Origin of the sequence: Amycolatopsis thermoflava N1165 (genome assembly GCF_000473265.1) — a bacterium.
In the GTDB taxonomy this organism is placed as follows: domain Bacteria; phylum Actinomycetota; class Actinomycetes; order Mycobacteriales; family Pseudonocardiaceae; genus Amycolatopsis_E; species Amycolatopsis_E thermoflava.
In genome coordinates this window covers 7573647-7626231 of the sequence record NZ_KI421511.1, presented here as the reverse complement: position 1 = coordinate 7626231, position 52585 = coordinate 7573647, and the positions used below count along the sequence as shown (strand labels likewise).

At 71.3% G+C, this 52585-nt stretch carries 70 protein-coding genes and 2 pseudogenes (2 of these 72 only partly in view); 23 read left to right on the top strand and 49 right to left on the bottom strand.

Translation table 11 applies throughout. The features are described 5' to 3' along the window. On the bottom strand, positions 1-1010 hold the start of the coding sequence (locus AMYTH_RS0137935; RefSeq protein ID WP_157360732.1) for a sensor histidine kinase. The gene continues 1030 nt to the left of window position 1, outside the view; 1010 of the gene's 2040 nt are visible here — the first part of the coding sequence; it begins with the start codon at positions 1008-1010; its stop codon lies off the left edge, out of view. A 135-nt stretch (positions 1011-1145) separates the two neighbouring features. Here AMYTH_RS0137935 and AMYTH_RS0137930 point away from each other — a divergent pair, with 135 nt between their 5' ends. Genes AMYTH_RS0137930 through AMYTH_RS0137920 form a run of 3 tightly spaced genes read left to right on the top strand, consistent with a single transcriptional unit; the run spans position 1146 to position 3579 of the window. Further along, positions 1146-1724: a hypothetical protein gene (locus AMYTH_RS0137930; protein ID WP_157360731.1), complete on the top strand. Its 579-nt coding sequence runs from the start codon at positions 1146-1148 to the stop codon at positions 1722-1724. Beyond that, entirely contained in the window at positions 1721-2134 is a 414-nt protein-coding gene (locus tag AMYTH_RS0137925; RefSeq protein WP_027934595.1) for a hypothetical protein, read from the top strand. The genes AMYTH_RS0137930 and AMYTH_RS0137925 overlap by 4 nt, the downstream gene beginning before the upstream one ends. Next, positions 2131-3579: a multicopper oxidase family protein gene (locus AMYTH_RS0137920; protein WP_027934594.1), complete on the top strand. Its 1449-nt coding sequence runs from the start codon at positions 2131-2133 to the stop codon at positions 3577-3579. The genes AMYTH_RS0137925 and AMYTH_RS0137920 overlap by 4 nt, the downstream gene beginning before the upstream one ends. Here the strand turns inward: AMYTH_RS0137920 and AMYTH_RS0137915 are convergent. The 3 genes from AMYTH_RS0137915 to AMYTH_RS0137905 are packed head-to-tail and all read right to left on the bottom strand — an operon-like array spanning position 3569 to position 7205. Further along, positions 3569-5734: a xanthine dehydrogenase family protein molybdopterin-binding subunit gene (locus tag AMYTH_RS0137915; protein WP_027934593.1), complete on the bottom strand. Its 2166-nt coding sequence runs from the start codon at positions 5732-5734 to the stop codon at positions 3569-3571. The genes AMYTH_RS0137920 and AMYTH_RS0137915 overlap by 11 nt on opposite strands. Then, a complete protein-coding gene (locus tag AMYTH_RS0137910; protein WP_027934592.1) occupies positions 5731-6723 on the bottom strand; it encodes an FAD binding domain-containing protein in 993 nt (330 codons plus the stop codon). Before AMYTH_RS0137910 ends, AMYTH_RS0137915 begins: the two co-directional genes overlap by 4 nt. Beyond that, positions 6720-7205 carry a 2Fe-2S iron-sulfur cluster-binding protein gene (locus AMYTH_RS0137905; RefSeq protein WP_027934591.1) on the bottom strand — a complete coding sequence of 162 codons (486 nt, stop codon included), beginning with the start codon at positions 7203-7205 and terminating at the stop codon, positions 6720-6722. Before AMYTH_RS0137905 ends, AMYTH_RS0137910 begins: the two co-directional genes overlap by 4 nt. Positions 7206-7301: 96 nt before the next feature. On the opposite strand from AMYTH_RS0137905, the gene AMYTH_RS0137900 reads away from it, so the two are divergent. Together AMYTH_RS0137900 and AMYTH_RS0137895 are read left to right on the top strand one after the other, a co-directional pair. Beyond that, a complete protein-coding gene (locus AMYTH_RS0137900) occupies positions 7302-7964 on the top strand; it encodes a TetR/AcrR family transcriptional regulator (protein WP_027934590.1) in 663 nt (220 codons plus the stop codon). A 75-nt stretch (positions 7965-8039) separates the two neighbouring features. Next, positions 8040-9005, top strand: a complete 966-nt coding sequence (locus AMYTH_RS0137895) for an acetylxylan esterase (protein WP_027934589.1) — start codon at positions 8040-8042, stop codon at positions 9003-9005. A 243-nt stretch (positions 9006-9248) separates the two neighbouring features. Here AMYTH_RS0137895 and AMYTH_RS0137890 read toward each other — a convergent pair whose 3' ends face one another. Further along, a complete protein-coding gene (locus AMYTH_RS0137890; protein WP_027934588.1) occupies positions 9249-9959 on the bottom strand; it encodes a FadR/GntR family transcriptional regulator in 711 nt (236 codons plus the stop codon). 160 nt (positions 9960-10119) lie between these two features. Between AMYTH_RS0137890 and AMYTH_RS0137885 the strand changes: the two genes are divergently transcribed. Genes AMYTH_RS0137885 through AMYTH_RS0137855 form a run of 7 tightly spaced genes read left to right on the top strand, consistent with a single transcriptional unit; the run spans position 10120 to position 20384 of the window. Then, entirely contained in the window at positions 10120-11721 is a 1602-nt protein-coding gene (locus AMYTH_RS0137885; protein ID WP_027934587.1) for an ABC transporter substrate-binding protein, read from the top strand. An 11-nt stretch (positions 11722-11732) separates the two neighbouring features. Continuing rightward, on the top strand, positions 11733-12692 hold the full coding sequence (locus tag AMYTH_RS0137880; protein WP_027934586.1) for an ABC transporter permease: 960 nt from the start codon (positions 11733-11735) through the stop codon (positions 12690-12692). Continuing rightward, positions 12692-14668: a dipeptide/oligopeptide/nickel ABC transporter permease/ATP-binding protein gene (locus tag AMYTH_RS0137875; protein ID WP_027934585.1), complete on the top strand. Its 1977-nt coding sequence runs from the start codon at positions 12692-12694 to the stop codon at positions 14666-14668. Before AMYTH_RS0137880 ends, AMYTH_RS0137875 begins: the two co-directional genes overlap by 1 nt. Continuing rightward, positions 14665-15621 (top strand): oligopeptide/dipeptide ABC transporter ATP-binding protein, encoded by a 957-nt coding sequence (locus AMYTH_RS0137870; RefSeq protein WP_027934584.1) that lies wholly within the window; start codon positions 14665-14667, stop codon positions 15619-15621. The genes AMYTH_RS0137875 and AMYTH_RS0137870 overlap by 4 nt, the downstream gene beginning before the upstream one ends. Continuing rightward, positions 15618-16541: a dihydrodipicolinate synthase family protein gene (locus tag AMYTH_RS0137865; RefSeq protein WP_027934583.1), complete on the top strand. Its 924-nt coding sequence runs from the start codon at positions 15618-15620 to the stop codon at positions 16539-16541. The genes AMYTH_RS0137870 and AMYTH_RS0137865 overlap by 4 nt, the downstream gene beginning before the upstream one ends. After that, a complete protein-coding gene (locus AMYTH_RS0137860; protein WP_027934582.1) occupies positions 16538-18511 on the top strand; it encodes a beta-galactosidase in 1974 nt (657 codons plus the stop codon). Before AMYTH_RS0137865 ends, AMYTH_RS0137860 begins: the two co-directional genes overlap by 4 nt. A 16-nt stretch (positions 18512-18527) precedes the next feature. Then, on the top strand, positions 18528-20384 hold the full coding sequence (locus AMYTH_RS0137855) for a sialidase family protein (protein WP_027934581.1): 1857 nt from the start codon (positions 18528-18530) through the stop codon (positions 20382-20384). 38 nt (positions 20385-20422) lie between these two features. Here the strand turns inward: AMYTH_RS0137855 and AMYTH_RS0137850 are convergent, their stop codons facing one another. After that, positions 20423-21238 (bottom strand): haloalkane dehalogenase, encoded by an 816-nt coding sequence (locus tag AMYTH_RS0137850; RefSeq protein WP_027934580.1) that lies wholly within the window; start codon positions 21236-21238, stop codon positions 20423-20425. Next, positions 21235-22053, bottom strand: coding sequence for an NAD(P)H-binding protein (locus tag AMYTH_RS0137845; protein WP_027934579.1), 819 nt, complete (start codon positions 22051-22053; stop codon positions 21235-21237). Before AMYTH_RS0137845 ends, AMYTH_RS0137850 begins: the two co-directional genes overlap by 4 nt. Before the next feature lie 80 nt (positions 22054-22133). Between AMYTH_RS0137845 and AMYTH_RS0137840 the strand changes: the two genes are divergently transcribed. From AMYTH_RS0137840 to AMYTH_RS0137820, 4 genes are all read left to right on the top strand, one after another. Next, positions 22134-22508 (top strand): winged helix-turn-helix transcriptional regulator, encoded by a 375-nt coding sequence (locus AMYTH_RS0137840; RefSeq protein ID WP_027934578.1) that lies wholly within the window; start codon positions 22134-22136, stop codon positions 22506-22508. A 537-nt stretch (positions 22509-23045) separates the two neighbouring features. Then, the gene (locus tag AMYTH_RS0137830) at positions 23046-23285 is read left to right on the top strand and encodes a hypothetical protein (RefSeq protein ID WP_027934577.1); all 240 of its coding nucleotides are present in this window, start codon (positions 23046-23048) and stop codon (positions 23283-23285) included. Then, entirely contained in the window at positions 23282-23428 is a 147-nt protein-coding gene (locus AMYTH_RS49310; protein WP_157360730.1) for a hypothetical protein, read from the top strand. The genes AMYTH_RS0137830 and AMYTH_RS49310 overlap by 4 nt, the downstream gene beginning before the upstream one ends. Further along, entirely contained in the window at positions 23425-23871 is a 447-nt protein-coding gene (locus AMYTH_RS0137820; protein WP_027934576.1) for a hypothetical protein, read from the top strand. The genes AMYTH_RS49310 and AMYTH_RS0137820 overlap by 4 nt, the downstream gene beginning before the upstream one ends. Before the next feature lie 135 nt (positions 23872-24006). Here AMYTH_RS0137820 and AMYTH_RS0137815 read toward each other — a convergent pair. After that, a pseudogene (locus tag AMYTH_RS0137815) lies at positions 24007-24642 on the bottom strand (GntR family transcriptional regulator); the annotation flags it as partial. Positions 24643-24666: 24 nt separating this feature from the next. On the opposite strand from AMYTH_RS0137815, the pseudogene AMYTH_RS48350 reads away from it, so the two are divergent. Next, positions 24667-25588: pseudogene (locus tag AMYTH_RS48350) on the top strand (IS5 family transposase). Here AMYTH_RS48350 and AMYTH_RS48345 read toward each other — a convergent pair. Continuing rightward, positions 25585-25713, bottom strand: coding sequence for a GntR family transcriptional regulator (locus AMYTH_RS48345; RefSeq protein ID WP_084022758.1), 129 nt, complete (start codon positions 25711-25713; stop codon positions 25585-25587). The pseudogene AMYTH_RS48350 and the gene AMYTH_RS48345 sit on opposite strands and share 4 nt — an antisense overlap. 114 nt (positions 25714-25827) lie before the next feature. Between AMYTH_RS48345 and AMYTH_RS0137795 the strand changes: the two genes are divergently transcribed. From AMYTH_RS0137795 to AMYTH_RS49300, 3 genes are read left to right on the top strand one after another with little or no spacing between them, the layout of a single operon-like run. Next, entirely contained in the window at positions 25828-26100 is a 273-nt protein-coding gene (locus tag AMYTH_RS0137795; RefSeq protein WP_157360729.1) for a hypothetical protein, read from the top strand. Further along, positions 26097-26531 carry a hypothetical protein gene (locus AMYTH_RS49305; protein WP_063630415.1) on the top strand — a complete coding sequence of 145 codons (435 nt, stop codon included), beginning with the start codon at positions 26097-26099 and terminating at the stop codon, positions 26529-26531. The genes AMYTH_RS0137795 and AMYTH_RS49305 overlap by 4 nt, the downstream gene beginning before the upstream one ends. Then, a complete protein-coding gene (locus tag AMYTH_RS49300) occupies positions 26528-26674 on the top strand; it encodes a hypothetical protein (RefSeq protein ID WP_157360728.1) in 147 nt (48 codons plus the stop codon). Before AMYTH_RS49305 ends, AMYTH_RS49300 begins: the two co-directional genes overlap by 4 nt. 51 nt (positions 26675-26725) lie before the next feature. On the opposite strand, the gene AMYTH_RS0137780 is transcribed toward AMYTH_RS49300, so the two are convergent. After that, entirely contained in the window at positions 26726-26971 is a 246-nt protein-coding gene (locus tag AMYTH_RS0137780) for a GntR family transcriptional regulator (protein ID WP_209440812.1), read from the bottom strand. Between the two features lie 346 nt (positions 26972-27317). On the opposite strand from AMYTH_RS0137780, the gene AMYTH_RS0137775 reads away from it, so the two are divergent. Next, positions 27318-27623, top strand: coding sequence for a hypothetical protein (locus tag AMYTH_RS0137775; RefSeq protein ID WP_027934572.1), 306 nt, complete (start codon positions 27318-27320; stop codon positions 27621-27623). Positions 27624-27636: 13 nt separating this feature from the next. Here AMYTH_RS0137775 and AMYTH_RS0137770 read toward each other — a convergent pair whose 3' ends face one another. The 38 genes from AMYTH_RS0137770 to AMYTH_RS0137580 form a co-directional block, all read right to left on the bottom strand. Next, on the bottom strand, positions 27637-27966 hold the full coding sequence (locus AMYTH_RS0137770; RefSeq protein WP_157360727.1) for a DUF732 domain-containing protein: 330 nt from the start codon (positions 27964-27966) through the stop codon (positions 27637-27639). Positions 27967-28022: 56 nt separating this feature from the next. Further along, a complete protein-coding gene (locus AMYTH_RS0137765) occupies positions 28023-28247 on the bottom strand; it encodes a hypothetical protein (RefSeq protein WP_157360726.1) in 225 nt (74 codons plus the stop codon). 8 nt (positions 28248-28255) lie between these two features. Next, positions 28256-29101, bottom strand: a complete 846-nt coding sequence (locus tag AMYTH_RS47340; protein ID WP_157360725.1) for a glycoside hydrolase family 25 domain-containing protein — start codon at positions 29099-29101, stop codon at positions 28256-28258. Beyond that, positions 29098-29451 (bottom strand): hypothetical protein, encoded by a 354-nt coding sequence (locus AMYTH_RS0137755; RefSeq protein WP_027934569.1) that lies wholly within the window; start codon positions 29449-29451, stop codon positions 29098-29100. The genes AMYTH_RS47340 and AMYTH_RS0137755 overlap by 4 nt, the downstream gene beginning before the upstream one ends. Positions 29452-29455: 4 nt before the next feature. Further along, positions 29456-29944 carry a hypothetical protein gene (locus AMYTH_RS0137750; protein ID WP_027934568.1) on the bottom strand — a complete coding sequence of 163 codons (489 nt, stop codon included), beginning with the start codon at positions 29942-29944 and terminating at the stop codon, positions 29456-29458. Positions 29945-29956: 12 nt separating this feature from the next. Continuing rightward, on the bottom strand, positions 29957-32746 hold the full coding sequence (locus AMYTH_RS0137745; RefSeq protein ID WP_027934567.1) for a hypothetical protein: 2790 nt from the start codon (positions 32744-32746) through the stop codon (positions 29957-29959). Continuing rightward, positions 32743-34620 carry a phage tail tape measure protein gene (locus AMYTH_RS47335; protein ID WP_051362939.1) on the bottom strand — a complete coding sequence of 626 codons (1878 nt, stop codon included), beginning with the start codon at positions 34618-34620 and terminating at the stop codon, positions 32743-32745. Before AMYTH_RS47335 ends, AMYTH_RS0137745 begins: the two co-directional genes overlap by 4 nt. Beyond that, entirely contained in the window at positions 34620-35042 is a 423-nt protein-coding gene (locus AMYTH_RS0137735) for a hypothetical protein (RefSeq protein ID WP_027934566.1), read from the bottom strand. Before AMYTH_RS0137735 ends, AMYTH_RS47335 begins: the two co-directional genes overlap by 1 nt. Positions 35043-35049: 7 nt before the next feature. Then, complete coding sequence (locus AMYTH_RS0137730) at positions 35050-35229, bottom strand: hypothetical protein (protein WP_027934565.1); 180 nt, start codon at positions 35227-35229, stop codon at positions 35050-35052. Then, positions 35219-35536, bottom strand: a complete 318-nt coding sequence (locus AMYTH_RS0137725; RefSeq protein WP_027934564.1) for a hypothetical protein — start codon at positions 35534-35536, stop codon at positions 35219-35221. The genes AMYTH_RS0137730 and AMYTH_RS0137725 overlap by 11 nt, the downstream gene beginning before the upstream one ends. Positions 35537-35557: 21 nt before the next feature. Further along, on the bottom strand, positions 35558-35965 hold the full coding sequence (locus AMYTH_RS0137720) for a hypothetical protein (RefSeq protein WP_051362938.1): 408 nt from the start codon (positions 35963-35965) through the stop codon (positions 35558-35560). Then, positions 35965-36372 carry a hypothetical protein gene (locus tag AMYTH_RS0137715; RefSeq protein WP_027934562.1) on the bottom strand — a complete coding sequence of 136 codons (408 nt, stop codon included), beginning with the start codon at positions 36370-36372 and terminating at the stop codon, positions 35965-35967. Before AMYTH_RS0137715 ends, AMYTH_RS0137720 begins: the two co-directional genes overlap by 1 nt. Before the next feature lie 4 nt (positions 36373-36376). Next, positions 36377-36976 carry a head-tail connector protein gene (locus tag AMYTH_RS0137710; RefSeq protein ID WP_027934561.1) on the bottom strand — a complete coding sequence of 200 codons (600 nt, stop codon included), beginning with the start codon at positions 36974-36976 and terminating at the stop codon, positions 36377-36379. A gap of 14 nt (positions 36977-36990) precedes the next feature. After that, positions 36991-37350, bottom strand: a complete 360-nt coding sequence (locus tag AMYTH_RS46445) for a hypothetical protein (RefSeq protein WP_037322995.1) — start codon at positions 37348-37350, stop codon at positions 36991-36993. Between the two features lie 2 nt (positions 37351-37352). After that, entirely contained in the window at positions 37353-40352 is a 3000-nt protein-coding gene (locus AMYTH_RS0137700; RefSeq protein ID WP_027934560.1) for a phage portal protein, read from the bottom strand. A gap of 49 nt (positions 40353-40401) precedes the next feature. Next, complete coding sequence (locus tag AMYTH_RS47330; protein ID WP_157360724.1) at positions 40402-41925, bottom strand: terminase; 1524 nt, start codon at positions 41923-41925, stop codon at positions 40402-40404. Further along, positions 41903-42202, bottom strand: coding sequence for a terminase small subunit (locus tag AMYTH_RS0137690; protein WP_027934559.1), 300 nt, complete (start codon positions 42200-42202; stop codon positions 41903-41905). The genes AMYTH_RS47330 and AMYTH_RS0137690 overlap by 23 nt, the downstream gene beginning before the upstream one ends. 228 nt (positions 42203-42430) lie before the next feature. Next, positions 42431-42823: a hypothetical protein gene (locus AMYTH_RS0137685; RefSeq protein WP_157360723.1), complete on the bottom strand. Its 393-nt coding sequence runs from the start codon at positions 42821-42823 to the stop codon at positions 42431-42433. 2 nt (positions 42824-42825) lie between these two features. Next, positions 42826-43104 (bottom strand): hypothetical protein, encoded by a 279-nt coding sequence (locus AMYTH_RS46435; RefSeq protein WP_037322994.1) that lies wholly within the window; start codon positions 43102-43104, stop codon positions 42826-42828. A gap of 1 nt (position 43105) precedes the next feature. Beyond that, positions 43106-43645: a hypothetical protein gene (locus AMYTH_RS46430; protein ID WP_051362936.1), complete on the bottom strand. Its 540-nt coding sequence runs from the start codon at positions 43643-43645 to the stop codon at positions 43106-43108. Then, the gene (locus tag AMYTH_RS0137670) at positions 43642-44019 is read right to left on the bottom strand and encodes a hypothetical protein (protein WP_027934557.1); all 378 of its coding nucleotides are present in this window, start codon (positions 44017-44019) and stop codon (positions 43642-43644) included. Before AMYTH_RS0137670 ends, AMYTH_RS46430 begins: the two co-directional genes overlap by 4 nt. Next, positions 44019-44249, bottom strand: a complete 231-nt coding sequence (locus tag AMYTH_RS51345; RefSeq protein ID WP_027934556.1) for a zinc finger domain-containing protein — start codon at positions 44247-44249, stop codon at positions 44019-44021. Before AMYTH_RS51345 ends, AMYTH_RS0137670 begins: the two co-directional genes overlap by 1 nt. Then, a complete protein-coding gene (locus AMYTH_RS46425) occupies positions 44246-45064 on the bottom strand; it encodes a DNA adenine methylase (RefSeq protein ID WP_037322992.1) in 819 nt (272 codons plus the stop codon). Before AMYTH_RS46425 ends, AMYTH_RS51345 begins: the two co-directional genes overlap by 4 nt. Then, entirely contained in the window at positions 45061-45492 is a 432-nt protein-coding gene (locus tag AMYTH_RS0137655) for a hypothetical protein (RefSeq protein WP_027934555.1), read from the bottom strand. Before AMYTH_RS0137655 ends, AMYTH_RS46425 begins: the two co-directional genes overlap by 4 nt. Continuing rightward, positions 45489-45731, bottom strand: coding sequence for a hypothetical protein (locus AMYTH_RS0137650; protein WP_027934554.1), 243 nt, complete (start codon positions 45729-45731; stop codon positions 45489-45491). The genes AMYTH_RS0137655 and AMYTH_RS0137650 overlap by 4 nt, the downstream gene beginning before the upstream one ends. Continuing rightward, positions 45728-46474 (bottom strand): helix-turn-helix domain-containing protein, encoded by a 747-nt coding sequence (locus AMYTH_RS0137645; protein WP_027934553.1) that lies wholly within the window; start codon positions 46472-46474, stop codon positions 45728-45730. The genes AMYTH_RS0137650 and AMYTH_RS0137645 overlap by 4 nt, the downstream gene beginning before the upstream one ends. Positions 46475-46632: 158 nt before the next feature. Beyond that, positions 46633-47340 (bottom strand): hypothetical protein, encoded by a 708-nt coding sequence (locus AMYTH_RS0137640; RefSeq protein WP_027934552.1) that lies wholly within the window; start codon positions 47338-47340, stop codon positions 46633-46635. Then, complete coding sequence (locus tag AMYTH_RS50985) at positions 47337-47459, bottom strand: hypothetical protein (RefSeq protein WP_267283912.1); 123 nt, start codon at positions 47457-47459, stop codon at positions 47337-47339. Before AMYTH_RS50985 ends, AMYTH_RS0137640 begins: the two co-directional genes overlap by 4 nt. After that, entirely contained in the window at positions 47456-47728 is a 273-nt protein-coding gene (locus AMYTH_RS0137630; protein ID WP_027934551.1) for a hypothetical protein, read from the bottom strand. The genes AMYTH_RS50985 and AMYTH_RS0137630 overlap by 4 nt, the downstream gene beginning before the upstream one ends. Beyond that, a complete protein-coding gene (locus AMYTH_RS0137625; RefSeq protein WP_157360722.1) occupies positions 47728-47928 on the bottom strand; it encodes a hypothetical protein in 201 nt (66 codons plus the stop codon). The genes AMYTH_RS0137630 and AMYTH_RS0137625 overlap by 1 nt, the downstream gene beginning before the upstream one ends. A 2-nt stretch (positions 47929-47930) precedes the next feature. Next, the gene (locus tag AMYTH_RS50980; RefSeq protein WP_267283911.1) at positions 47931-48056 is read right to left on the bottom strand and encodes a hypothetical protein; all 126 of its coding nucleotides are present in this window, start codon (positions 48054-48056) and stop codon (positions 47931-47933) included. Continuing rightward, positions 48053-48442: an HNH endonuclease gene (locus AMYTH_RS46420; RefSeq protein WP_051362935.1), complete on the bottom strand. Its 390-nt coding sequence runs from the start codon at positions 48440-48442 to the stop codon at positions 48053-48055. Before AMYTH_RS46420 ends, AMYTH_RS50980 begins: the two co-directional genes overlap by 4 nt. Then, positions 48439-49125 (bottom strand): hypothetical protein, encoded by a 687-nt coding sequence (locus tag AMYTH_RS47325; protein ID WP_051362934.1) that lies wholly within the window; start codon positions 49123-49125, stop codon positions 48439-48441. The genes AMYTH_RS46420 and AMYTH_RS47325 overlap by 4 nt, the downstream gene beginning before the upstream one ends. A gap of 8 nt (positions 49126-49133) precedes the next feature. After that, positions 49134-49694: a hypothetical protein gene (locus AMYTH_RS0137605; protein ID WP_027934549.1), complete on the bottom strand. Its 561-nt coding sequence runs from the start codon at positions 49692-49694 to the stop codon at positions 49134-49136. Further along, on the bottom strand, positions 49691-50215 hold the full coding sequence (locus AMYTH_RS0137600; RefSeq protein WP_027934548.1) for a hypothetical protein: 525 nt from the start codon (positions 50213-50215) through the stop codon (positions 49691-49693). Before AMYTH_RS0137600 ends, AMYTH_RS0137605 begins: the two co-directional genes overlap by 4 nt. Beyond that, positions 50212-50418 carry a hypothetical protein gene (locus AMYTH_RS0137595; RefSeq protein ID WP_027934547.1) on the bottom strand — a complete coding sequence of 69 codons (207 nt, stop codon included), beginning with the start codon at positions 50416-50418 and terminating at the stop codon, positions 50212-50214. Before AMYTH_RS0137595 ends, AMYTH_RS0137600 begins: the two co-directional genes overlap by 4 nt. A gap of 168 nt (positions 50419-50586) precedes the next feature. Further along, positions 50587-50865, bottom strand: coding sequence for a hypothetical protein (locus AMYTH_RS46410; protein WP_051362933.1), 279 nt, complete (start codon positions 50863-50865; stop codon positions 50587-50589). Then, on the bottom strand, positions 50862-51119 hold the full coding sequence (locus AMYTH_RS0137580; protein ID WP_027934546.1) for a helix-turn-helix domain-containing protein: 258 nt from the start codon (positions 51117-51119) through the stop codon (positions 50862-50864). Before AMYTH_RS0137580 ends, AMYTH_RS46410 begins: the two co-directional genes overlap by 4 nt. A 137-nt stretch (positions 51120-51256) precedes the next feature. Here AMYTH_RS0137580 and AMYTH_RS47320 point away from each other — a divergent pair, with 137 nt between their 5' ends. Then, complete coding sequence (locus AMYTH_RS47320; RefSeq protein WP_051362932.1) at positions 51257-51682, top strand: hypothetical protein; 426 nt, start codon at positions 51257-51259, stop codon at positions 51680-51682. Positions 51683-51793: 111 nt separating this feature from the next. Beyond that, on the top strand, positions 51794-52510 hold the full coding sequence (locus AMYTH_RS0137570; RefSeq protein WP_027934545.1) for a hypothetical protein: 717 nt from the start codon (positions 51794-51796) through the stop codon (positions 52508-52510). Here the strand turns inward: AMYTH_RS0137570 and AMYTH_RS0137565 are convergent. Beyond that, positions 52507-52585, bottom strand: the 3' portion of a protein-coding gene (locus AMYTH_RS0137565; RefSeq protein WP_027934544.1) for a tyrosine-type recombinase/integrase. 875 nt of this gene lie beyond the right edge of the window; the window shows 79 of its 954 coding nt (coding positions 876-954); the start codon falls outside the window, past its right edge — the gene reads right to left on this strand; it ends in the stop codon at positions 52507-52509. The two genes, AMYTH_RS0137570 and AMYTH_RS0137565, sit on opposite strands and share 4 nt — an antisense overlap.

The window sequence follows — 52585 nt, the reverse complement described above, 5'->3', positions numbered from 1 at the left end:
CGCACGGGCTGGATCGCGGCGGCCACGGCGATGGTCAGCACGACCGCCAGCTCCACCGGCAGCCGGTCGCCCAGTGCGAGACCAGGCGCCGCGGCAAGTCCGAAGTAGACGGCGGCGATGCCGGCCGACAACGCGGCGAACACCATCGAGCGGCGCAGCGCCACCTCGATGTCGAACAACCGGTGCCGCACCACGCCGACGACGATGGTCACGGGGACCATCGCCAGCAGAACGACCCCCGCGACCGCGAGCAGCCGCACCCACCACGGCTCCGGAGCGCCGTAGCGGTCGGCGAGGACCATCTGCGCGGGGTAGATCACCAGCAGCGCCGCCGACACGACGACGAGCAGCCGCATCCGCGCCCGCTGCGCGCGGCCCGCCCGCGCGAACCGGACGAAGAGCAGGCACACCGCGACGAACCCGTAGTAGCCCAGCATGGCCGAGGTGAGCGGGCCGCCGAGCCAGGACAGCCACGGCACCGCGAACGGGTTCGCGATCAGCGGGTCGGGGTCGAGCAGGTAGCCGTCGACGACGAGGGTCGGCCGGGCCAGCAACAGCAGCGGCGGCAGCAGCAGGTGCGCCCACAGCAGCCGGAGCACGATCCGCTGCCACCGCTGCTCGACCACACCGTCCGGGAAGGACGCCAGCAGCAGGGCCGCGCCGATCATCGCGAGCAGGCCGGTGTACTGCCAGACGAGGTTGGCGAGCCAGAACCAGTCGCCGGCGCCGGAGCGAGAGTAGGCGGAGCGGATCGGGCCCTCGATGCCGACGTTGACCGCCAGCGCGCTGCCCACCAGGAGCAGCCGCCGCGCCTGCGGGTGATCGGGTTTGCGGCGCACCAGCCACACGGCGACGACGAACAACGGCGCGACGCCGAAGGCGGTCCAGCTCAGCGCGCCGAGCGTCCCGCCGGGCTGCGGGGTGAACAGCGCCCGCCCGGTGGCCGCGGCGAGCCCGGCGGCGCCGAGCGCGATGCCCGTCCACCTCAGGGCCGCGGACCCCTGGACCATCACCGCATTGTCGGCCGCCGGGCAGCGGGAGTCCATGGTGGAAGACCGCGCCCCGCCCCCGCGGTCCACCCCGTTCCGCCGCGTGCCCGCCGCTCCTAGCGTCCCGGGAACCGCACGAGGAGCGAGGTGACCGAGATGACCGGAACGATGACCGGGACGCGGCGGGATACGAGCGGGTTCGCCCTGGCCGCTGGGGTTGCGGGTGCCGCAGCCAACGTGTTGCTGATCCTGTTCTTCGCCTCGGGAGAGGCGTGGCGGGACGTGCCGGGGCAGCTGGCCTGGACGGGCCCGGTGAACGACGTGCTGGTGGCGGTGCAGTTCGCGGCGCTCGTGCCGGTCGCGGTCGCACTGGGCGGCCGGGTCGCGGTCGCCGGGGTCGCGGCGATGGCCGGCGTCGTCGTGCTGCAGGCGCTGCTGCTCGCCGACGTGCTGGAGTTCGAGACCCAGGTGTGGTGGGTGACCGGCTGCTTCGTGTTCGTGTTCGCCTGGGTGCTGCTGGTCAGTCGCGGGCTGCCGCGGACGCTCCGGCGCTGCGGCACGGTGGTCGGCGCCGGGTACCTCGCCGGGGCGCTGCTGGTGTGGGGCGCGCTGGCGCTGCCGTCCGAGTCGGCGGGTCAGTACGCCGTCGGTGGTATCGGGGTGGTCCTCGGCGCGATCGGCTGGCTCGGGCTGCCGGTGTGGTCGCTGCTGCTGGCGCGCGGGAGCCGGCGATGACCGCCACCGCCGACGCCCCCGTCATCGGCCCGCGCCGGACGCTGGCGGTGTTGCGGGTGGTCACCGTTCTGCACGCGGTGTGCGTGGTCGCGCAGCCCGTGTTCGCCGGGGAGTTCCTGGCCGGTGAGATCGACGCGCTGGGCGTGCACGAGCTGAACTCGATGGTCGTCAGCGGGCTGGGCGTGATCCAGGTGGTCGTCGCGGTGGTCTACGTGTGGGGCGGGCACGGCCGGTTCTGGCCGCTGACCGCCGCGGTCGGGATCGCGCTCACCGAGCAGCTCCAGACCGGCTTCGGGTACTCGGGCGACGTGGCGGTCCACGTCCCGCTCGGGGTCACGCTGGTCGCCGCGCAGGTCCTGCTGACCGTGTGGCTGTTCCGGGAGTCCGCGGCGCGGAGGCGGTCGCGATGAGGATGACCCGCCGCGGCTTCCTCGGCGCGGCCGGGCTCGCCGGGCTCGCCGCGGCCGGGTTCGGGCCGCTGCTCGCCAGGCCGAGCCAGACCGCGGAGCTCGTGCGCAGCGGCGCGCGGCTGCCCGAGCCGTTCACCGCGCCCCTGCCGGTACCGCCGGAGGTGACCGGCGACCACGTCCGGATCACCCAGCGGGAGACCGACCTGGAGATCCTGCCCGGCCTGCGCACCCGGGTGCTCGCCTACGACGGGCGCTTCCCCGGCCCGACGGTCGTCAGCCGCAGCGGACGGCCGATGGTCGTCACGCACGACAACCAGTTGCCGGTGCCCACCGTGGTGCACCTGCACGGCGGTCACACCCCGCCCGAGCACGACGGCTTCCCCACCGAGGCCGCGCACGGCCCCCGCGACCACGTCTACCCGGGCACGCAGCGGGCGGCCACGCTCTGGTACCACGACCACCGCATGGACTTCACCGGCCCGCAGGTCTACCGCGGTCTGCTCGGGATGCACCTGGTGCGTGACGACGAGGAGGACGCGCTGCCGCTCCCGCGCGGCGAGCGCGAGGTCCCGCTGGTGATCACCGACCGTGCGTTCGCCGAGGACGGCTCCTTCGCCTACCCCTCGCTCGACCCGGCCCTGCGCCGTCCGGGCGTGGTCGAGGACTTCATGGAGGGCGTGCTCGGCGACGTCGTCCTCGTCAACGGCGCGCCGTGGCCCGTGCTGGAAGTCGCGGCCGTGCGGTACCGGTTCCGGATCCTCAACGCCTCCAACGCCCGCCGCTACCTGCTCGCCCTGCGGCCGGGCGCGCCGCTGATGCAAGTCGGGTCCGACGGCGGGCTGCTGGAAACCCCGGTCACGCACGCCGAACTGCCGGTCGCGCCGGGTGAGCGGTTCGACGTTGTGGTCGACTTCGCCGCCTTCGCCCCGGGCGCCGAGGTGACCTTGCGGAACCTCCTCGGCGACCGGACGACCTCGGACGTGATGCGGTTCCGGGTGACGCGGCGGGCCGCCGACGACAGCGCTGTGCCGCCGGTGCTGAGCCGGATCGAGCGCCTCGACCCGGCCCGTGCCGCGCGGACCCGCGAGTGGCGGTTCTCGCTGGAGCACCACGGCGACCACCGCATGTGGATGGTCAACGGCGACCGCTTCGACCCGGACGGCTCGGACGCGGACCCGGTGCTCGGGCAGACCGAGGTGTGGCGGCTCGTCAGCGACGCCCACCACCCGGTGCACGTCCACCTGAGCCCGTTCCAGGTGCTCACCCGCCGCGGCGACCCGCCGTCACCCGCGGACGCCGGGTGGAAGGACACCGTGGACCTGCGGCCACACGAGTACCTCGACCTGGCGGTCCGCTTCACCGGCTACGCCGGCCGGTACGTGGTGCACTGCCACAACCTGGAGCACGAGGACATGGCGATGATGGCGACCTTCGTCACCCGATGACCTTGTCCAGCGTGATCGGCAGGTCGCGCACCCGCCTGCCGGTCGCGTGGAACACCGCGTTCGCCACCGCCGCCGCCACCCCGGTGATGCCCACCTCGCCGGCGCCGACGATACCCAGCGGCGTCGTCGGGTCCGGGTCGTCCAGTGTGGACACTTCGATACGCGGCACGTCGGCGTGCACGGGCACGTGGTACTCGGCCAGGCTGGGGTTCATGATCCGCCCGGTGCGCGGGTCGACCAGAGTCTCCTCGGACAGTGCCATGCCGATGCCCATCACGATCCCGCCGCGCAGCTGGCTCGCCGCGGTCTTCGCGTTGACCACCGTGCCGATGTCGAACACCCCCAGCCACCGCGAGATCCGCACCTCGCCGGTGTCCGGGTCGACGCGCACCTCGCAGAACTGCGCCCCGGTCGCGGCCCGCACCCGTCGCCGGTCGCGCACGAACCGGCCGATGAGCCGCGCCTGCCCGGCGAGGCGGCCGAACCGGGTGTCCGACCCGACCGACACCTCCACGTGCGGCATCCCCGCCCGCCGCACGGCCGCCACCGGATCCCCGGCCCCCTTCGGCAGCCGCCCCTTCAGCTTCTCGACCGCGTCGAGCACGCTGGCCGCCACGCTCGCGGTCTGCATCGAACCGCCCGCGGCGGGCGCCATCGGCAGCGCCGAATCGCCGTACTCGACGCGCACCACGTCGACCGGCACACCGAGCGCGTCCGCGGTGACCTGCGCCAGCGCCGTCGCGGCGCCCATGCCCATCTCCTGGAAGCCGCAGCGCAGGAGGACCGTGCCGTCGTCCGACAGCCGCAGCGTCAGGTTGGCCGTGAACACCCACGCCGGGTGGTAGGCCGTGGCCACCCCCATCCCGACCAGCCACCGGCCGTCCCGCGTCACGCCCGGCTCCGGCGCCCGGTCCCGCCAGCCGAACCGCCGCGCGCCGGCTTCGTAGACCTCCCGCAACCTGCGATGGGTGAACTCCTTGCCGTCCAACGGGTTGCGCTCGGGTTCGTTGCGCATCCGCAGCTCGATCGGGTCCATGCCGAGCTCGGCGGCCAGTTCGTCGACCGCCGACTCGACCGCGAACGTGCCGATCGACTCGCCAGGCGCGCGCATCGACGTGTTCGACACCAGGTCCAGTTCGACCGTGCTCGCCCGGATGAGGATGTGGTCCGCGTCGTAGAGGTGCCGCGACTGCGAGGTGACCTGCTCGGGCGCGCCGCCGACGCGGCCGGTGCGGGTCACGCTCGTGTGGATCAACGCGGTCAGCGCGCCGTCGCGGTCCGCGCCGAGCGCGACGCGCTGGATCGACGGCGTCCGGCCGCCGACCGTGCGGTACACGTCCTCGCGGGTCAGCGCGAGCCGCACCGGCCGTCCGGTCGCGCGGGCGGCCAGCGCGGCGAGGATCGTGCCCGGCCAGACCATGGCTTTGCCGCCGAAACCGCCGCCGACGAACGGTGCGATCACCCGCACGTCGGCGGCAGGCACGCCGAAGCGGATGGCGAGGTGGTTGCGGCACCAGTCGATGGACTGGGTGGAGTCGTGCACGGTCAGCCGGTCGCCGTCCCACTCCGCGATGGTGGCGTGCGGTTCGATCGCGTTGTGCTGGTGCGGCGGCGTGGTGTACCGGTGGTCCACGGTCACCGGCGCCTCGCCGAACGCCTTCTCCGCGTCGCCCTTCTTCGCCGCGCCCGGGGAGACCGGGCTGTACGGCTGCTTCTTCGCGTGTGGTGCCATCGACTCGAAGTCCACAGTGGATGGCAGCAGGGCGTACTCCGCGCGCACGAGCGCCGCCGCTTCCTTCGCCGCGGCCGAGGTTTCCGCCACCACCACGGCGACCGGCTGCCCGTCGAAGTGGACCTCGTCGTCCTGCAGGTAGTTCACCGAGGTGCCGGACACCAGCGTGCTGAGGTTGAGCGGGTTCACCTTGGGCGCCGGCTTGAGCGGGGGCGCGTTGTGGTGGGTCAGGACGGTGATCACGCCGGGCACCGCGCTCGCCGCCGTGGTGTCGAGGCGGGTGACGCGGCCGCGGCTGACCGTGGCGTGCACCAGTGCGGCGTGCGTGAGGCCGGGACGGAGGTGCTCGGCCGCGAACCGCGCCGCGCCGGCCGTCTTGGCCGGGCCGTCGCGGCGATCCAGCGGGGCGCCGATGACGCTCATGCCGCACCTCCCCCGGTGGCCAGCTGACGCAGGGTCGCCACGGTCGTGCGGACGGCCAGGCCGACCTTGAACGCGTTGGCTTCCCGGGTGATCGCCGGCGCGAGTTCGGCTTCGGCGGCGCGGCGGAAGGTGTCGTCGGTGGCCGGTTGGCCGACCAGGAGCCGCTCGGCCTCGGCCGCGCGCCACGGCTTCGTCGCGACCCCGCCCAGCGCCACACGCGCCTCGGTGATCACGCCGTCCTCGACGCGCAGCGCGGCGGCGACCGAGACCAGGGCGAACGCGTACGACGCGCGGTCGCGCACCTTGCGGTACCGGGAGTTCGCGGCCACCGGCGCCGGCGGCAGCTCGACCGCGGTGATCAGCTCGTCGGGCGCCAGCGCCGTTTCGACGTGCGGGGTGTCGCCGGGCGTGCGGTGGAAGTCGCCGATCGGAATGCGCCGGGTGCCGCGGGTGCTCTCCACCTCGACGACCGCGTCGAGCATCGCCAGCGCGACGGCCATGTCGGAGGGGTGGGTGGCGATGCAGTGGTCGCTCACGCCGAGAACGGCGGTGGACCGGGCGAACCCGTCGAGGGCGCCGCAGCCGCTGCCGGGCGTGCGCTTGTTGCACGGCGCGGCGTCGTCGTAGAAGTAGAGGCAGCGGGTGCGCTGCATCAGGTTGCCGCCGACGGTCGCCATGTTGCGCAGCTGGGCCGACGCGCCGTGCAGGACCGCGTGCGCCAGCACCGGGTACCTGGCGCGGATCACCGGGTGGGCGGCGAGGCGGCTGTTGCGGACGAGGGCGCCGATGCGGACGGCGCCGCCGGGCAACTCCTCGACGGCGGTCAGCGGCAGGCGGCTGACGTCGACCACGGTGGCCGGCTGTTCGATGCCCTCGCGCATCAGGTCGACGAGGTTCGTGCCGCCGCCGAGGAACTTGGCGTCGCCGTCCGCGACGGCCGCCAGCGCGGCGGGCACGTCCGGGGCGCTGACGTAGGTGAACGATCTCATTCCGCGACCTCCCGGATCGCGTCGACGATGCCGTTGTAGGCGCCGCAGCGGCACAGGTTGCCGCTCATCCGCTCGCGGATCTCCTCGTCGCTCAGCTCCGGCGAGGCGGTCAGGTGCTCGGTGACGGCGCTCGGCGCGCCCTCCTTGTGCTCGGCGAGCATGCCCACCGCGGAGCACAGCTGGCCCGGCGTGCAGTAGCCGCACTGCAGGCCGTCGGCGCGGACGAACGCCTCCTGCAGCGGGTGGCCGAGCCCCTCGACCGTGGTGATCTCCCGCCCGTCGTACTGCACCGCCAGCGCGAGGCAGGAGTTGATGCGGTCGCCGTCGGCCAGGACGGTGCACGCGCCGCACGCGCCCTGGTCGCAGCCCTTTTTCGTGCCCGTCAGGCCCAGCTCCTCGCGCAGTGCGTCGAGCAGGCTCACCTGGGGCGGGACGTCCAGCCGTTGCGCGGATCCGTTGACCCGCAGTGACACCTCGACCATCTCTGCTCCTCCCGGTTTCTCCCGAAGCTAGCAGGACGGCGTACTCTTAACAAGAGAACAGCGTCCTCTAATTGAGGGTCGTAGAATGATCCGGCGATGTCGAAAGAGTTCCTCCGCGCGCGGCGCCCGGAGCACAAGCAGCAGCGGCGTGAGGCGATCCTCGCGGCGGCGCGGGAGCTCGCGCTCACCTCGGGCGTGCGCAACGTCAGCCTGGGCGGCGTCGCGGCCGCGGTCGGGCTCGCGAAGTCCAACCTGGCGCGGTACTTCGCCACCCGGGAGGAGATCTACCTCGAACTGGCCGCGCAGGAGTTCCACGACTGGGAGACGGCGGTGCTGGAGCGCATCGCCGCGGCGTCCTCGCCGGACGGCGTGTTCGACGCGCTCGTGGAGACGCTCGAGGAGCGCCCGCTGTTCTGCGACCTGCTCTCGCACAGCTCGACCACGCTGGAGCACAACGTGACCGTCGAGGCGGCGCGCGCCTTCAAGCTCCGGACGGCCGAGGCGCTGGCGAAGGTGTCCTCCGCCGTCGCGCGGGCGCGGCCGGACCTGACCGGGGAGGAGGCGGCCGAACTGGTCGCCGCCGCGGCCGGCTTCGCCGCGCTGCTGTACCCGGCGGCCAATCCGCCGCCGGTGATGGCGAAGCTGTACGCGGAGGACCCGGTGATCGCCGCGTTGTGCATCGAGTTCGCCCCGACGGCGAAGCGGATGCTGCGCGCACTGGCGGCGGGGCTGCCGACGCTACGCGAGGGCGGGGACTGAACGCCGCTTGTCCGGTGTGGACAGAATCCGCCGGACCCCTCGTCGGCGGCGGTTTCCGGCGCTAGGGTCACGATCGTGACGACGCTGTACGACCTGCCGCTGTCCGAGCTGTCCGAGTACCGGCCGCCGCTGGACGAACCCGCCGACCTGGACGCCTTCTGGGCCACCGCGCTGGCCGAGGCGGACCGGTCACCGCTGGACCCGGTGTTCCGTCCACAGGAGACGTTGCTGCGGACTGTGGAGGTGTTCGACGCGTCGTTCACCGGCGCGGCCGGGCAGCGGATCTCGGCGTGGCTGCTGCTGCCGCGGGACCGGCCGGCCAAGCTGCCGTGCGTGGTGCAGTACCTGGGGTACAACCTGGGCCGCGGCCTGCCGCACGATTACCTGACGTGGTCGGCGTTCGGGTACGCGCACCTGGTGGTGGACACGCGCGGCCAGGGCGGGAAGTCGGTGCCCGGCGCGACGGGCGATTCGTGGTCGGCCGGGCCGCACGTGCCGGGGTTCATGACACTGGGGATCCTGGACCCGGCGCAGTACTTCTACCGGCGGGTGTACGTCGACGCGGTGCGGGCGGTGGCGGCAGCGCGGGCGCACCCGTCGGTGGACGCGGACCGGATCGTGGTGGCGGGTGGCAGCCAGGGCGGCGGAATCACGATCGCCGCGGCGGCACTCGCGCCCGGGGTCGCGGCCGCGATGCCGGACGTGCCGTTCCTGTGCCACTTCCGCCGTGGGGCGGAGATCGCTTCCGAGGGGCCATATTTGGAGCTGGTGACGTGGCTGGCCGCGCACCGGCACCGGGCCGGGGAGGCGTTTGCCACGCTGCGGTATTTCGACGGGGCCGTGCTGGCTTCGCGGGCTTCGGCGCCTGCGTTATTCAGCGTGGCGTTGCGGGATCCGGTTTGTCCTCCGTCGACTGTGTTCGCGGCGTTCAACCGGTGGGGTGGGGATTCGGAGATCCGGGTGTGGGAGTGGAATGAGCACGAAGGAGGGCAGGGGGCTCAGGTCGCCGAACAGGCCTCCTGGCTGGGGCGGGTTTTGTAGGCGCTACGCGCGTTTCTACTGCGTCGGCTTCGCTTCGCTACGCCCCCATTGAGCCACCGCCCCGATTTTTCATTGTTTCTACGGCCGAGCAGGGGTTGTCAAGGCGGGAAAGAGTACCTTGACAACCCCTGGTCGGCCGCAGAACTGGGCTGTGGATCGGGAGCGGGGGGAGGGCTGGACGGCCTGGTTGTTGCTTTTCGTTGCCGGCTTCCTGTCCGCAGGCCGGCAACGAAAAAGCGCCCCCTATTCAACCGGCGCCGCCACCCCGAATCCCCCGTACTTGCCGGCCTTCGCGCGCTTCCGCACCTCGTCGAAGTGCCGGTGCACGGCCTCCTCGGCGGCATCGGCATCCCCGGCCACCAGCGCATCGACAATCGCCTGGTGACGTTTCGCCGTGGAGCTCGCCGAACCTGCTGGGCCACCCAGCTCGGCCTCCGCCGCCCGGTACACGTCCCAGAACAGGCGCGTCAGCTCGCGGGCCAGGTCGAACCCGGCCTCGGCGCAGATCAGGTCGTGGAACTCACGATCGGCGGCCGCGCTGTCCGGGCCCTTGCGCATCCGCACCACGCACGACTCCAGCGCGGAGATCAGCTCCGGCCGGTGCCGCCGCGCGACCCGGCGCGTCAGCTCGGTCTCCAGCATCTCCCGCACCTCGAGCAGGTCCCGCAACCGGCCGGTCGTCCCCGCCCCGGGCGTCCGGGTGCGGAACAGCAGCCACGTCCGCAACGCCTCCGAACCGGCCGAGCCGACGAACGTGCCGTACCCGTGCCGCACCTCGACGATCCCCAGCGCCCGCAGCGCCCGGATCGCCTCGCGGATCGAATTGCGGCTCACCCCGATGTCGGCCATCAGGTCGAGCTCCGTCGGCATCGGCGAGCCGGGCGGGAGGTCCCGCTCGATGATCAGGTCGATGATCCGTTTGCTGATCTCGTCGCCGAGCTGAGGGCGTGCCACATCCAACTCCCCGCCTGCTGACCGCCGGATTTCCGGACATCCTACGTCAGACCCCTTGACCACGGGACGCGCCGCTGTTTACAGTCACCCGGTCGCAGGACGTCCTACGTCCTACTTCCCTGCTCCGGCCTGATCAACGACGCACAAGTCAGGAGACGTCATGTCGCACAGCCTGTCCGGCCTCAGCCGCCGCGATTTCCTGCGGTACACCGGACTCGCCGGCACGGCCGCGGCCTTCTCGGTCACCCTGGGGGCCTGTGGCGGACCGGCGTCCACCAACACCACGGGCAGCTCCACCGGCACGCTCACCGCGGTCATCGGCTACGGCAACAACCAGACCTGGGACCCGCTGCAGACCGCCTCCGCCTTCTCGATGGCCGCCAACCTGCACTGCTACGAATCGCTGGTCGAGGGCGACCCGATCACCCGCGACCCGTTCCCCGGCCTGGCCAAGGCGCTCCCGGCCGACCTCAGCGGCACCAGCCTGAAGTTCGAGCTGCGCGACGGCGCCAAGTGGCACGACGGCACGCCGGTCACCGCCGACGACGTCGTCTTCACCTACGCCCGCGTGCTCGACCCCAACGAAAAGGTGCTGGTCCACAGCTTCTTCGCGGACTGGCTCGCCGAAGTCCGCAAGACCGGCGAGAACTCCGTCGAGTTCGTGCTCAAGCACCCGTTCCCGTACGCGCTCAAGCGCATCCAGACCGCCAAGATCTGCCCCAAGCACGTCTTCGAGGGCAAGTGGAAGGACGCCGCGGGCGGCAAGGTCGTCGGCTCCGGCCCGTACAAGGTCGTCGAGCAGGCCCCGCTGTCCTACACCCGGTTCGAGAAGTTCGCCGAGTACAACGGCCCGCGCCCGGCGGCCTACCAGTCCATGCTGTGGAAGTCGATCGTGGACGCCGCGCCGCGCGTCGCGGCCATCTCCGGGGCCAACCCGGAGGCGCAGATCGTGGAGAACATCCCGGCGGCCAACGCCGAGCAGCTGCGCAAGTCCGGCCGCAGCGTCGAGTTCGCCGACGGCGGCAACAACCTGTTCCTGATGTTCAACACCGCGCACGCGCCGTTCGACAACAAGCTCGTGCGGCAGGCCCTGCACTACGCCATCGACAAGCAGAAGATGATCCAGATCGGCCTGCAGGGCGCGGGCACGGCGGCGACCTCGTTCATCAACCCGAAGCTGTCCGCGTCCCAGCCCGCCGCCAACGACTTCGCCTACAACCCGGACAAGGCGAGGCAACTGCTCCAGCAGGCCGGCGTCACCAACCTGGCGATCACCCTGTCCACCACCAACACCTCGCTCGTCTCGGACTGCGTGAAGGTCATCAAGGAGGGCTGGGACGCGATCGGCGTGACCACCACGCTGGACTCGCAGGACACCAAGGCGCTGTTCTCGAAACTGGACAGCGGCAAGGACTTCGAGGTCGTCGCCACCACCAACAACCCGCTGCAGTTCGGCAACGACCCGGACCTGCTGACCCGCTACTACTACGACAAGACGTCGGTGCTCATGACCACCTACGCCCGGTGGACCGGCCCGGAGTCGCAGGCCCTGCTGGACCTGCAGAACCAGGCCGCCGCGGAGACCGACGAGGCGCGCCGCGCGCAGCTCACCAAGCAGCTGCTGGACCTGATCTCCGAGCACGCCGTCATCTACCCCGTGGTCTTCACCCAGCTCGGCACCGCGTGGAACGCGCAGAAGATCACCGGCGTGCGGGCACAGGGCTACCCGGGCATCTACCTCAACCAGGCCAAGCCGGTCTGAGGAGCGCTGCCGTGGCCGTCGTCGTGCGGATGCTGCTCGCCCGCATCCTCGCCCTGATCCCGCTGGTGCTCGGGGTGGTCCTGTTCGTCTTCATCGTCATGCGGTTCTCCCCCGTGGACACGGCCGTGGCCGCGCTCGGCGACGCCAACCCCACACCGGAACAGCTCCAGCAGTTCCGCCAGGAGAACGGCCTGCTCGACCCGCTCCCGCTGCAGTACGTGCACTTCGTGTGGCACCTGCTGCGGGGCGACTTCGGCACCAGCGTGATCACGAAGGAGCCGGTCGGGCAGGTCATCGCCACCGCGCTGCCGCTGACCGTGCAGCTCACCCTGCTGGGCCTGCTGATCGCGATCGTCGCCGGGCTCGTGCTCGGCGTGACGTCGGCGCTGTTCCGCGACCGCTGGCCGGACCAGCTGATCCGGATCGTCACGCTGGCCGGTGTCGCCGCGCCCGCGTTCTGGATCGCGGTGCTGCTCGTCCAGTGGCTCGCGGTGGGCGAAGGGCTCTTCCCCACCAGCGGCTACGTCAGCCCGGCCGACTCGTTCGGCGGCTGGCTCAACTCGCTGGCGCTGCCCGCGATCTCGCTCGCGCTGCCGGTCGCCGCGCAGCTGACGCGCATCATCCGCACCTCGATGGTCGAGGAGCTGGACAAGGACTACGTCCGCACCGCGCGCGGCGGCGGGCTGCCGCCGGTGGTGGTCGTCGGCCGCAACGTGCTGCGCAACGCGCTGATCAACCCCCTCACCGTGCTCGGCCTGCGGGTCGGCTACCTGCTGGGCGGCGCCGTCGTGATCGAGACGATGTTCGCGCTGCCCGGGATGGGACAGAACATGATCCAGGCCGTCAAGGACGGCGACACCGCGAAGGTCCAGGGCTTCGTGATCACCATCGCGGTCGGGTTCGTCCTGGTCAACCTGATCGTCGACGTGCTGTACCTGATCGTGAACCCGCGCCTGCGGAGCCGGTCGTGATGCGGCAGCTGTACCGGCCCGGGCTCACCAAGCGCCTGTCCCGGCCCGGTATCCGGTTCCGCCGGTTCAACACGGCGTCGTGGATCGCGATCGGGGTGCTGGCCGTGCTCGCGCTGGTGGCGCTGATCGGCCCGCTGCTGGTCAAGGACCCCTACGCGCTGGGCACCGAGGTCACCGGGCCGAACGCCGCGCACTGGTTCGGCACCGACCAGTCCGGCCGCGACATCCTCTCCCGCGTGGTGCACGGCGCCCGCTGGTCGCTCGCGATCGGGCTCGGCGCCGCCGCGCTGGCGCTGGTCTGCGGCGCGCTGATCGGGGCGCTCGCGGCGACCTCCCGGCGCGGGGTGGACTCGGTGGTCATGCGCGTGCTCGACGTGCTGATGGCCTTCCCCGGCATCGCGCTCGCGGCCGTGCTCGTCGCGGTGTTCGGCCGCGGCATCGGGGTGCTGATCCTGGCGATCGCGTTCGTCAACGTGCCGCCGGTCGCGCGCGTGGTGCGGGCGAACGTGCTGGCGCAGTACAGCGAGGACTACGTCGCGGCCGAGCACATCATCGGCGCGCGCCGGTTCTTCATCCTGGTCAAGCACGTGGCGGTGAACTGCGCCGCGCCGATCCTGGTGTTCTGCACGGTGATGGTGGCCGACGCGATCGTGTTCGAGGCGTCGCTGTCGTTCATCGGCGCCGGCATCCAGCCGCCCGACCCGTCGTGGGGCTCGGTGCTCGCCGACGGCAAGGACATGGTGCTCAACGGCGGCTGGTGGGCCACGTTGTTCCCGGGTCTGATGATCCTGTTCACGGTGCTGGCGCTGAACGTGCTGTCCGAAGGGATTTCCGACGCGTGGGCGGCGCCGTCGTCCCGCACCGCGAAGGCGGCGGAGGTCGCCAAGGCGGTCGTCGCCGAGGAGGCGGCCGAGAACGTCGCGCCGGTGCTGCCGATCCGCGGTCTGCGCGAGGTGGGCGAACGGCTGTCCCGCCGCGCCCGTGCGCTGACCGGGCGGGACACCCTGCTCTCCGTCGAGGGGCTGACGATCGCGTTCCCGGAGCGGCACAACGGGGTCAACGTCGTCGACGACGTCTCGTTCACCGTGCGCTCGGGCGAGGTGCTCGGCCTGATCGGCGAATCGGGCTGCGGCAAGTCGCTGACCGCGCTGTCGATCGTCGGGCTGCAGCCGCGGACCGCGCGGCTGTCCGGCCGGATCCGGTTCGCGGGCGAGGACCTGCTCACGATGAAACCGTCCGCGCGGCGGCGGCACCTCGGCCACGACATCGCGATGATCTACCAGGACGCGCTCAGCTCGCTGAACCCGGCGATGACGATCCAGGCGCAGCTCAAGCAGTTCACCCGCCGCGGCGGCACCCGCACCCCGCGCGAGCTGGTGGAGCTGGTCAACCTCGACCCGGACCGCACGCTGCGGGCCTACCCGCACGAGCTGTCCGGCGGGCAGCGGCAGCGGGTGCTGATCGCGATGGCGTTGTCCCGCAGCCCCAGGCTGATCGTGGCCGACGAGCCGACCACCGCGCTGGACGTCACTGTGCAGGCACAGGTGATCTCGCTGCTGCTGCGCCTGCAGGAGGAACTGGGCTTCGCGCTGGTGCTGGTGTCGCACGACCTGGCGCTGGTGTCCGATGTGGCCGATCGCGTGGTCGTGATGTACGGCGGGCAGGTCGCCGAGGCCGGCACCACCGCGCAGGTCGTCGGCGCACCGCGGCACCACTACACGCGCGGCCTGCTCAGCGCGGTGCTGTCGCTGGAGGAGAACGACGCCCGGCTCACCCAGATCAAGGGCGTCGTCCCGGCCCCGGCGGACTTCGCGCCCGGCTGCCGGTTCGCCGACCGCTGCCCGGCGGCGCGGGCGCACTGCCGCACCGACCTGCCGGTGGTGGCGGGATCCGGGATGGACCACCTCGTCGCGTGCCACCACCCCGCCGAACCGATGGCGGAACCGGAGGTCCTGGTGAAGGGAGCGCCGGCATGACCCTGCTGGAACTGGACCGGGTGCACGTGGTGCACAAGATCCGCTCGTCCGGCCTGTTCGGGCACGACTCCGTGCACGCGCTGACGGACGCGACGCTGACCGTGCGGCCCGGCGAAACGATCGGCGTGGTCGGCGAGTCCGGGTGCGGCAAGACCACGCTGGCGAAGGTGGTCGTCGGGCTGCAGAAGCCGACCAGCGGCGTCGTGCGCTACCGAGGCGAACCGGTGTCGGACCAGCGTGGGTTCGGCCGCGACATCGGCATGATCTTCCAGGACCCGTCGACCGCGCTGAACCGGCGGATGTCGATCGCCCGCATCGTGCGGGACCCGCTCGACGTGCACCGCGTCGGCACCCCGGCGCAGCGGGCCGAGCGGGTGCGCGAGCTGATGGAGCTGGTCGGCCTGCCGCCCAGCGTCGCGGACGCGGTGCCCGGCCAGCTGTCCGGCGGCCAGCGGCAACGCGTGGCGATCGCGCGTGCGCTGGCGCTGGAGCCCTCGCTGCTGGTCGCCGACGAGCCGACCTCGGCGCTGGACGTGTCGGTGCGCGCGCAGATCCTCAACCTGCTGCTCGACCTGCGGGACCGGCTGGGGCTGGCGATGATCTTCGTGTCGCACGACATCCAGACCGTGCGCAAGATGAGCGACCGCATCGTCACGATGTACCTGGGCCGCATCGTCGAAGACGCCCCGGCCGCGGCGATCCCCGGCGACGCGCGGCACCCGTACACGCGGGCGTTGTTCTCCGCCACGCCGAGCCTGCTGAACCCGATCGAACCCATAGTCCTGACCGGGCCGGTGCCGTCCGCGGTCAGCCCGCCGAGCGGGTGCGCCTTCCGCACCCGCTGTCCGAAAGCGACGGACGAGTGCGCGGCCGCGGTGCCCCCGTCCGCCGACGCCGGCGACGGGCACACCTACCACTGCATCCACCCCGAACTCGAAGTGAGCGTGCGATGACTCGATTCACCGGCATCATCCCCCCGCTGTGCACCCCGTTCCGCGACGACTTCACCATCGACGTGGACTCGCTGCGCCGGCACCTGGACGTCCAGCTGGACGCCGGGGTGCACGGGGTGTTCGTGCTGGGCTCGTCCAGCGAGGTGGCGTTCCTGCCGGACCGGCAGCGCCGGGTGGTGATCGAGACGGCGGTGGCGCACGTCGGCGGCCGGGTCCCGGTGCTCGCCGGGTGCATCGACATGACGACGCTGCGGGTCGCCGAGCACATCCGGGTCGCCGAGGAGGCCGGCGCGGACGCCCTCGTCATCACCGCGCCCTACTACACCCGCACGCACACCGCGGAGATCGAGCAGCACTTCCGGCTGCTGCACGCGCAGGCCGCGCTGCCGATCTTCGCCTACGACATCCCGGTCGCGGTGCACTCGAAGCTGGACCGGGAGATGGTCCTGCGGCTGGCCGAGGACGGCGTGCTGGCCGGGCTGAAGGACTCCAGCGGCGACGAGGCCGGGTTCGGCGCGCTGCTGCTGGGCCGCCGGGAGCGCGGGCTGTCGGAGTTCGCCGTGTTCACCGGGTCCGAACTGGTGGTGGACCTCGCGCTGCAGATGGGCGCGGACGGCGCGGTGCCCGGACTGGCCAATGTGGACCCTGCCGGGTACGTGACGATCTGGGACCGGGTGCGGGCGGGCGACCTTGCCACGGCACGGCGGGAACAGAACCGGCTCATGCGGCTGTACGACATCACGCATGCCGCGCCGCCGGAGCGGATGGGCCGCGGCTCGGCCGGGCTCGGCGCGTTCAAGGCGGCGATGAAGATGCGCGGGTTCATCGACAACTCGGTGATGGCGCCGCCGCAACTGCCGCTCAACGACGAGGAACTGTTGCGCATCAAGGGTGCGCTCACGGAGGCGGGCCTGCTGTGATCCACTACGGCGCGGACTACAACCCGGAACACTGGGCCGAGGACGTCTGGGACGAGGACGTCAAGCTGATGACCGAGGCCGGGGTCACGCTGGTGACGCTCGGCGTCTTCTCCTGGGCGAAGGTCGAGCCGCGGCCGGGCGAATACGACTTCGGCTGGGTCGACACCGTGATGGACAAGCTCGCGGCGGCCGGTATCCAGGTGGCGCTGGCGACGATGACCGCCTCGCCGCCGCCGTGGCTGACCCACCGCCACCCCGAGGTGCTGCCCGTGCGCGAAGACGGGACGCGGCTCTCGCCGGGTTCGCGGCAGCAGTTCTGCCCGTCCAGCCCGGTGTTCCGCGAGCACGCGGCGCGGCTGGTGGAGCAGCTCGCGAACCGGTACGGCGACCACCCGGCGCTGAAGATCTGGCACGTCGGCAACGAGTACGGCTGCCACATCCGGGCGTGCTACTGCGACACCTCCGCCGAGGACTTCCGGTCCTGGCTGCGCGAGCGGTACGGCACGCTGGACGCGCTGAACGCGGCGTGGTCGACGACGTTCTGGTCGCAGGGCTACTCGGACTGGGCCGAGATCCAGCCGCCGCGGGTGGCGCCGTCCTTCCGCAACCCCGCCCAGCAGCTGGACTACCAGCGGTTCTCCTCCGACGCGTCGCTGGCGTGCTACCGGGTGGAGGCGGAGGTGCTGCGCCGGGTCACGCCGGACGTCCCGCTCACCACCAACTTCGTCGGGCTGGTGCAGAAGGCGCTGGACTGGCACGCGTGGGAGCCGCACGAGGATGTGGTGTCGCTGGACTCCTACCCCGAGCCCTACGACCCGCGCGGGCACGTCGAGGCGGCGTTCGGGTACGACGTGGTGCGGTCGCTGAAGAACGGGCAGCCGTGGATGCTGCTGGAGCACGCGCCGAGCGCGGTGAACTGGCGCAAGCACAACGGCGCCAAGGCCCCCGGCGTGATGCGGCAGGGTGTGCTGCAGGCGGTGGCGCGGGGCGCGGACGCGGCGATGTTCTTCCAGTGGCGGCAGAGCCGCGGTGGCGCGGAGAAGTTCCACTCGGCGATGGTGCCGCACGCCGGCGCGGACACCCGGGTGTTCGCGGAGGCGCGGGCGCTCGGGCAGGACCTCGCGGCGCTGGCCGACGTGGCGGGCACGCGGGTGCGGTCGGACGTGGCGTTCCTGCACGACTGGAACAGCTGGTGGGCGCTGGAGCTGGACGCGCACCCGTCGGCCGACGTCACGCAGCTCGACGCGCACCTGGCGCACTACGCGCCGTTCTTCGACGCCGGCATCTCCTGCGACGTGGTGCGCCCCGACCGGCCGGCGGGGTACAAGCTGGTCGTGGTGCCGAACCTGTACCTCCTCGATGCGGAGACCGCCGAGGGCCTGCGGCGGTACGTCGAGGGCGGCGGGCACCTGGTGGTGTCGTTCTTCTCCGGCATCGTCGACTCGTGCGACCGCGCCCACCTCGGTGGCTACCCGGTGGCCCCGCTGCGGGAAGCGCTCGGGGTGTCGGTGGAGGAGTTCTGGCCGCTGGCGCCGGGCACGTCGGTGCCGTTGAGTCCGGAGTGGACCGGCAGGCTGTGGTCGGAAGCCATCGAGCTGAGGGGCGCGGAGGCGGTCGCGTCCTTCGACGGCGGCGACCTGGCCGGCTCTCCCGCGGTGACCCGCCACGCCTACGGCGCGGGTGTCGCCTGGTACCTCGGCACGCGGCTGGACCCGGCCGGGATGCGCGAGCTGGTCGACCGGGTGGCCGCGGAAGCGGGTGTGCGGCCGGTCCTGCCCGGCCTGCCCGCCGGTGTCCAGGCGGTCCGCCGGGAAGCCGCGGACCGGCAGTTCCTGTTCCTGCTCAACCACAACACGGATGCGGTCGCGGTGGACCTGGGAGAACCGGCCCCCGACCTGCTCACCGGTTCCGCGCCGTCGGCCCGGCACACGTTGCCACCGCGCGGCGTCGCAGTCCTCCGGCTCCACTAAACCGAAGGGAAGGCACATGAGATCGTTCGCAGCGTGGCGCGCGGTCCCGCTCGCGGCGGTGCTGTTCGCCAGTCTGCTCGGCGGCGGGGTCACCGCCTCCGCCGACACCGCCAGACCGGGCTTCGACCAGCAGTCGCTGTTCAACCCCAAGCAGGAGCAGGGCTACTTCTGCTTCCGCATCCCCGCGATCGTCAAGAGCACCGCGGGCACCCTGCTCGCGTTCGCCGAGGGCCGGGTCAACGACTGCGGTGACGCCGGTGACATCGACCTCGTCCTCAAGCGCTCCACCGACGGCGGCCGGACCTGGTCACCGCTGGAGGTCATCAACTCCGGAGACGGCGACACGCACGGCAACCCGGTCCCGATCGTGGACCGGACGACCGGCCGGATCGTCCTGATCACCACCTACAACGCCGGCCGCACCGACGGCAAGGGCTGCGACGTACCGTGCGCCCGCCCGCCGCACGTGCAGTACAGCGACGACGACGGGCTCACCTGGTCCGCGCCGGTCGACATCAGCGCGCAGGCCAGCAGGCCCGAGTGGGACGCGTGGTACGCCTCGGGCCCGGTGCACGGGATCCAGCTCACCAAGGGCGAGCACCGCGGCCGCCTGGTGTTCGGGGTGAACGCGGAGACCGCGCAGGGCACCGACCCGGTGGCCAACCACGCCGCACTCGTCTACAGCGACGACCACGGCGCGACCTGGCACATCGGCGCGGTGGACAGCTACCCGTTCCAGGCGAAGGGCCCGTTCACGCAGAAGCCGCAGGAGATCACCGTCGTCGAGCTCGCCGACGGGTCGATCTACGCCGGCGGCCGCGAGCAGGGCGGCACCGACATCGGCAACCGCGACTACGCGATCAGCCGCGACGGTGGCGAGACCTTCAGCCAGCCGTTCCGGACGATCCCCGACCTGGTCACGCCGATGGTGCAGGGCTCGCTGCTGCGCCTGGACCGGCCGGGGCCGGACCGGATCCTGTTCGCGTCGCCGTCGGACACCGACCGGCGGCGGTGGATGATGATCCGCTCGTCCTACGACGGCGGCCGCAGCTGGGAGAACGCCGAGCAGGGCACGCGGGTGACCGACGAGTGGTCCGGCTACTCGGACATGGTGCAGATCAGCGACCGGTCCGCCCGCACGACCGAGATCGGCCTGATGTACGAGGGCGGCCCGGTCGACGCGCGCGACGAGATCCGGTTCGCCCGCTTCACCGAGGACGTGCTGGGCTGGCGCAATTCGGCCGGCCCGACGACGCGGGACGTGTCCGGTGAACGGTCGGACGCCTACCTGATCGGCGGCCCGGTTCCGGTGCCCGGCCGCTACGGTGACGCGCTGGAACTGGACGGCGTGGACGATTTCGTGCGCGTGCCCTACGACAGCGCGCAGGTGGTCGGCGACGGCGACTTCACGTGGACCGGCTGGGTCCGGTACGGCGCGTCGACGGCCAACCAGGTGTTCTTCTGGATGGGCGGCATGGGCTCGACCGCGCCACAGATCTGGCTGCGCGGTGAACCGGCCGCGAACCGCCTGATCGCGTCGATGACCACCACGGCGGGCACGAAACAGGTCACGTCGGCGGGCGCCTTCAACGACCAGCAGTGGCACCACGTGGCGCTGCAGCGCACCGGCGGCCAGTTGCTGCTGTTCGTCGACGGCGTGCAGGTGGCGGCGGGCCCGGCAGCGGCCGGTTCGGTGACCGAGCGGGTGTCGTTCCAGTTCTGGCTGGGCCGCCGCCTCGACGGGGGCATGGGACTGGACGGCGCGCTGGACGACGTACGGCTCTACCGCAAGGCGCTGTCACCGTCCGAATTGGACGCTGTCCGGGCGAACGACCCCGTGCGGGACGCCCTGGCGCTGCGGCTGCCGTTCTGAGTCGCGGAGTCCCGGCCCCGTGCGACGGGGCCGGGACTTCACCGCAGCCCGTGCCGGTCCAGCCAGGCCGACAACGTCGCGGCCATCGCCACCGGCTGGTCCTCCGGGGTGTGGTGCCCGGCGGGGAGATCGTGGTGGACGATGTCGAGAGCCGCGAAGTTCTCCGCGCACCACGCGATCATCCGGTCGTCCATCATCGTGTCGAAGCCGGGGCGGAACGTCATGAGCAGCTTCGGCACGTCCCCGCTGGCCGCGAGCCACTTGTCGTAGTGCTCGACGCGGGCGACAACGTCGGCGGGTTCCCCGCCCAGCGGCATCGACCGCGCCCACCGCAACAGCGGCACCCGGCTCTCGCGCGTCGGATAGGGCCGCAGGTAGGCCGCGCGGTCCTCCTCGCCGAGAGCCATCGACTCCAGGAAGATGTTGTCGTCCAGCATCATCTTCTCGCCCAGTCCCGGTGTCTTGAGTGCCCGGAAGATCTCGGCGCCTGCGGGCGGGAACTCCTCCCAGGACATGGGCTTCACGATCGTCTCGGTGACCGCGATGCCCCGCACCCGGCCCGGGTGGCGGGCGGCCCAGTCGAAGGCGAGCGCGCCGCCCCAGTCGTGGCCGACCAGCACCACGTCGTCCAGCCCGACGTGCTCGAACCAGGCGTCGAGGTAGCGGGCGTGGTCGTCGAAGGTGTAGCCGATGTCCGGCTTCGCCGACTCGCCCATGCCGATCAGGTCGGGCGCCAGCTTCCGGCCCGGGCCCGCCGCGGGCATGATGTGCCGCCACAGGTGGGACGACGCGGGGTTGCCGTGCAGGAAGACGATCGGCTGCCCGTCGCCGGTCTCACGGTGGTGCAGGATCACTTGAACACCGCCGCGTTCGCGCCTGCCCACTCGGCGAAGCTGCGCGCCGGGCGCCGTAGGACGCGCTCGACGTCCTCGCTGACCCGCTGCTCCGCCGGCGTCGGCGTGCCGAGGATGTCCAGTGTGGACTCCACGACCGGCTCGGGCATGACCTGCAGCATCCGCGTCCGCGCCTCCGCCCGGCTGAGCTCCGCGAAGCGCACCGGCTCCCCCAGCGCGTCGGCGATCGCCGACGCCTGCTGCCGCAGCGTGACCGGCTCCGGCCCGGTGAGCGTGTACGCCCGGCCGGCGTGCCCGTCCTCACGCATCGCCGCGGCGGCCACCTCGGCGATGTCCACCGGGTCCACGGTGGGCAGCGCGACGTCCCCGAACGGCGCCTCGACCGTCCGCCGGGTGCGCACCATTTCGGCCCAGCCGAACGCGTTGGAGTGGAAGCCGCCCGGCCGCAGGAGGGTCCACTCCAGGCCGGAGGTGACGACCGCGTCCTCCAGTCCCGGCGCGTGCCGCCCCGTCGCCACCCCCTGCGACGACAACAACACGACCCGTCGCACGCCGCTCGCCTTCGCTGCGCGCAGGACGCCGTTGAGGTCCCCGCCGGCCGCCAGGAAGTCCGGCGAGGTGAGCAGGAACAGTGTCCGCGCCCCGTCGAGCGCGGGCTTGAGCGTCTCCGGCTCGGTCAGGTCGGCCCGCACGTGCCGCGCACCGGGCAGGTCCGCTTCCTTGCGCGACACCGCCGTCACGGGCTCGCCGGTCCTGGCGAGCGCCTGCACCAGCGGCCGCCCGACGTTGCCGGTAGCTCCGGTCACCACAAACATTTCCGCTCCCGTTCTCTTCGTGTGGGAGCGACGCTACTGTCGTGGGGCTAGTAGGTACCTAGAGGAAAGTAGTGGATCCGGTGACCGAAACCACAGCCAGTCCCGAGCTGGCCTGCCCGATCGCGCCCGTGGTCGACCTCGTGTTCAGCCGGTGGACCACGCCGATCCTGTGGACGCTGAACGAGTACGGCAGGCAACGTTTCGTGGAGCTGTCCCGCCGCATCACGACGATCACGCCGAAGGTCCTCACGCAGCGGCTGCGCCAACTGGAGCGCGACGGGCTCGTGGTGCGCACCTACCACGCCGAGGTGCCGCCGCGGGTGGAGTACGAGATCAGCGACCTCGGCCGCAGCCTGGCGCCGCTGTTCGCGACCCTCGCGGAGTGGTCGCCGAACCTGGAGAAGGTCGAGCAGGCCCGCGCCGAGTACGACGCGCAGCAGAAGAAGCGCCCCTGAGCTCAAACCTGATCACCGCTCGGGCGCCAGGTGGATCAGTCCTGCGTCCGTCTGGCGGAAGCCGCAGGCGCCGAAGTAGCGCCGCAACTGTGGCTCGAAGTCGCCGTGCAACCACTCGCAGTCGGCGGCACGCCCCCGAGCGGCGCCAACTGGACGACAGCGGTGCCGATACCGCGGTGCTGGTGCGAGCCCCGGGTTGTCGATCAGGAACGCGCAGCTTCGTGAACGTGGCCTGGCACGGTGGTGACCACACCAGGAGCCCGGTCGACCATCCCGTCGTCGGCGATGGGCTCCCACCAAGCGTAGAAGATCACTTCACTCACCCGGCCAGCATCACCGACCCGCCACGATGCGCAACCCATTCGGTCCCGCGCTGTGTGCCCCCGGCAGGACTCGAACCTGCGACCTAGAGATTAGAAGAATCTCGCGTCTGAGCGGTGTCGCTACCTGGGAAAACGCAGCTCGGGACCGAGCCTAAGAACTCAGTCTCTTGCTGTAGCCACTACGCCTATTCCACAGTGGACCAGGGACTGAATTGTGACACACACCATGCCTGGGCAGGTGCGCCGCGGCCGCCTCTCCCGCCCGCACGCGCCCGCCACCTTCACCCGCTGGCGGGTCTTGACTCTCATCCTGATCTTCCCCGCCACGTTCGTGGCGACCGGCCTGCTTGTCCAAGCTGGGGGGAACGCGTGGACGCTGCCCGGCGCCGCCGCGCCCGACTGGGCACCGGCCGGCGACAGCGCGGTCATCCGCTGCATCGGGGACTGCCGATGAGGCGCGCACTCCCCGCGGCCGCCGCGATCGCCGCCATCATCCTGATCACCGTCTTGTCCGGCTTCGGGCCGGACCCGTCCGCCCCGCGCTGCGAGATCCCCGGCCAGCAGCGAACGACCGTGGTGGAATGCGAGGCACGATGACTGACGCCTTCGGACCCGCGACTGACGCGGACCAGCGTGCAAGGCAGCGCCGGTGTCTGGTGGTGCTGAACGAGTTGCTCAAACTCGGCGTGAAGCGCGAACTGCCGCCGTTGAACTGGCACCTGCCGGAGTCCTTCACCCCCCTCGTTGGCACCGTTGGGGCGGTCGCGCCAGAGCACCATCCCCGGAATGTCTTCGACGCATGGCTGGCTGGACTCGCGCGCGACCCTCGTTCGGAGGGGAGGCCACTCCGGTTCCTCGGCACCGACGGGATGGTCTCGGACAGGACGACGGACGGTGGCGAAACGCACTTGCTCGCGGCGTTCGGCTTTCGGGCAGCCAAGGACACGCGGCACGTCGACGTCGTCCTTCGGGCCAGCTGGTACGAGGCAGAGCTGGATCCGGTCACGCGTGCCTTGGCGAAGCCCGCTCGGAGCACCTGATGCGTCGCCTATCCCGCGCGGCCAGCGCCGCGCTCGACCTCGCCGTGGTAATCGCCGCGACGCTGGCGCCCGCCCTGTTCCCGCGGCTGAACCCGCGGATGGGAGATGATGACGAGCTTGTGGCGGCCCCAGCGATCAGTCCGCCGCCCACTCGTAGGTGAGCCGGTACCGGTCCGCCGGCAGCGTCATGTCGTTCATCTCCAGCGGGGTCCCGTCCTCGCGGTAGGCGATGCGCGTCACGGTGAGCACCGGCGTACCGGGCGGCAGCTGCAGCTGCGAGCGCTCCTCATCCGTCGGCATCCGGGAGCCGACGTCCTCGACGAAGCGGCCGATGCGGTGTCCGGCCTCTTCGAGCCGCGCGTACGCACCGCCCGGCCCGGTGTCGACCTCCTCGATCGCCGTGCCGCGGGAGACCTCCCGCGGCAGCCGTGACACCGCGAGCTGCACCACCAGGCCGTTCGCACGCATCACGCGGTCTCGGACGGTGACCTCCGCGCCCGGCTCGATGCTGAGCAGCTCGGCCACGCGGGCGTCGGCCGGTTCAAACCGGATCCGGACGCTGCTGCTTGGCGTGAAGCCCTGTGCGCGGGCATCGGCGAGGAAGGCGCCTTCGTTCTTCGCGCGGGCCGCGCGGGACAGGCGCGAGCGCGCCAGCCGGGTGATCGCGGCGGGCGGCCGGACGAACGCGCCCTTGCCGTGCAGCACGTTCACCACGCCGTCGCTTTCGAGCAGCTGCACGGCCTTGCGCACGGTCTCGCGGGACACGCCGTAGGGCGTGTCTGACAAAGATCGCGGTTGGTGGCTGGGATGCTGCTGGTCGTGTCGCGGTTTCGGATGCTCTCGGATGAGCAGTGGGTGTTGATCGAGGATTTGTTGCCGGCGCGGACGGGGAGGCCGGGGCGTCCGTTTTCGGATGCGCGGGCGATGGTGGAGGGGATCATCTACCGGTACCGCTGTGGGCTGGCGTGGCGGGATGTGCCGGGAGTGTTCGGGCCGTGGCAGACGATCTGGACCTGGCACCGGCGGCTGGCCCGGGAAGGCATCTGGGATGTGGTGCTGCAGCGGCTCCAGGCCTTCGCGGACGCGGCTGGGTTGATCGACTGGTCGGTCTCGGTCGACTCCAGCATCGTGCGGGCGCATCAGCACGCCACGACCATCACCCGCCACACAGGGGGCTGGATCGAACTACACGAAACCCGGGATCGAGCCGCCTGACCACGCCATCGGCCGCTCCCGCGGCGGCTGGACTACCAAGATTCACCGTGTCGTCGACGGGAACGGGCGGGGACTGGTCACCCTGCTGACACCAGGCCAGGCCGGGGACTCACCGATGTTCGAACCGCTGATGGCCCACCTGCAGGTGCCCCGCTTGGGCGGCGGGCGAGCACGGACCCGCCCCAACCGGGTGCGCGCAGACAAGGCCTACTCCTCCCGCGCCATCCGCAACCACCTACGCAGGCGGGGAATCCAGGCGGTCATCCCCGAACCGGCCGACCAAGCAGGACACCGCAAACGCCGCGGTTCCCGCGGCGGACGACCACCCGCCTTCAACGAGGTCGACTACCGCGGACGCAACGTCATCGAACGCAGCTTCAACCAGCTCAAACAATGGCGCGGCATCGCCACCCGCTACGACAAGTTGGCCACGCTCTACCGCGCCGCCATCCTCATCCACGACGTCATCACCTGGACAAAGACATTGTCAGACACGGTCTAGGTCTCAATGAGCTGATTCTCGCTGGGCAGCTTGTCCCCGGGCGCGAACTCGCCCGCGCTGATCTTCTCCCGCAGGGCGGTCGCGATCTGCCGGTGTACGGCTACGCCGCTGGATCGGTCGACCATCGTTCGATCATCCCACTCGTCTAGTCGTGTTGACTACGGCTACCCCCGGTGTCATCCTCAACTCGTACGTACGAGTAGACGAACCCACGAGTGGACGAGGGTGAACCAGGCGCGATGGCCGCGACCGACGATCACGACCAGGGCAGATGCGATACCGACGCCGACGCTCCGCACAATCCGCGCTGGCTTTTCACCTGGTCGATAAAGGGCGTGGACGCGGAAGGCCGCCCGGTGCACTACTGCGCCGGAGCGACCGCCGACGGGCAAGTGTGCGTCCAGGTCGGCTCGGAGGCTGCCTACTTCACCCCCGACGAAGGCATTGACGCATCGACGGGTCTTCGACTCGCGATCGACCGGCTTCGACCGCCGGAGAGGTGGTGGTCATGACGGTGCGACTCCTCGGGCGCCTCGCGCCCGGCACGGCCGGCGAGACCCGCCGTGAGGTGCACTTCTTCGCCGTCGCCCAGGACGACCCTGACAACCCGGTCGCGCTGTGCGGACAGCGGTTCCGGGCCGCGGACCTCGAATGGCTCGCGGCGTTCGGCGGGATGCCGTGCGTGCGCTGCATGGCGCGCGCACGGCGCCAGAGCGCGCCGCTGCAGCAGGGGCGGCCGGCGATCGAGGCGTCGACGACGATCGGCTGTGCACGGCTGCCGCTGGAGCGCCGGATACCGCGGCCGGTGCCCGCGCCCGCGGTGCTCGGCCCGGACCTCCCACCCGGGATGCGCGCCGAGCTGGCGAAGCGGGTGCTCGCCGGGCTGCGTCGCGTCGACCGGGCGGGCGGGCGGATCCCGGCACCTCGGAGGCCAGCGCCGTGACCGAGGACGGGCTGAGGAACTACCGGGTCGACGACGCCGGCCACCGCTACGACGTCGAGACGGGCCAGCCGCTCGACGAGAACCTGGAGCCCGTCGACGAGCTGGCCACCGACGAGCAGCCCGGGCGGCGCGGCCGCCGATGACTCCCCGGCTGGCGCGGGTGCTCCCGACCCTCGCGCCGGCCGGGGTTCCAGCTACCGCTTCGCGACGAAGGTTCCGCGCTTGGGGACGACGAACAACAGCCCGCGCTCGGTCAGCACGGCGATCGCGCGGCGCACGGTGTTGCGCGCGATGCCGTATTCCTCGGCGAGTCGCGCTTCCGCTGTGATCGGGCGCTCCGACGGCCAGTCGCCGCGTTCGATGCGCGCAGTCAGGATCTCGACCAGCTGCCGGAACGGCGGCAGTGGCGCGTACGGATCGATCCTGGCATCTGGGTCCACGATCAGTGGACGTTAGATGATCAACTAGTGCAGGTTCGTCGCGGTACGTGCAGGTAGGTGCACGCACGTCCATGCTTGTTCACTCGTATAGACGATTGAACCACGTTCACGAGCGTGTGAGGCTTCACGGGAGCCCGCCCGGACCACCTCAGTCCCATGTCCCGGGCAGAGCACCCCGGGCGGGCTCGCCCAAGGCTGCTGGCGCTCCCCCCGCGCCAGCAGGGGAAGCCCCGGCGGGTGCGGATGCACGTGCAACCATCCGAACTACGCGACCTAGTCAGCGGACCGCCGGGGCTCCACCCTTCGGCGGTCGCGCCGCCCGCCCCGCGGCCGCATACTCGAACACGTGAGCGAAGGAACCTCCTCGCCGATCATCGGCGTAGAGCAGTGGGAACCCGGCCGCCCGCCCGCCGTCGGCCGCGTCCAGCCGACCAGGTGCCCGTTCGCCGGACACGACCTCAGCGCGCCGGGCTCGTTCCGCGGAGGGTGGAGCCCGGACGACGGCGGCATGGTCGAGTACACGTGCTGGGCGTGCTACCGCGCTCGCGCGCCGCGCTCGTCGTGGCGGATGGCCCGCGACGAGGACGCGATGTGGCGGGCGGCCGGGCTGCCCCGGCCCGAGCGCAACGCGACGAAGTACCAGGGCACGTAGCCGCACCACGCGGTCACTGCTGCGAACAGAACCCGCTGGACTCGATCGCGGCCACGATCCGCTCGGCCTTCGCCGCGTCCACCGCGGCGCTCCCGCCGTCGAACCGGGCCGCAGCGTTCGAGACGACCGTGGCCCGCTCCTTGCCGGCCTCCAGGTCCAGGCACACGTTCTTCCCGCGGCTCACCGCGCGGTCGGGATCGGTGACCAGACCGGGGTCGATCGCGCCGAGCGCGGCGAGGTAGCTCGCCGCACCCGCCGCCCCCGTCGGCGCCGGGGTCGACGGAGCGGGCTCCGGCCCGCCACACCCAGCCACCACGAACAGCAAGCCCACAACCGTCATCATCTTGCGCACGGCCAGTTGATCGCCACACTGGCCCGGAACGCTACAGGCCGTCGGGTTCAGCTGCGCGGCTTGTTCGCAGGCGCCTGGTGTGCGCCGACCGCGGCGAGCACCGCGGCGATGGCGGTCGCGACCTCCGGCGTCACGTGCACGCCGAGGGCGTCGAGCACGGCGGCCACGCCGACACCGGTCGTGCCGCCGGCGAGCGCGCCCAGTGCCTTCGCGACCGCGGCCAGGCGTCCGCCGAGCCACCGCGCCGCGGCTGACAGCTTGCTGACGATCACGTCCGCACTCACTTCCGGGTGTAGGTGATCGACAGGGACGGGCATGCCCCGGCGCCGCACTCGTACTCGATGGAGAAGGCGAAGCAGCCGTCCGGCACCTGCCACCATGCGCGGGTGTCCTTCGGCAGCTCGGCGATCTGCCGGGGGGAACCGTTCTTCGGGTCGCCGCCGCCGGGGAAGTACGTGCGGACGTTGCGCAGCCCCTCGAACCCGGACGCGAGGCTGACGAACACCTCGTCCACGATCGTCGAGTTCGTGGTGGACTCGATCGTGACCGTGTCGCGGTGGTAACCCTCGCCGCGGGGCAGCTCGTGGGTGAACATGTACTCCTCCTGATTCATCGCGGCCGCGAAGGCCGGGGGGACGGGGTCGACGCCGGGCCAGTGGTCGGCGACGCACGAGAGGTCGTACGGCTTGCCCAGCAACTTGTCGTCGGCGTACTGCTTCGCCACGGCCGTGATGCCGTTGAGCGTCGGCAGCTCGCGCACGCCGTTGTAGTGCGCGATCCAGTAGTGAGGCTGCGGCACGCGGGCGGCGTTGAACGCCTCCTGCACGGCGCCCCAGGTGGCCTTGTTGCAGTAGATCGTCGGCTCCACCCCGGCACGCCTGCGCATCTGCGCCCACCCGGGCGCCTCCGCCGGAGTCGCCAGCTTCGGTTCGACGTCGAGCACGTGCCCGTCGTTGGTGCTGGCCTTCTTGGCGATCCGCACCTTCACGGCCCGGCTGAACCGCGCCCACTCTTCGCCGGACCACTTCGGAATCGAGTACTCGTCGACGTACCCGGCCACCATCGCGGCGTCGGCCGGGATGTTCTTCGCGCGGGTGGAGTCGTACATGGTGCGCATCGGTGTCATGCCTCCTCGGCGTAGAGCGGTGGTGGGTCGGTGATCGTGCCGCCCAGGTCGCGCAGGGCGTCGACCAGCTGCCGGTCCCAGCGGAGGTGAGCAGCGATCCGCTCGTCCTGTCGGCGCCGGGCGTCCTGCTCGCGGCGCTGCTCGGCGCGCAGCTCCTTGACCTCGTTCCGAACCTCGTTGAGGTCTTCGGCGTAGGCGGTCGCCGACGCTGCGGCGGTGGTGACGAGGATCTGCGCAGCGTCAGCGTTCACCTTCCGGTTCTCGCCCTTCGCCTTGACGAGGTCGTACGCGACCTTCCCCACGGCAGCGAACCCGCCGGCGCCGCCCAACCAGTTCAGCCAGTCGTTCACGGGGTCACCCGACTTTGACGAGGTCGACGGACGTGGCGAGGCCGAACGAGCCGCTGATGGTGTAGGCGCCGCCGTTCTGCCAGCACGAGAAGCAGAGGATCTGCTCGCTGGCGGAGGCGTCGATGGTGACGCTGACGAACCCGTTGAGGTCGCCGAACCCGCCGACCTTCTTGATGTTGCCCGCGGCCCACGCGGTCGCGCCGATCGCGGCGGTGATCTGCCACGTGCTGTGCGGTGTGGACACACGGATGCTGGCGTCGGCGTGCCAGATACCCGAGCCGGCCGCGAACCGCCAGAAGTTGAACGGCTGGCCGGCACCGAGTGTGCTGCCCGGGGTGATGAGCGACGATCCGCCGGAGGTGAGCGTGGGGAACTGGATCTGCGTGTCGGCGCCGGCGGTGACTCCCTGCGTGCCCGCGTTGCGCGCGTATCGGGCATAGGGCGCGTCGAGCTTCGCGGCGGTGACCCGCTGGCCTGCCAGCCAGGTAGGCATGTGGCGCTCCTCCTACAGTGCGGGGCCGAGCCCGGCGTACACCGGGTCGGCGAGCTGGACGGTGGCGCCGGCGGGGTGCGCCTTGACGATGCCGTTCACCGAGCGCGTGACGGTGAAGGTCTGGGGGCTGGACGTGCCGCTGATCGCGGTTACGGTCATCTCCTCGCCGCCCACGGTGATGTTGAACGGGAACTGGTCGGCGTAGCCGGCCGAGTCGATCCAGGGCACGGTCGTGTTGGCCACTGCCAGCGTCGTGGCCGTGCTCGTGGCGGCCGCGGCGAGGGTGCTGCCCTCGGCGTCGGCCCGGGTGTCCGCGTCGTCGGTGACGCCGATGTTCCACAGGTCGCCCGGTTCGGCGTTGAACAGGAACCGATGCTCGATCGGGGTGAGGGTCTCCCGGTAGCCGAGCACCATCGCGCGGTCGTCGCCCAGCGGCAGGTTCTCCAGGAGCAGGATGTCGCCCTGGTCCACGTCGAGCAGCGCGGCGAACAACTCCGGGTCATCGGCGACCGAGTCGGCGTGGCGCATCACCGGAAGCTGGGGGTATCGCGGACCGTCCCAGGTGCCCCGAGCCAGCGCCCACGCGGCGTAGTCGGCCAGGTAGCCGTCGGAGGACACGTTGTAGGTGGTGTTCGAGGCGTAGGTGCCCACACCGCCCCAGTCATCGCCGGGGGACGCCGCGGAGTTGCGGCCTGACGTGAGCACGGCGCGCGCCGATGAGCCGCCGGCGCGGGTGGCGGTCACGTCGTTCGTCAGCGCCTGGTCGTCGTCGGTGGGCAGCGGCAGGGTCTCCAGCTGGTGCGCGGCCGCGTCGAGCACGGCGCGTGGTGCCTGCGCCTGCATCGACGGGTGTGTGCGGAAGTAGAGGTGGTCAGCGGCGCGGCTGGCGAAGATGAGCCCTTGCGCGGCCTTGGTGGTTTCCTCGAACAGGTCCACCAGGGTCTTGATCCCCTGCGCGCCGACCCTCGGCAGCCACTCGGGCGTCTCCGGGCTGCGGTAGGACGAAAGCGAAACACCGTTCTCGTCCCGGGACAGCCGCAGCGCCCGGCTGGTGGCCAACTCGTTGCGCCAGGCGTTGAGCGGCGCGCCGAGCGCGAACAACGACTGGAACGCGTTCTGCACGTGGAGGTGTCCAAACGCGACGTTCTGCGCTGTGGCGTCCGGTGTGAGGAACACGTCCGTGATCGGTCCGAGGGTCTGCCCGATCACGCTGCCGCTGGTCGCCAGGCCGGACGACGCGCCAGGCGCCACGGTGACCAACGCCCAGTTGATGTTGCCGCCGGACTGCTGGAGTTCGATCGACAGCATCACCGGTTGATCGTTGATACCGAGCGACCAGATACCGGAATCGCCGACGTAGGCAACCGCCTGGTCGAACCACTGCAAGCGCAGGCCCCCGCCGGTGTGGTAAACCAGGCGCCAGCGCGAAATCGTGCCCTGCGTGTGAACCGTCGCGAGGGCCGTCCCGTCTGCGACTCCAGAGGCCGGGCAGTACACCAGGAACCGCGTCACCTCGACCCCGACCGCGTGAGGCGGCACGCTGGCCTGCAGGGTGCCGTTCTTCGGCACCGGGATCTTGTCCGAGCCCTCGAACGCACTGTTCGAGGCGAATGTGACCGAGCCTTGGGTGACGGTCATCGGAGCGGTGTCCCGCCCAAATGCGGCGGCGGCGGTCGCAGTGGCGCCGTCCTCCATCGGCCAGTAGGCAACGAGGTTACGCAGCGACGGGATCGCCCGGCGCAGTGCGGACTGCAGGGGCGACGCGCCCGACTGGAGACGCCGCAGCATGTCCGCCGCCTCGACCTCGACCCACCGGTTCTTCCCGGACTTGTCCTGCTTCTGCTGCAGGGAAGACAGCGAGCCGTAGAACCGCGGCGAGCGCACGACGAAGTCGTCGTAGGTGAATGTCACCGGGACGTTGGTGTTCCCGGCACCGACGGCGGAGCGGATCCCGACGCTGCCCTTCCCGTCGTTGGCGTTGCTGCGGCAGTACCACAGCCAGTTGAACGGCTCCTCCTGGTCGGACTGCCAGATCTTCGCCCGGGTCGTGGTGTTCTCCACGACGGCCCGGACCGTGAACGACAGCGCGGCCGAGTGGGTCAGCCCGGTGACGCTGGTACCCACGAACGCGCCGCCGTCGGTCGCAGTCTCGGAGAACACCGTCTCTACGCCGGCCACGACGGTGACGAACTTGACCGCGATCGCCTCGTCTGTGCCGATCTCGACGCGCACCAGGTTGTAGTTGTTCTGGTCGGTGTAGCGCAGCAGGATGTTGGCCGGCTGGATCACCCCGCCAGAGACGAGACTGAACGGCAGCGAGCACGTCACCTGCACGTCCACATCCCGCTGCATGAAGCCCTGCAGGTAGGACAGCGCGTAGGCCGAGGCGTTCGGCACGCGATGCGTGGCCGCACCGGAGCCGACAGCGAAGTCGGCTGCGACCGGGCCGCCGAACCCGACGATCCCCCACGGCCACCCAGCATCGGAGGTACCCCAGCCGTTCACGACCGTGCGGCCGAAGGTGTCCCACGCACGCCGCAGCGTGACCCGGACGGGTGTGCCTTTGCCGAGCACGCCGAAGTAGGGCGAGGCGGGCCACCGGGGATCGTAGGTGCCGGCACCGGCCGACGCCTCCGCGCCGTTGCGCAGATCGAACTTGCACGTCGTCGGCGTGGTGAGCTTGGTGCCCTCGTTCTGCCGACCGCGCGAGATCTGGACGCCCGGGTCTGTCGCTACGTCGCCGGTGATGTCGGTCCACCGGCCCAGGTACAGCTCGACGGTGGTGGGCTCGATGCGGCTCATCCGCCGAGCACCTCCTGGACGTTGCCGCCCTGCCCGCGAATGGCCTTGGACAGCACCTCGATCAGCACCTCCGCGATCGGCGAGCCGTCGCCCTTGATCACGATGGCGCCCGCGCCGCCCGAGGCGTTCGCGGGGATGACGGTCTCCCCGGCCTGCAGCAGCGCGAGCACCTCCTGGCCGGGCGCACCGGGCACGACGCCGCCGGTGTGGAACTTCGGGATCTTCGGCGCGGAGAACGAGTTGCCGCCGATCACCGGCACCCACGACGGAATGGTGATCGAGATCCGGCCGACGGTGTTGTTCCAGATGTCGGCCACGAAGTTGAACGCCGAGCGGAAGGCGTTCTTGATGCCCTCGCCGATGGTGGAGAACACGCCGCCGATGCGGCCCGGCAGCGAGCCGAACCAGTCGAACACGCCACCGGCGACGTTGCGCACCCAGTTGAACCCCTCCACGAACCGGTCGCGGATCCAGCCTGCGACCCCGCCCACGAGGTTCTTCACCCACTCGAACCGGTCGCCGATCCACGAGATCACCGAGGTCGCCACGGCCTTGACCTGGTCGAAGTGGGTGATCAGCAGCACTATCGCCGCGATGAGCGCGATCACGCCGAGCACGATCCACGTGATCGGGTTCGCGAGCAACGCCGTGGTGAAGGACCACACCGCCGGGATGACGGTGGTGAGCAGGGTCATGCCGAAGCCCTGGAACGCGAGCGCGATCACGCCGATGCTCGACAGCATCGTGAGCGCGGGCTGGCCGAAGGCCATCACCCCGGCAGCGAGGTCGCCGAGCGGCCCGTTCGTGGTCACCAGCGAGTTGGTCCAGTCCTGAAACCCGCGCTGCAGCGCGGTGATCTTGTTCTGCGCGGTGTCGGACAGCGTCTCGTTCACCACCGCCGCCGCGCCGTCGACGTTGCCCAGCGCGGCTACCGCCGTAGTGGGGTCCAGCGCGTACAGCGCCGCCCCCAGGTCTTCGGCTTGGGTGCCGAACAGTGCCACCGCCGCTTGCGACTGCAGCACCGGGTCCTTGATGTCCCGCAGCCGGTCCAGCACCACGTCGAGCCCGGCCGACGCGGTTTGCCCGCCTTGCGCGATCTGCGAGGCCATCTGGTCGGCGTTGAGCCCCAGCATCTTGAACCCGTCGGCGGTGGTCTTGCTGCCGTCGACGGCGCGAATGGAGAACTCCTTCAGCGCGTCCGCGACGACATCAGCATCCCGGGCGCCGGCCTGCAGCCCCTGCGACATCAGGCCCGTGGCGGACGTGGCGTCCAGCCCGAGCTTGCGGAACTGCGTGGAGTACTCGTTGAGCGTGTCGAGGAAGTCGCCGCCCTTGTCGACGCCCTGCTGAAACCCGCGGGTGATCACGTCCAGCGCGGCCTCGGCGCTCGGCGCGAGCCCGGTGCGCATCAGCTGGGCGACGGCGTTCATCGACGACTGCACGTCGACCCCGAACGCGTCCGACAGCGACATGGCGTTGGCGGTGATCGCCTGGATCTGCTCGTTCGAGGCGTCCTCCATCAGCGCCCCGGACTGCAGCACGGTCTTCACCGCGTCGTTCACCGTCGCCAGGCTGTCGCCGTAGGCGTCGGCGTAGAGGTTGCCGGCGATCTCCCCAGCTGCCGCGGCCAACTCGCTGCCCGCGCCGAGCTGGGCTTCGAGCTTGGCGTTCGCCGAGCCGATGTCGAGGTTCTGCTGGAACGCGTCGACGAGCCCGGTTGCGGCCATGCCGCCGGCGAGCGCGAGCCCGGCGCTCTTGGCGCTGAACGCCTTCACCATGCGGTCGCCGGAGTCGCCGACGTCCTTCATGGTCTTGTCCAGCTGCGTGGCGTCGCCGGCGAAGACGAGCTTGACGGTGGGTCCGAGCCCGGCCATCACTCCACCCCGATTCCGGCTTCCTCGATCACCCGGCGCAGCGCGGTGTCGAGGGATTCAGCGACCTTGGTCTTCTGGTCGGCGTAGGACTTCCACAGGTAGCGGCCGGTCTTCATGAACGGCCGCCGGACGCTCTTGTTCGGCCCGACGCGCCCGCCGAAGTCCAGCCAGGGGTAGTAGGGGAACTTCGACCCGCCGCCCTGCACCCGAGCCGCGGTGCGGGTGGAGGCGGCCTTGATCGAGGAGGCGGCGTGCCCGCCCTTGCCCGGACCGACCGGCACCTTCGGGCGGGCGTCGTTGACGACGAGCTGCGCGGCCTCGTTCGCCGCGAGCCGCAGCCCCTTGGGCAGCTCGGAGTTGGCGCGCCGGAGCGAGCGGGACAGCTCCCGCCAGCCCTCGACCCGGATCAGCTCGTCCGCCACGCCCCGTTCACCTCCCGCGCTTCACCGATTTCATCGCCAGTTCTTGCCGCTGCGCCTTCCGGCCGAAGTAGACGGTCCACGCCACGTACTCGTCCTGCGACAGGGACTCGCGCAGCTCCGCGACCGTGCGGCCTAGGCGATCGGCCAGGTAGAACTCGAATTCCAGGTCCGAGTCCTCACTCTGCATCTCCAGCCAGATCGCTTTTGGCGGCCTCCTTCTTCATGCCGGACAGCTCCAGGATCGCGTCCTGCACCGCGTTGAGCTCCCCAGCCGGGGCCGCGTCCTGCCACTGCTTCACCTCGTCCTCGGTGAGCGCGGGGGTGACCATCGCCATCGCCAGCAGGGTGCGTTCCATCTTCCCCGCGGACATCTCCTTGCCCCTGAGCGAAAGCGCCTCGGCCCGGGAGAGGCTGCGGACCCGAACGGTGCCGACGCCCGGGACCTCCACGTCCCGCTCGGCCAGCCGCGGTTTGAGCAGTGCCGACTTGTCCATAGTGGAGAGTTCCTATCTCGATCAGGGGGTGGTGGGCTGCGTGGTGGTGTCGAAGTCGTCGGACAGCTGAAGTTCGGCTTTGAACGTGATCATGTCCGCCACCGGGGCGGTCTCTTCGTAGGAGGTGACCACAGCGTCACCGGACTGCTCGGGCTTGCCCGAGCCGGTGCCTTCCGGCCGATAGACGAAGTCGACGGTGGTTCCCAGGGCTCCTTCAAGGATCGTCTTCGGTCCGGTGGTGCCGCTCTCGTAGAACCCCTCGATCGACACCGTGCCGTCCAGCAACCCGCCCTGGTAGGTCTTCGACTTCTTGCCGAAGGTCGTGGTGTCGTGCGAGTCCGCGGAACGCTTCGGCGCTACCGAGTTGCAGAACTCGCTGATGTCCGTCGTGTTGATCATCACGACGAGGTTTTTGCCGTGCACAGCCATCAGGAACCTCCCGGTCCAATCACATCGGTCTGAAAGATCGCGCCGAGGTACTCGACGCCAGAGATGGTCACCGCGTCCACGCGGGCTTCGGTGACCCGGACCGAGTCACACGAGGTGAAGGCGTGGCTCTCCAGCGCGGTCTTTACGCTCTTCGGGTCGGCGCTGTCGAGGTAGACGGCGAGCCGGTCCCGCGCCGAGCGCGCATCGACCTTGCCAACCACCACGTACAGCGGCAGGGTGAACCGGTCCTTGCCGCGCTGCATCGTGGCGTCGTAGTTCAGCGGATCCGGCCAGTCCACGATCGCCGCCGGCGGTGTGATCCGCTGGGCGCTGAACGGGAAGACGTTCAGCCCGGCGATCGCGCTGAGCGCTTCGCCCATCTCGTCCATCACGGTCGCGAGGTTCACGGGATCACCCGACCCGCTTCCGGTCGCGACAGTAGTTGGCCACCATCACCTGAACATCCGGGTCGAGCTTGGCGAGTAGCCGCAGCTCGGACCCGATGTCCGGCGATCCGGCCACGCCGAACGGCGAGTCCCGGCGTGCGAACAGGCGCGACGCCTGCAGCAGCGTCGCCTGCTTGATGGTGTCGGGTACTTCGGTCCATCCGAACCGAGCGGTGACGCGTACGCCGTCGACGGCGATGCTCCCGATCGTGCTCGGCAACTGGAGTTCCGTCCACGGCCGGCCCTCGGCCGCCGCGTTGCGCGGCAGCATCCGCGGGTTGCCGACCGTCGTCCAGGTGTCGTCTCCGGGGTCGGTGGCGACCTCGGTCGGGACCACCATGACGTCGTCGATCCGCACCAGCCAGGTGTCGCGGTACGCGGACCAGCGCGCGGTGTAGAACCGCTGCTCGACGTCGGTCTGCCCGAACTGCCGGTGGGTGAACTCGTCGATTGCGCGCGAGGCGGCGGAGACGGCCACCGCCAGCTCGTCGCCGTCCACCGTCTCGTCGCCACGCACGTACTCGGCCAGCTCGGCCGCGCTGGCATAGTCAGGCTGCCAGGCCATCTCCGCTCACCTCCTTACCGCTGCCGCTGCCGTGCCCGAAGCTCGACCTCGGGCACCATTCCGTCGTCAGTGGGCACCATCCACAGCGGACGGCGCGCCCCGGCCGGCCCCTCGACGACCGGGGCGACGCCGTCCTTGCGCCCGCTCTCCTCGGGCGCGCCCGTGGCGGCCGGCGCTGCACCCGCGCTCGGTCCGCCGTCCTCCGGCGCCGCCGCCACGACGCCGTCGGACTCCAGCTGTGCGATCACCTCGTCGCGCGACAGCTCCGCCCACGCCTCGGCGGGCGAGCCGGTGAGCGCGGCGGCGTAGGCGCGCCACGCCGCCGCTCCCGAGCCCGGCCCGCTCGTCGGCGGCCGCTCCAACTGCCCGCTCACGATCAGACCGCGGCGTTGTCGTAGGTGATCTTGCGGACGCCGTCGGTGCGGGTGCAGGCCAGCGCCTTGTAGCCCCACACGGCGACGTCGACGAACGCGACGCGGTACTGGAAGTCGAGCCGCTGCGGGTTCGAGGCCCAGCCGTGGACGTCCTCCCGGTTGAACAGGTAGGAGTCGTTCGCGGCGCCGTCGACGAACGGCAGCGCCCACGCCGGGACGCCGGCCAGCCCGCCGATCGCCAGGGAGCCGAAGAACTGGCCCATCGTGCCGTCGGCGTTGGTCGCGCCGAGCACGGGGAACAGCGGCCGCCCGTCGGCGTCCTTGGCCGCGGCCAGCGCGGTGTACAGCCCCTGCTCCAGCTTGAAGTCGCGGAACCGGAACCCGCCACGGCTGAAGTGCAGCGCGGCGAGCGCCTCCTTCACTTCCTGCGCCAGCGCGGTGTCGACGGCACCGGCGGTGAGCGTCACGGTGGTGACGGTGAGGCTCTCCAGCAGCGCCGCGGAAGCCTCCTCCAGCGCCTCGTTGTACTCCCGCACCATCTGCCGCCACAGGATCGTGGACAGCTGCGGGTTGCCGCCCTGGTCCCACGCCTCGCGAGTCACCTCGACCTTGCCCGACACCGCCGACGGCGTGATGGTCTGTGTGGTCGTGCTGAACGCGCCCGGCGTCGGCTCGGTGCCCTCGGTGTGGTTGTTCACCAGGTTCGAGGCCGACTGGAACTTGGGCAGCACGAACGGCGTGTTGTCGTCGATCGTGCCCTTGCGGATCGCGTCCCAGATCGGGGTCGGGTACTCCAGCTGGTCCACGTACAGGTCCGGCCGGTTGATGTCCGGGTTCAGCGCCTTGACGCCGGCCTGGTTCACCGCGAAGTCGGCGCCGCCGGGGAACGCGAAGTTCTCCTGGATCCACTGCTCCGCGCGCTTCAGCGCCTCGTGGTCGCCCTTCGCGCCCGAGATGATGTCCGTGGAGAAGTCGTGCTTGCCGCGGGAGCCGTCGAACCGGTACAGCGCCTCCTCGTTGACCGAGAACCGCGCCTTGGGGCGGGTCGGGTCGACGAACGCGGGTCCCTCGCTGCCGTTCTGCTGGACCTCGACCAGCGTCGAGATCGCCTCGGCGAGCGTGCCGGTGTTCTTCGTGAACGCCTCGACCGCGGCGGTGAACGCGGCAGTCGTCGCCGCGTCCGGCCCGGCGACCGCGGTTCCCTGCTGCCCCTGCGGGCCGTCGGGCTTGTCCGTCATCCTGCTGTCCTTCCGTGATGCCTTGACGCCCGACACCCGGGCGTCGTCGAATGCGGGGAACGCGGTCAGCGCCACGCCGGCCAGCCGCGCGTCGGACACCAGCCGCACCATGTCGTCGTTCGGGTCGGCGCCCCAGCTGGAACCGTCCTCGTTGAACTCGGCCTCGATGCTGAACCCGTCCAGCACCTTGTCGTCGGCCTTCATCAGCGCCTTGTCGCCGTCCTCGCCGCGGGCGATCTTGAACGTGCCCTCCAGGCCCTTGTCCGTGGATTCGAGCTTCACGGCGTAGCCGATGGCCTCGGAACGGTTGTGGTCGAGGTTGAGCTTCACCCGGCTGGTGTCCGACCAGGACAGACTGTCCTTGGAGAACCGGTACTTCGCCCACCCCGAGCGGGCGACCTTGTTCCACGGCACGAGCAGCCCGGAGACGGTGCGCTTCTCGACGTCGACGCGGAAGTTCGCATCGGCGACCGGGATCGCGAACGCGATCACGTCGTGGTTGCTGTCCTCGGCGAACTGCGCGCTCGTCGCGGTCCGGGTCATGCCGGCCTCCTCGGTGGTCTGCGGCTGGCCCTGATCAGCCGCGGGTGTCTGTTGCTGGCGCGGAGAGACCTCGACCGGAATGGCGGGCAGCCCCTCCATCTCGCGCACCTCCGGCACGGTGAGCACGCGCGTGGTGAGCCCGGTCTGGTAGGTGTTCCACCGCTCGGTCGCGTTGGCCTTCAGGTAGTCGTCGAGGTTGAACTCGACCTTCTGACCGCGGCGGGTGACGTCGTTCATGGACAGCCGGTCGGTCACGGCCCGCATGTACATGGCCAGCACGTCGTTGATCCGGTCGCGCCGCCGGTCGGTCGCGTTCGCGTACGTGCGCGACGTCGTCGACACCTGCAGGTCTTCGGCGTCCAGACCGAGCGCGTTCGCGATCTCGATCGTCGCTTCCTTCTTCAGCTCGACCAGCTGCAGCTCGGCGGGCGTCGGCGCGTTGACGGTCTGGTACTTCAGGGCGGCCGGCACGTAGGCGGTAGCGCGCTCGCGCCGCGCAGCCTCCCAGTCGTCCAGGATCTCTTCGACCTCGTCGTCTTCGATCGGGTCCGCGTTCTCAGCCGGGGTGAAGTAGTCCTGTGGCCGCGGGTCGCTGGCGTACATCGACGACGCCCGGTCGAACAGAATCGCGCGCCGGATCGCGCGCGCCGCAGCGCCGAGCAGGGGCGGGTTCGGCGAGTCGAACCGGATCATGTCCTGCCCGGGCACCGGCTGGCCGTTCACCCACACCACGCCGCCGGGAAGCTGCTGCCCGGACGGCAGCGTGCGGAGCTGGCGTGCGCCCGGTGGCGGGTTCAGCGACACCGTGTTGACGTCGACGTGCACGGCCGAGCGCGGGAACCCGTCGGCGAGCCGGTCGGTGATCTGCCACCAGGAGATCGCATCGAACACGAGGTCTTCGACCGTCTGCGCCAGGGTGACCACGTTCGCCACGTTTGGGTCGATCTGCTCCAGCAGGGACGACCGGACCAGCATGCGGTCCTTGTCGCGGGTGACCAGCGGCAGCGTGGCGATCGAGCACAGCAGGTTGCGGCCGCGCAGCACGGCCGGGACGGACAGCGCGAGCGCCCGCGTCACCGGCGTGTTCGAGAACTTCGACGCCCCCGAGACCAGCGTGTCTACCGGGGTGGGCAGGTCGTGGGAGAACGTTACGGACGGCTCGGGCGCGCTCGGCGAGCCGGGCGCCTCGGACCATCTCAGCAGCGTGCGCAGCCATCCCACGGCCGCGACAATACATGAACACCTGCACAGGTGATCAGGTATTCAGGAGTCAGGCGGCGGCTTGCGTGTCGTCGTCCCCTCGCTTCCTCCGCCGAACGATCCGCGGCTTGCCGACCGGGGCCGGCAGCGTCCGCGCGAGGTGCACCGCGCCCGCCGCGGCGTACACGGCATTGACGTGCCCCACCCCGCGCCGGATGAACACCCACGCGTCGCCGCGCATCTGCCGTTCGGCAGCCTCCACCTGCGCGTCCAGCAGCGGGTCGCCGGAGTGCGCGATCTGTCGCGAGGTGACCTGCTCGGCGAAGCCCATGCACACCACCGGCACGTCGCTACGGATCTCCTCCAGCTCGACCCCCGGCGGCGGCCAGCCCTTCCGCTTCACCAGCTCGGCCGCCACGGCGGCCGCCGGGCCGGTCGGGAACCACCCGAGCTTGCGCGGCTTGATCTTGCGCACGAGCGCGGGCAGCTCGCGGCGGAACGCGGCGAGGTCGGTCCACGCCTGCACCGGCTCGACGCGGACCCGCCCGTCCGGGGTCCGCGCGGCCGCGATGAGCGCCGCGTGTTGCTGGTCCAGCGACACGTCGAACGTCAGCACGACGTTCGAGCGCACGTCGGCGAGGTCGCCGGGATCCAGGCAACCGGCGGGGAACGGGGCAGACCACGCCTCCCCGTCGATCGCCGGATCCAGGTTCGGAACCCGCATGCACAGGATCTCGGTTTCGAACTGCGTCAGCTCGTCGCCGCCGTTCTCCTTGGCCCGCCGCGCGTCGGCCAGCAGCGAGTCGAGGTCGATCCGCCGGCCCAGGTTCGGGTTGCTCATCGCGAGCGCGTGCGGGTCGTCGGCGTCGGACCCGGGCGGCGCACTCCACTCGAACAGACCCAGCTGCGGGTCGCCGTCCGGCCGGATCCGCTCGACGCCGTTCACGCGCTCGACCGCAGCCGAGCGCAACGACTCCAGCACCACCGCGCCCGCGTCGCCCTGGTTGGTGATCGCGAACGCCTGCGCCGACGGCACGGCGTTCATCGCGTTGTACGCAGCGTTCCACGCGTCCCAGGAGTCGTGCTCGCGCAGCTCGTCGAGGATCAGCCGGTGGATCGTCAGCGACCGGCCGCCGCGCCGGTTCGCCGCGGCGATGCGGTAGCGGGCCTTTTCCGCGGTCACCAGCGCCTCTTCCCCAGCGGCCTTGCGCACGGTCGCGACCAGCGGCGCCAGCTCCTCGTGGCTCTCGGCGAGGTCGACGGCCTTTTGCCAGGACTCCTTCGCGTAGCCCAGGTTCGTGCTGGTACCGAGCACGAGCGGCACGGCCTCGACGAACAGCCAGAACAGCGACAGCACAACGAGCACGTGCGTCTTGCCGTTCTGCCGCGCCACGATCACCAGCACCTTGCGGAACCGCGGCCGCCCGTCCGGCAGCAGCTCGCCGGCGTGGATCACCAGCCACCGCTCCCACGGATCCAGCGGCATGCCCAGCACCGTGTCGGCGAACTCGACGACGTCGAACCCGTACGACGTCCGCGCGGTGAGCCGCCGCAGCGGCGGCGTCCAGAGCCTAGGTTCCGTTCTTCCGAGCACGCGCTTCGCGCTTCGCCCGGAGGTCGTCGAGCGCCGACCGCTGCTTGCCGCCGCCGTCACCACGTTGTCCACCCTTCCCGAGCACCACCGCCCGGCCCTTCGCCGTCATGCCCAGCGATTCCAGGCAGGCCAGCAGCAGCGGCCCAACCTTCACCAGCGCGTCCGGCTCGCTGTCCAGCACGTCCGCGTAGCGCCGCGCGAGCGCGGCCGCGGCCTCGTCCTCCGGCCGCAACGTCACCGCGCCGAGCGACTTACTCAGCACCTCCGAAAGCGTCATCCCCTCTCCCCTCCAGACCATGATCGCTCGAACCGCTGACGATCTGTCCGAACCGGACGGCATCGGCGCCGGGCGCCGTCGATCGGGCGCGCGCCCGCGCGCTGCGAGCAAAAAAAGACCACAGGCGGCGGGGTGTCCGTGGCGCGCGCCGGCGGGGAAAGGCACCCCCCACCCCACGCCTCGGCGCATCGCCGCAGGTCAGAGCATTGCAATGCATTCGTCGATGCCTCACCACGTGGTCCGGGGTACGGGGGTGGGGTCCGGCATGGGGTCGCGCGCCTCCTGGTCCAGCCAGTACCGCACCGCCTGCACATGCCGGTGTGGTTGTGCCCTCTGCTTGGCCCGTGCCATCAGCACCTCGTCGGGCGGTCGCAGCAGGACAGTCCGATCCGCGCGGATGCGGGCAGCGAACCGGGCTCGGGCCGTGGCTCCCCCGCAGCAGCGGATCACCCACGTGCGGCGAGCGGGCCTGGCCCGCTGCAGCTCGGCCACCGCCCGGTTGAACGCGCGCGCCCCCATCGCGTCCTGATCGAGCACGACGTCACCCGGTGCGCGGTGCTGCTCGACGTGGTGGTTCTTCCCTGCGCAGGGCGGGCCAGCCACCAGGATCACGGTTGCCATGCTCACCACCTGGTCCTCGGTTGCGGGGCGGGATCCGGTTTCGCGCTCGGGTCGCCGGCCTTCTGGTTGCACTCGGCGTGCGCGGCCTGCAGGAACCGCGGATCGTCGCCGAAACGCTTCCCCCGGGTGTGGTGGACATGCAGCGCGCGCGGGTGCGGCTTGCGCAACGTCGGGTCGATGGGCTGGTGGCAGAGCCCGCATACCCAGCGATCCCGGTCGGCGATCTCCAGGCGCAGCCTGCGCCAACGCCGGGAACTGCCACCAGCCCACGACTCGCTCATGTCACGCTGCCTGCAGCGCGGCAGGCCACTCGACGCTGGCGAGCGCGTCGCGGTGGCGGGCGAGCGGCACGGCCAGACCGACGCGCTGCGCGCCCATCGTGGCGAACACGAGCGCGTCGGCGGCGTTGTCGTCGACCAGCTCGACGTCCGGCCACATCCGGGCGATCGCGGCCACCACGGGCGCTTTCCCGGCGTTGCCCTTGCCGGTGGCCCACTTCGCGCGGACGGTCGGCGGGCAGACGGCGAGCGGGACCTGGCGGGCGATCAGGCGGTTCACGATGCGCCACCACAGCCCCGCCCGCTCCCAGGTGTGCGGGCTGGCCTTCCCGAGCGCGGGTCCCTCGATCACCGCGAGGTCCGCGCCGGCGGCCACGGTCTCAACGGCGTGCACGATGAGTTCCAGCCGCATGTCCCGGTCGATCAGCGTCGGGTCAGGGGTCGGTTCGGAGCTGATGACGCGCACGGCCGGGCCGTCGGTGCTGGTGATCGTGGCGAGCCCGGTTCCGGTCAGAGACGGGTCGATCCCTACGACGCGCGTCACGCTCCTGCCCCCGCAACTGGCTTCCACGCTTCGGGAGCGTCGATGTAGAGCTGGTTGCAGACGTCCTCCCAGCCTTCCCCGAGTTGACCAGCACCAGCCGCGACGGGCGCCAGCATGCACACGCGCTGCTCCGACCAGCGGATGCGGATCTCCTGGTCCCCATAGCGCCCGATCAGCTCGGTGCCGTCGCGCGGAGCACTGTGCATCGCTCGCCACCCGCTCGTTGGTTTCAAATCGTTCGCGATGCGGTCGATCTTGGCGTGCAACTCGCCGAGCGCGCGTTCCAGCCCGGCCAGGCGCGCGAGCTGGTGCGCCTGGAACGGAGTTGCCGGCCGGAAGTCGAGGGGGTCGTTCCCGAAGGCGTCTCGGGTCATCAGCGGGTCGTCTCCTTCGTGGTGGTGCGGCGGGCCGCGTGGTAGCCCTTCAGGGGCTTGCGGCGGCCGCGGATCGTGGTTGTGCAGTCCTGCCCGGGCGCGGCGTGACAGGGCTCCCAGGGGCAGGGCCGAAGGCGGGGGTTGTCGCGTGTCTCGGGCTCGTCGTTGCTCGAGCCGGGGCGGGTCCAGAACAAGGCGGCGGGGTACTGGCCGCGGCGCGCTCGGGTCATGAGGCCTCGAGGTCGAACAGGGTCGCGTCGGGGCGTCGGTTGCACCACAGCACCTCGGTTCGGTCCTGGCGTCTGCCCCCTTGGCCGGTGGTCGTCTCGATTCGCGTCACGTGCCAATCGCCGAACATTTCGGCATAGAGCGGCGATTCATAGCCGGACAGCACGACTGTTGCGCGGCACTCGAGCAGCGCGGCGGCCAGCTCGCGGTGTTCGTCCGCGGCCTTCATCTCGTGCCGGTAGCCACCCGAGACTCGAGTGGATCCGAGGTACGGCGGGTCGACGTACAGCAGCACGTTCGGGCTACGGCCGTATCGCGCGATCAGCTCGAGCGCGGGTTGACGCTCGAGCGTGACCCCGGCGAGCCGGGCGGCGGCCGGCGCGATCCGGCCTACGTAGGCCTCGAGGTAACCCGGCATGCCGAGCACCGAGCCGGCCGGGTCGACGTAGTGACGCCATCCGGTCGGGCGCATCTGACCGCCACGGCCCTGCGTGAGCAGCACCCAGACGCGGCGTGCTCGCTCGAGGTCGGTCGGCGCCTGCTCGAGCGCGTAGGCCTCGAGGTGCTCGGCGCGGGCGTGCGGGGTCAACGCGCACACGCGGGCCAGCTCGTCGGGCTGGTCGCGCAGCACACGCCAGAACGTCATGAGGTCGCCGTCGAGGTCGTTGACGGTCTCCATCCTCGAGCGCGGCTTGGCGAGCAGGACGGCGAGCGAGCCAGCGAAGGGCTCCACGTAGTGCTCGTGCGGCGGGAACGTGGCCGCGATCTGCTCGGCGAGCCTCGTCTTTCCACCGAAGTACGCGAAGGGCGGTTTCATGATCCGGCACTCCCGCCAGCCTTGGCGCCGGTGCCGCCGGAGACGCCGGCCTTGACGCCGAAGCCGCCGCGCTGGATCGCCGACATCGTGCCGCCGGCCTTCGGCAGCCCCTTCGCCACCGGGGCGCCGGACGGCACGCTGCGGATGCCGACGTTGGCCGGCACCCGGCCGCCGACGGGCGGGATCACCGTCGCGCCGTTGGACGTCGGCACCCACACGTAGTAGGTGCCGACCGCGGTCGCGTGGCCGGTGTCGTCCCAGTCGCCGCAGGCGTCGTCGTCGAGCCGGTTTCCGGTGGCCTGGTCGACGCAGACGGCGCCGTACTGCGCGTCCGGGCTGTCGAGGGCGTCGCAGCCGGTGAGGAACAGCGCGGCGACGGCTGAGACGTAGCCCAGGGCCGGGCCGCGGCCCATGCGGCGCGCGGTCACGAGGCCACCGCCGTGTGTGCGTCGGCGGCTTCCTCGGCGATCCAGCGCCGCCGCATCTCGTCGGTGGGACCGTCCTCGGGCAGGCCGACGAGCGCGCGCAGGTGGCGGATCCGCTCGTTCGGGATGCGGGCGCCGAGCGGGTTCCCGGTGCGGCGCCAGCGGGTGTAGTGGCTGCCGCAGTAGCCCTTAGCGACGTGGCGGCCGGTGCAGCCCTCGACGTCGCAGGTGCGGTGCTTCACGATGCCTCCCTGGTGGCTTCTCGGCGGCAGAGGGCGCAAGCCAGCGTTCCGTCGCCTCGCGTGCCGGTTCGGATTCCGTGCGGGCACTTCTCGCGCGCGGTCTGTGGTTGCGCTGGGAGGTGAGTAGGTGCTGGTCGGTTTTGTGGCTTGGTTACCTGGTTTGGTGGGGGCTCACTGGCGACCCCTGATGGCGGCTTCCTGTGAGCCCTAATCGCGGTTTTACCGCTCGCGGGTGAGCCCTGATCGCTGCCGTCTGGGGTCGCCTCCGAGCCCTGGTCCGGGTTTCCAGGGGTCGTGTGCGAGTCCTGATCGGACGGTTTAGGGGTGCTCGGTGAGCCCTGTTTCTTCGCTCGGCGGGCGGCCTCGGCCTCCGCGCGGGCCGCGGCGATCGCCTCGGCGGCCTCGTCGATCTGGCTCGGGTTGAGCCACTCGACGCGCTCCAGGACGTCTTCGGCGAGGATCAGTCGATACTCGTCGGCCTTGCCCAGGCGGCGGTTTCCGCGCTTGTGGAGCGCGAGCAAGCCGACGTCGACGAGCTGGCGCCGGGCGCGGCGCACGGTGGCGTAGGACAGCTCGGTGAGCACGCACAGCCGGGCGAGGCCGGGCCGGACGCGGGTGCCGTCCGGGTCGGCGTGGGTGCGCAGGGTGAAGGCGACGAGCTTCGTGGTGGGCGGCAGCCGGGCGGCGAGGAGGATGCGTTCCCAGGCGAAGATGTCGAATTCGTCCGGGCTCGGCTCGGTCATGCGGCGCTTCTTTCCGGTGGTGCTGGTGGGTGGGTGGTGGTCCGGCGCAGCTGCGACCTGGTCCCGTTGGGGGTGCGGGGTCGTGGGCCTGCTTTCGATTCCCGGTCCCCGCGTCCAGAGGGCGGGGCGGGTGACGTTGACGCCGGGCCGCCGGGGTGTCAGTCGGCCAGCGCGGGCGCGTAGACGTCGACGTCCGGCGCGCCGCCGCCGCCCGGGTTCTGCGTGGTCCACAGGTTGTGCGGCTGCGCGGCGCCGACGTAGCGGTTACCGATCTGCACCAGGTAGCGCGCCCGGTGGTGGTAGCGGTACACCTGCAGGTCTTCCTTCCGCGCCTTCGCCACCGCGAGGAACGGCTTCAGCACGTCGGGGGAGAAGTCGCTGCGCGGCTCGGCCGGCCCCCAGTCGGCGGCGATCGGCGGCACGCTCGCGAGCGCACGCCACAGGCCGGTCGGGTACTTGCTGATCTGCCCTTCGGAGAACCGGATGGTCAGGCCGTCGTTGAACAGGTCGGGGTCCTCCCGGACCACGAGCACGTCCGCTTCACGGCCGATGACGACCGTGTGCTTCTCGGACTTGTTCCGGGTGAGAGCGGCCTTCGGCCGGAAGGCGGCGAGCACCGTGCGGACGTCGGCGAGCGGCCACAGCATCGCCTCAGGGAGCTGGCCGTACGCCTCGACGTAGGTGTGGCCGACGGTGAAGTGGTCCGTGGAGGTGCCCACCAGCAGATCGGTGGTACCGGGCTCGTCTTCAAGCGGGCCGCGGGCGGTGTGCAGCAGCACGCCGCTGGTCGCGCCGATCCCGCCGGCGGTGTGGACGAGATCGCCGAGCAGCTTCACCAGCTGCTCGGTCTCGATGCGGATGCTCACGGGATGGTCCTTCCGGGCTCGGCGAGCAGGTCGCTCGCGGTGATCAGCGGGATGGGCTCGGCGTTGACGTCCGCGCGCCAGGCGGCGAACAGGGCGGCGAGCTGGTCGGTGTCGTTCATCGCGGCCGCCGGTGGCTGGCCGCGTTCGGGCAGGTGGCGAAGTGGGCGGTGCGCAGCTCGGCACCGGCGGCGCGGGCGGCGGCGAGCTTCGGGCCGGTGAGCACGCCGGCGACGAGCTGGCCGCGGTCGAGCTGCAGCAGCACGTTCCCCTTGGCAGGGTTGGCGTTGTAGTCGACGGGGATGTTCTCGCCGTTCGAGGAGACGGCCCAGACGATCGTCGCCGGGCACGAGCGGCACACGGCGTGCCGGGCGGAGAGGTCGAGGGGCATCAGACCTTCTTTCGCAGGTTGGATTCGGCGGCCTGGCGGTCGTCGGCCAGCCGCCACAGGTCGGTGACGTCGTGGTTGAGGGCGAACGGCCAGACGATCGGCTCGGTGCCGTTGACCGTCCGAACGCGACCGTTCGTCGCGCGGCGGCCGTTGCGCCAGCGGGCGCGCAGCCGCAGCGGCAGCCGGAAGAGTCGCCGCACGGTCACCACCCGGCCGCCAGGCCGAAGGCGATCACGAGCAGGAACCCGCACAGGAACAGCGACACGATCCCGAGCACGGTCGAGCATCCGATACCGGCGCCGCCGCCCGGCGCTACGGGCGCGCTCATGCGGCCCTCACCGCATCGATGCGCGCCTGCGCCTCGGACACGCGCGGATCGGTGCGGAAGTCGCCGAGGTCGTCGAGCAGCCACAGGCCGTGCCACAGCAGCACCGGCACGTCGGCGGGCAGCTCCTCGCCGCGCCGGACGAGCCACCCGCAGGTCTCGACAAACGCGCGGTTGCCGCGAGTGTCGGTGACCTCGTCGTGGCACGGGTCGCACAAGTCGAGGAGGTTCGACGGCCGGTTGATCCACGGTTCCCGGGACCCGCCCATCTGTCGGCCGGTGCGGTGGTGGACCTCGACGGCCGGGCGGCGGCCGCACTTCTCGCACATCCCGCGGGAGCGGGCGTGCACGATGTCCCGCACGGCGCGGCTGATCTGCTGGGCCTTCACCGCTTCCCGCCGTTCTGCAGCAGGTGATCCAGGTACTCGGCCAGCTCGGCTGGGCTGGCCCGAAGGAACTGTGTGCCCTTCCTCGACCACTTCGTGAAGTCGGCCGCGGTCTGCGACGCCGACCTGCCACGTCCCTTGGTGATGTCCCGGATCCGGCCGCGCAGGCCGTTCGCGTCGCCGCGCTCGTCCCGCTCGTCCGTGGCGGGCTCGGTGGTCGCGGGCGGGTCCGCGGGTGCCGGGTTGGCGGGCGTTTCGGGCTGGCGCATCCACATGTCCAGCGCCACGCCGAAGCGCATCGCGGCGTTGCGGAGGGCGTCGCCGATCATCTCTTTCAGCGCGCGGCCGCCGCGGTGGCCGACGGCGTCGCCGACGCCGAGCCGCGTCACGCCGCCGATGGTTAACCGGATCCAGAGGGCGCCGTCCTGCAGCGCGGGCAGCCCGTCGGGGGTGAGCGCCAGCGGTTCCCAGGTCCATTCCGGGTCGACGTCGAGCAGTCGCGCGGTCACGTGGGCGTGGCCGACGTAGTCGAGGTGCACGTGGGCGGTGGTCAGCGTGCCGCCGCACTCCTCGCAGGGCGCGATCCGGTGAGCGCTGCAGCCGCCCATCTTGCAGGCGGGGCACGTGACCTCCGACCGGGTGCGCACCGCGTCGCCGTCGAACGGCGCCCGGAGGGCGTCGAGCATTTCCGGCGTCACTCGCCACCGCCGACCGGGAGCACGTCGAGCAGGTCCAGTTCGCCGCTCTGCAGCATCTCGATCACGACGCCCATCGCTTCGTCGGTGGGGACGCACGCCACGACGCCCTCGCGGTGCTCGACCTGCACGCCGGGGATCTCGACCTCACCGCCCGGGCCGACGGCGCGGCCGTGCTTGGTCGAGTCGTTCAGCACGGTGCGCACGAAGTCCGGTTCGACGGCGTCGGACTGCTTCAGCAGCGCCGGGGCGTGCCGCATCAGCACTTCCTTCACTTCCTCCGGCGCGCCGACGATCTCCAGCGTCGTGACGATCCGCTCGGGGTAGTGCTTCGCTACCCACGCGCGGAACGCCGGCATGTCGACGATCCCAGCGTGCGGCTTGGGGTCCTTCTTGGACACCGCGGCGATCTTCACGCCGTTGGGGGCCACCGCCATCACGCGGTCGCCGCGCTCCATCCGGGCGCTCATCTCGGCCCGCGCCTGGTCGTACTGCGTCTTGGCGTGGTCCATCAGCACCTTGTTGGCGGCCACCTTCACGGCCAGGTCTCTGCTGCTCACCGGTTCGTCCTCACGTTCTGGTTCGACTGGTTGGGGGCGCCCGTGGTCGGGCGCGGGGCGGTCAGGGGGTGCGCCGGTACGGCGATCTCGACAGCGATGTGCTTCGCCGAGTCCGGGTTCTGCTCGATCACGGCCTGATGCACCGCGCGGGGCGCGCACGCCAAGCACGTCTCGGCCATCTCCAGCGGCGCCCAGTCGTCGGTCGGCGCCGGGTCGCCGTAGACCGTGACGGCCGCGGGGCGGCCGACGATCTGGCACCAGGTGCACGGCCCGTTGGGCGCGCGGTGGACGAGCGCCACCGTCACGGCGTCGATCTCGTCCAGCTCGGACGCCAGGCGCAGGATCTCGGGCACGTCGACGAGCACCGCGGTGTCGGCGTCGACGTCGGCGAGCCGGTGCCGCGCCGGGTACGCGCCGCCGCGGGCCGCGCGCTCGGCGACCAGGTCCGGGCCGCCGAGCTGGCGGATGACGTGAACGGCGTCCTGCGGGGATTCGCCGAGCGTTCCGGCTGTCGCGGTCACGCTGCCGCTCCCATCCGCGCCACGGCGGCGCGCTCGTCCTTGCGGTGCTTGCCCTCGTGCGGCCGGACGCCGAGCCCGGCGGGCGCCTCGGCGCCCGGGTTCGCGTGCTCGATCTGGCCGGCCGGGGTGTTGGCCCACCCGGTGCGCGGGGTCCAGCTGTGCCGCCCGGGGCGGGGCGGCGGGATACGCTTCTCGTGCTCCACCGGTCGTCCTTTCGTTCGGTGGTCTTCGCCCGTCCCGTGCTGCTTGGCGGTGGACACGGGGCGGGCCTTTTTCGTGAGCGGGGGGTTAGCGGCGCGACGGGCAGTCCGGGTGCGGGCACGGCAGCTGGTCGACCTCGCGGTTGCACCACGCGCAGATCCAGCCAGCCATCACGCCGCGTCGCCCTTGCGTGTGCGCGTCGTGGATCCCTTGCGGGCGCGGGCTTTCGCCGAGGCCATCGCCATGCGCGTGAAGTGAGCCTTCTTCAGGTGCTCGGCCCTCACCGCGCGCTCGCCCGGGCTCAGCACGCCGTCGGGGTCGGCCTGCCGCTCCCACCGGTCGTGGAACGCCTTGCGCGCGGGCGCGGTCGCCGCCGACCGGTCGGTGGTGTTGGCCCACTTGATGTGTGCGCCCAGGCGGGATCGCAACGCGCGCTGCTCAGGTGTCACGCGGACCGCCGCTCGGTGGCCGGGTCGGCGAGCAACTGCTGAGGCTTGACCTTCAGCGCCTTCACCAGCGCGTTGAACAGCCGCGGGCTCGGGCCGTTGGTGCCGATCTCGATCTTGCTCAGCGTGCTGCGGTGCGTCGGGTGACCCTGTTTCGTGAGGCGCTGCGCCAGGTCGGTCAGGGACAACCCGGCCGTCTCCCGGAGGGCGCGCACCTTGCCGCCGTCGAAGGGGAGGCTCAGTCGGGGCTTGGTCATGAAGCGAAACGTAGCGCTCCGTAGCGCTACTTGCAAGCATGTAATTAGGCCGGATGGCCCCAACTAGCGCTCCACGCTGCGTCTTTGCGTTCCGTATCGCTACAATTCGCTCCAAACCTCTACAAGGAGGACCTGAGATGGCGGAGGACAGCGGCGGCCTGGCGCACCTGGACGCGGTACTGGACCGGGAACGCATTCGACGACGCTGGAAGTGGAAGGACGTCGCGCAACGCGCCGGGATCTCCCCCGTGCTGCTGCGAGCGGTCCGCAAGGGCGCCAAGCCCATGACGGAGCAGACCAAGACCGGCCTGCAGGACGCCTACGGCTGGGGCGACGGGGCGATTGACCGAATCCTGGCCGGCGGCGAGCCGCCCGCGCCCGAGCCCGTCCCCCCGCATGTCTTCGAACGCGTCCTCCGGGACGACGTCGAGCGGGAAATGATGGCGATCACGCGCGTCCCCGAGGAGGAGCGGTGGGCGTTCATCATCGAGCGCCGCGAGCGCCTGTGGCGCGAGGGGCAAGGCCAACGAGGCCAGCACGGACTAGGCCGAACGGGTAGTTGAAAGATCACGGGATAACCCTCGAGGGTGTCCCCAACTGCGCCGATTCGGCGATTCTCGGTGGTAACCCGTGACGGACCGCAACGAGAACGGCGTCTAAGCCGAAGATCGGGTGTGCAAAGTGTTCACCTGATTGCCGGGCTCGCCGTGGTGGTCGCGCTCGGCGGCGCCACCCACTGGTGGCGCGCTCACCAGATCGCCCGCGCACGCGCTCGCCTCCGAGCGCTCGCCGCGCTGCCCGCGGTAGGCGGTCGCCATCTCCAGCTCGTCACCACGAGCACCCCCCTGCCGACGGCGCGCCCCCGTCCGCGGCCCCGGGTCCCGCCGGCCTACCACGCCGCGGCCGCGAGCCTCCTCGCCGCTCTGACCACCACCGGCGTGATCGCGGTGCTGCAGCTCGCCCGCCCGGAGGGCGGCGGCCTGCCCGCCGGGCCTGCCCCCGCCCCCGAGGCGACCGCGCCAGCCGCCAGCGCCAGCGCGGCACGCAAGAGCAGCGCACGGTACGAGGACACCGCGTTGCGTGGCGCTCCGGAGCGCTCTCACTTCGACGCAGAGGTGGCCGCCGCACCGCAGCCGACCGGCAGTTCGGCAGTGTCCCCGTCGCGCAGGGCGTCAGCGGGCGCTACCACGACGCCCCGCAGCCCGCGGCCGTCGAGCAGCACCACGTCACCCACGTCCACCCCACTGCCGGGGCCGGCCGGACCATCCCGGCCATCCGACGACGTGCCCGCCGACGGCGACGCGGACGCCGAGATGCCCGAGGAGAGCACGACAGCCGCCGTCGCCGTGGCCGCCGCGCTGCCACTCGTCGTCCTCGATGCGGCGGCCTAGAAGCGGTCGCCCAGGGCCTTCTGACGATGCGAGTTGCGGGCGCGTTCGGCAGCGGCCGATTCGCCGTAGCGCAGC

Coding starts and splice junctions, on each gene's coding strand:
- AMYTH_RS47325 (WP_051362934.1), bottom strand. CDS start 49,125: ATGCTCGACGCCCTCCGGGCGCCGTTCGACGGCGACGCGGTGCGCACC.
- AMYTH_RS0137685 (WP_157360723.1), bottom strand. CDS start 42,823: ATGGCAACCGTGATCCTGGTGGCTGGCCCGCCCTGCGCAGGGAAGAAC.
- AMYTH_RS0137630 (WP_027934551.1), bottom strand. CDS start 47,728: ATGCCCCTCGACCTCTCCGCCCGGCACGCCGTGTGCCGCTCGTGCCCG.
- AMYTH_RS0137820 (WP_027934576.1), top strand. CDS start 23,425: ATGACTGACGCCTTCGGACCCGCGACTGACGCGGACCAGCGTGCAAGG.
- AMYTH_RS0137720 (WP_051362938.1), bottom strand. CDS start 35,965: ATGGCTGTGCACGGCAAAAACCTCGTCGTGATGATCAACACGACGGAC.
- AMYTH_RS48345 (WP_084022758.1), bottom strand. CDS start 25,713: ATGGTCGACCGATCCAGCGGCGTAGCCGTACACCGGCAGATCGCGACC.
- AMYTH_RS0137855 (WP_027934581.1), top strand. CDS start 18,528: ATGAGATCGTTCGCAGCGTGGCGCGCGGTCCCGCTCGCGGCGGTGCTG.
- AMYTH_RS50985 (WP_267283912.1), bottom strand. CDS start 47,459: ATGAACGACACCGACCAGCTCGCCGCCCTGTTCGCCGCCTGGCGCGCG.
- AMYTH_RS0137900 (WP_027934590.1), top strand. CDS start 7,302: ATGTCGAAAGAGTTCCTCCGCGCGCGGCGCCCGGAGCACAAGCAGCAG.
- AMYTH_RS0137580 (WP_027934546.1), bottom strand. CDS start 51,119: ATGACCAAGCCCCGACTGAGCCTCCCCTTCGACGGCGGCAAGGTGCGC.
- AMYTH_RS0137910 (WP_027934592.1), bottom strand. CDS start 6,723: ATGAGATCGTTCACCTACGTCAGCGCCCCGGACGTGCCCGCCGCGCTG.
- AMYTH_RS47335 (WP_051362939.1), bottom strand. CDS start 34,620: ATGGCCGGGCTCGGACCCACCGTCAAGCTCGTCTTCGCCGGCGACGCC.
- AMYTH_RS47340 (WP_157360725.1), bottom strand. CDS start 29,101: ATGACACCGATGCGCACCATGTACGACTCCACCCGCGCGAAGAACATC.
- AMYTH_RS49305 (WP_063630415.1), top strand. CDS start 26,097: ATGACGGTGCGACTCCTCGGGCGCCTCGCGCCCGGCACGGCCGGCGAG.
- AMYTH_RS0137925 (WP_027934595.1), top strand. CDS start 1,721: ATGACCGCCACCGCCGACGCCCCCGTCATCGGCCCGCGCCGGACGCTG.
- AMYTH_RS0137920 (WP_027934594.1), top strand. CDS start 2,131: ATGAGGATGACCCGCCGCGGCTTCCTCGGCGCGGCCGGGCTCGCCGGG.
- AMYTH_RS0137930 (WP_157360731.1), top strand. CDS start 1,146: ATGACCGGAACGATGACCGGGACGCGGCGGGATACGAGCGGGTTCGCC.
- AMYTH_RS0137870 (WP_027934584.1), top strand. CDS start 14,665: ATGACCCTGCTGGAACTGGACCGGGTGCACGTGGTGCACAAGATCCGC.
- AMYTH_RS0137725 (WP_027934564.1), bottom strand. CDS start 35,536: ATGGACAAGTCGGCACTGCTCAAACCGCGGCTGGCCGAGCGGGACGTG.
- AMYTH_RS0137730 (WP_027934565.1), bottom strand. CDS start 35,229: ATGCAGAGTGAGGACTCGGACCTGGAATTCGAGTTCTACCTGGCCGAT.
- AMYTH_RS0137875 (WP_027934585.1), top strand. CDS start 12,692: ATGCGGCAGCTGTACCGGCCCGGGCTCACCAAGCGCCTGTCCCGGCCC.
- AMYTH_RS46435 (WP_037322994.1), bottom strand. CDS start 43,104: ATGAGCGAGTCGTGGGCTGGTGGCAGTTCCCGGCGTTGGCGCAGGCTG.
- AMYTH_RS0137745 (WP_027934567.1), bottom strand. CDS start 32,746: ATGAGCCGCATCGAGCCCACCACCGTCGAGCTGTACCTGGGCCGGTGG.
- AMYTH_RS51345 (WP_027934556.1), bottom strand. CDS start 44,249: ATGACCCGAGCGCGCCGCGGCCAGTACCCCGCCGCCTTGTTCTGGACC.
- AMYTH_RS0137795 (WP_157360729.1), top strand. CDS start 25,828: ATGGCCGCGACCGACGATCACGACCAGGGCAGATGCGATACCGACGCC.
- AMYTH_RS0137645 (WP_027934553.1), bottom strand. CDS start 46,474: ATGACCGAGCCGAGCCCGGACGAATTCGACATCTTCGCCTGGGAACGC.
- AMYTH_RS0137670 (WP_027934557.1), bottom strand. CDS start 44,019: ATGACCCGAGACGCCTTCGGGAACGACCCCCTCGACTTCCGGCCGGCA.
- AMYTH_RS0137770 (WP_157360727.1), bottom strand. CDS start 27,966: ATGATGACGGTTGTGGGCTTGCTGTTCGTGGTGGCTGGGTGTGGCGGG.
- AMYTH_RS46425 (WP_037322992.1), bottom strand. CDS start 45,064: ATGAAACCGCCCTTCGCGTACTTCGGTGGAAAGACGAGGCTCGCCGAG.
- AMYTH_RS47320 (WP_051362932.1), top strand. CDS start 51,257: ATGGCGGAGGACAGCGGCGGCCTGGCGCACCTGGACGCGGTACTGGAC.
- AMYTH_RS50980 (WP_267283911.1), bottom strand. CDS start 48,056: ATGAGCGCGCCCGTAGCGCCGGGCGGCGGCGCCGGTATCGGATGCTCG.
- AMYTH_RS0137690 (WP_027934559.1), bottom strand. CDS start 42,202: ATGACGCTTTCGGAGGTGCTGAGTAAGTCGCTCGGCGCGGTGACGTTG.
- AMYTH_RS49310 (WP_157360730.1), top strand. CDS start 23,282: ATGAGGCGCGCACTCCCCGCGGCCGCCGCGATCGCCGCCATCATCCTG.
- AMYTH_RS0137915 (WP_027934593.1), bottom strand. CDS start 5,734: ATGAGCGTCATCGGCGCCCCGCTGGATCGCCGCGACGGCCCGGCCAAG.
- AMYTH_RS0137885 (WP_027934587.1), top strand. CDS start 10,120: ATGTCGCACAGCCTGTCCGGCCTCAGCCGCCGCGATTTCCTGCGGTAC.
- AMYTH_RS0137865 (WP_027934583.1), top strand. CDS start 15,618: ATGACTCGATTCACCGGCATCATCCCCCCGCTGTGCACCCCGTTCCGC.
- AMYTH_RS0137710 (WP_027934561.1), bottom strand. CDS start 36,976: ATGGCCTGGCAGCCTGACTATGCCAGCGCGGCCGAGCTGGCCGAGTAC.
- AMYTH_RS0137845 (WP_027934579.1), bottom strand. CDS start 22,053: ATGTTTGTGGTGACCGGAGCTACCGGCAACGTCGGGCGGCCGCTGGTG.
- AMYTH_RS0137905 (WP_027934591.1), bottom strand. CDS start 7,205: ATGGTCGAGGTGTCACTGCGGGTCAACGGATCCGCGCAACGGCTGGAC.
- AMYTH_RS0137750 (WP_027934568.1), bottom strand. CDS start 29,944: ATGCCTACCTGGCTGGCAGGCCAGCGGGTCACCGCCGCGAAGCTCGAC.